We start from the raw sequence: 56417 nt of genomic DNA, 5'->3' as shown, positions 1-56417 counted from the left end.
TCGCCGCCCGGGAAGTCGGCCGTGACGGTGGTGCCGAGGGGGCTGGTGTCGTCCGGGTTCCGGAACCAGGTGGTGCCGGCGGGACCGCAGTGTCCGGCGGTCAGGATGTAGACGTCGCGGCCGTCGGTGACGTTGAAGCCGGCCGAGCACCGGCCGCCGTCCGTGAAGATGGGGGCCGCCCCGCTCACCCGGGTGGTGAACCTGCCTTCCGTACGTTCCATCCGGACGACGTCTCCGATGCCCCCGGCCACCCCGGACAGCCGTGACCAGTCGCCGGCGGAGACGGTGCTGTCGGCACGGACGACGATCCGGTTGGCGGAATAGTCCGTGACCCACGCGGTGCCGGGTACCCGAGGCTGGGCCGCGAGCGTCTCGCTCGCGGCGCGGAGGCGATCCTTGCTGTACGGGACCATCTTCGGTACGACGCCCGCCCGCCTCGCCTCCGCCGCCGCGCCGGGGTCGGTCACGCCGACGACCGCGCGGCCGTCCGCGCCCGTCCAACTGCCGGCGGTCCGGTTGTCGCCGAGCCGCGTGACGACATCCGCCGCCGCCCGCGTCTCGTCGCCGCCCGCCCTGAGCGTGCCGACCGTGCTGTTGCCGGCTCCTGACGGTTCGCCGGCCATGGCATGCGTGACCATCAACGATCCGCACACCAGCCCGCCTGCGGCGGCGAGCCGCACAAAGCGCCTCAAGCTCCGTCGCGCGTGCTTCATCCCGCGCCCCCTTGTCATGCCGCCGCGCCGCTTCCACCAGTACGGCCCCGCCGACCGGGACCCGCCTGTCTGTACGTGCCGGGCGCCGCGCACGTTCAGCGCGAGCGTCATCTGCCGTGCACGGCTGAGGACTTCACGGCGGTTTCGGTCAATCGGAGGTCGCGCGATGCCCTGCCCGCGGACAATGCGCTCGCCCTGCCTGCCGACCGGTACCTACGCTGAGCGCAGCGGGACCGCGCGGTCCCGCAGGCTGCGGGGCTGTGGCAGAGCGGCCCATTGCGATCGGCGGGGGCGATGCCCCGCTCACGCCGACTGAGGGGGACCTGGCGGGCATGCCGCTCCCCGTCCGCGGGTTCGAATCCCGCCGGCTCCGCAGCCGACCGGGCCCCCGGCGGCCGGCCCCGCTCGAAGCGGGGGTGACCTCGCGTGAGCGGGGCGGCGGAGCCAGATCCCGGTGACGAGGCGGGGCCCCGGGCGTGACCGTCGTACTCAGCCGTGGGGCCCGTGGCACGTACGCGGTTGAGTACGGGCGCTCAGGTCTGTGACGGGGTCGCGGTCCGACGATGAGGGAGCTCCCCGCGACCGTAAGGAAAGGGCCCCGCATGCTCAGTCGCCTCGCCGCCGCAGTCGTCCCCGCCCTGGGGCGGCTGGCCGTTACGGCCGACATCCCACGGGTGCCCGATGGCGGCGCCGTGATCGTCGCCAACCACACCAGCCTCGCCGACCCCCTCGTGGTCCTCGCGGCCTTGCGTCGTATGGGCATTGAGCCCGTCGTGCTCTGCGCGGCAGGCCTCTGGCGCATTCCGGTGCTCGGCCGCGCTCTGACCCGCGAGGGGTACGTTCCCGTGCGCCGAGGGACCGCCAGGGCCGCCGAGGCCCTGGCCGGAGCGGAGGCCGCGCTGCGGGCCGGACGCTACGTCCTGGTCTACGGCGAAGGCTGCATCCCCGATCGCCCGGACTCGGCGGACGCACCGCCGCAGGCCTTCCGCAGCGGACCCGCCCGGCTGGCAGCAGCCGCCGGGGTACCGCTCGTCCCACTGGGCCAGGCCGGCGCCCGCCGCATCACCTCAGGCAGCGCTACCAAGCAGCTCGCCGGACTCCTGACCGCGCCGCTGCGCCGACCCCGCCTGCACGTCCACATCGGCGCGCCGCCGCGCCTGCCCGCGGACACGGCCTCCGCGACCCAGGTGGCTCGGCAGTCCGTGACGCACGCGTGGCGGACCGCAGCCGACCGGCGTGCGCCGCGGCACCCGCGGCCCGTCCGCTGAACACAGGTCGACGCGATCGACCGCCTGGCCGTCGGACCGCCCGGCCGCTGGACCGGCCCGGCCGCTGGCCGCCCGGCCGCCCCGCCGCTCGGACGTCCTGCCGCTCGAACGTCCCGTCCGAGGCGGGCACGGCGCCGGCGCTGTTCGGCACGGGCATGAACGGCCATACTCGGGGCGAGGGCAGCAGCGGCGGCGGAGAGGCCACGGCATGGGCGGCGACGAAGCGAGCCCGGTGCACGAGCTGTTCACCCTCGGCACGCTGATCCTTTCCGAGCCGAAGCGGTCCGTCCTGCGGCGCTATCGCGGCCCGAAGATGCAGGTGGCCGTCGAGGACGGCTCGGTCCTGGCGCACCTTCATGAGCGCGGGACGCTCGCGTACGTGCTCCAGGACCTCGCAGGCCGGCCCGTGCTGGGAGTCGACCTCGTCTCCCGAGGGGCCCTCGCCCGGCCGCGCTTCCGGCTGACCGACGGCGAGGGCCGCCCCATCGGCGAAGCCCACGCGCCGGGCCGGGTCAATCGCACACGACTGCTCGACATACGTACCGGGAGCGGCGCCCTGCGGCTCGCCCGTAACGCGGTGATGGGCAGGACCTGGTTCGTACAGGACCATCTCGACCGCCCGGTGGGCCGGGTCACGGTCTCGACGTGGCGCTCGCTGGACGGCCTTCAGCAGTACCGGGTCGAGCTGGACCGACGAGCCGGTGACGAGCAGCGGCGGCTCGTGGTGGCAGCGGCCGTATGTCTGCAGGTGATGCGGCGCTGGGCGACCGACCCCCAGGGCACGCCTGCCTGACGCGCCGTTACCGGATCGCGCGGAAAACAAACCGATTCACGCGTCTATCGCGAGGGCGTCGATCACTGCTACAAGGGTGACGCTTCAACAACTCCTGCCCCCACAACCCCACATGGAGCCAGTTGTCATGTATGCGTCCAGATTAAGATGGGTCCTCCCCGCGGTCCTCGCCATGGCCGCTGCCCTGGGCCTCGCCCAGCCGGCCTCCGCCGCCACGGCGGCAGGGGAGCGCTACGTCGCCGTCGGTGATTCCTACTCCTCCGGGGTGGGAGCCGGCAGCTACCTGTCCGACAGCGGCAGCTGTCAGCGCAGCAGCAAGGCCTATCCGTCCCTGTGGGCGGCGGCAAACGCCCCGGCCTCGTTCTCCTTCACCGCCTGTTCGGGAGCGACGACCAGTACGGTCAAGAACAGCCAGCTCACCCCGCTCGACAGCGCCACCACGCTCGTCAGCGTCACCGCCGGCGGCAACGACGTCGGGTTCGCGAACGTCATGCAGACCTGTGTCCTGCAGAGCGAGGCGACCTGCGTCAACGCGGTGAACAGCGCGATCTCGCAGGTCAACAACACCCTGCCCGGGAGCCTTTCGTCTCTCTACGGCGCCATCCGGAGCAAGGCCCCACAGGCCCACGTCGTCGTGCTCGGCTATCCGCGCTTCTATCAGCTCAACGGCAGCTGCATCGCCGGCCTGAGCGAGAACGAGCGGGCGGCGATCAACCGGGGCAGCGACGCCCTCAACGGCATGCTCGCCAAGCAGGCCGCCAACGCCGGATTCTCGTACTCCAGCGTCGTGGACGAGTTCACCGGCCACGAGATCTGCTCGGGCAACGCCTGGCTGCACAGCCTCACGGTGCCCGTCTCCAACAGCTACCACCCCACGGCCACGGGCCAGTCCGGCGGCTACCTGCCGGCCTTCCGCTCCGCCGCCTGACCTCCCGAGGCCTTCCTGGGTCGCATCCCGGGGTCTTCCGCGCCACGAAGTCGACGCGGGTAGACCTCGCCCGGCCCACCGCTCAGTACCGCCGCAAACTTCCGCTTCCATCCACCGCAGTCCGCACCAGGAGGAAAGCACATGAAGTCTCCGCAGGCCCCGTACAGCCCCGCGGCCGCCGACACGGCCGCACGCCGCACCCGAGGAACTGCGGTCCGCGCGATCCTCACCGCCCTCGCCCTCGTGCTCGGCGCCTTCCTCGCCCCCGGCGTGGGCGTGCTGAGCGGTGCGACCGACGCCCACGCCGCCACCAAGATCAGCCACGCCACGGCCACCTCGATGTTCCGCAGCTCCGGGATCACCTGGTCCTCGTCCGGCGGCTGCTCCGACCGGAACAACCCCACCTGCACCTCCTTCGAGCAGCTCAACCTCGCCACCGCCCAGGGCGCCCAGACACTCAAGAGCGCGAGCGGCTGCGCCCTGAACATCACCGGCGGCACCGAGACCGGCCACGCCGGTGGCACCTACTCGCACTGGAACGGCTACAAGCTCGACTTCAGCAAGTACACGTGCGTCGGGAACTACATCAAGAACACGTTCACCTACATCGGAGTGCGCGGTGACGGCGCTCCGCAGTGGAGGTCCGGCGCCGGCAACATCTACGCCGACGAGGGCAACCACTGGGATGTGACCTTCTACAACTGCGGCGGCTGCTGAACCGTCAGCGGCCGTGCGCAGCGGAGCGTCCGGGCAGTGCGCCCGGACGCTCCCACGGGGGATCGGGCCAGTGACGGGGCCGCCGGCGTCCCGCCGGTGAGCGCGTCCTTCGGGTGACCGGCCTCCACGCGCCGAACCCCTCCCATCCGTGAAGAAGCTGTGAACGCACGTGAGTTGTCGCGTGTGCGTCTGCAAGGCGCTCTTGTGTGCGACTGCGACGCGTCGGAATAGTGCGGCGGGTCATCCTCCGTACCCGGACCCCCCTCATCGTCCGGGCACGGCCCCCACAGGAGGTCAATTTGAAGCACCGTCGCATAACCAGGCGCAAGTCCGTCGTCGCGGGTGGCGCGGTCGCCGCGCTGGTCGCCGCGGGCGTCACGTTCCAGAGTGCGAACGCCAGCGACAGCACCGAGCAGCTCTCGGTCAAGACGCTGACCGCCCCGGCCGCCGGGACCCTCGCCCTCTCCCTCAAGGTGGACCTCGGGTCGGCCGAGGCGGGCACCTACTACGACGCCGACACCAAGGCGCTCGTCGTGAACGTGGTGTCCGAGGACGCCGCCCAGACCGTGCGCGAGGCGGGCGCCAAGCCCCGCATCGTCGAGAACACCCTGGCCGAACTGACCGGCGCGCGGGAGACCCTGACCGAGAAGGCCACCATCCCGGGCACGTCCTGGGCCACGGACCCGGTCACCAACAAGGTGATCGTCACGGCCGACCGTACCGTCTCGGGCGCCGAGCTCACGAAGCTGCAGCAGGTCGTGAAGGGCCTCGGCGGCAAGGCCGAACTCAAGCGCACCGCAGGCGAGTTCAAGCCCTTCATCTCGGGCGGCGACGCGATCCACTCCGGTGGGGGACGCTGCTCGCTCGGCTTCAACGTGGTGAAGGACGGCGAGCCGCACTTCATCACCGCCGGGCACTGCGGCCAGACGGGCAGCGAGTGGTCGGACTCGGCCGGCGGCGCCGCGATCGGCTCGATGGTCGACTCCCAGTTCCCCGGCAACGACTTCGCGCTGGTGAAGTACAGCGGCGACACCCCGCACCCGAGCGAGGTCAACCTCTACAACGGGAGCGCCCAGCCCATCACCAAGGCGGGCGACGCCACGGTCGGCATGCAGGTCCAGCGCAGCGGCTCGACCACCCAGGTCCACGACGGCGAGGTCACCGGCCTCGACGCGACGGTGAACTACGGCAACGGCGACATCGTCGAAGGCCTCATCCAGACGTCGGTCTGCGCCGAACCCGGTGACAGCGGCGGGTCGCTCTTCGCCGGTGACACGGCGATCGGGCTCACCTCGGGCGGCAGCGGCAACTGCTCCTCGGGCGGAGAGACGTTCTTCCAGCCCGTGACCGAGGCACTCTCGACCTACGGCGCCCAGATCGGCTGACGGCAGGGTCACAGACTGCGGCGGGGCCGCCTCCGAGGGAGGCGGCCCCGCCGTCGTGTTCGGAGCCTGGTGCGCGGAGACGTCAGTACGCGTGTCCCACATGCGCGAGGGCCTGCTTCAACAGCACCCCATGGCCACCCGGCATCTCGCCCTGCACGGCGGGAGAGGCCGCTTCCTGCGGGCTGAACCACACCAGATCCAGCGCGTCCTGGCGAGGGCGGCAGTCGCCCGCCACCGGCACGATGTACGCGAGAGACACCGCGTGCTGACGAGGGTCGTGGTACGGGGTGATGCCCGCGGTGGGGAAGTATTCGGCGACCGTGAAAGGCTGCAGGGAAGCGGGGACGCGGGGCAGGGCCACGGGTCCGAGGTCCTTCTCCAGATGGCGGAGCAGCGCGTCACGGACCCGCTCGTGGTGCATGACACGGCCGGAGACCAGCGTGCGGCTGATCGTCCCCTCCGCACCCATCCGCAGAAGCACTCCGATGCTGGTGACTTCCCCGCTGTCGTCCACGCGCACGGGTACGGCCTCGACATAAAGGATGGGCATCCGGGCCCTGGCGACGTCAAGCTCGTCCGTCGTCAGCCAGCCGGGCGTGGTCTCGGTCATGTCAGACATCGCTTGATCATACTTTCCAGGCCGGGTTTCGGCCCAGATCGCGTGTCTGCCAGCCGGGTGGGAATGTGGGCGGGCGGAATGAGGGGCCCCGTCGCCGAGCCATTCCACGAGCGGTGCGGCGCATCGGGGTTCGCGCTGTCGACGAGTCCGGCGTACGGCACAGGGCCCGGGCGGGGTTGCCCGCTGGAGCACCCCGTACGGTGACGTCTCAGGACACCACGTACGGCGCCCCGACGATCCAACCGCCGCGGACCGGCTCCGGCCACTCCTCGTCGGTCAGCCGGACCTCGTCGCCCTCGGCGACGGTGCCGGGGGAGGCAACCCAGCAGTCCAGCGCGAACGTCCCGTCGTACAGCCGGTGGATGTCGCGCAGCACGTCGTGGTTCCGCTCGCCGGTGTCGGGGTCGACCGTCGTCATGACGCAGCGGGACCGCAGCTTGAGGACACCGATGACGGCGTCGCCGATGCGCAGCGTACGGCCGGGCCAGTCGCGTTCGGCGAGGCCGGGAACGCCGCCGATCACCAGGTTGGACCGCAGCCGGCGCGGGTCGTGACCGAGGGCCTGGGCGGCTCCGTCGGTGATGACGGTCAGGTTGAGGACGTCGAACCTCTCCCGTCCGGTGTAGTGCACCGCCTCCGCGTCGGGGCCGGCCGCGTCCCGGATCAGGGCCGCCGCCTCCGGGCTGTCCCACGGACGCCCGTCGACGAGCACGCTGCCGTCCTCCGCCGTCGTCGCCGACAGGCCGAGCAGCCGGGAGCGCACCCGGGCCGTCAGCAGGCCGCGGGAGTCCCGCACATGGACGTGCCGGTCACCGGTCAGGCCGTTGTCGGTGAGCTCGACGCTCTTCAGCTGCTCCCCGCGCATGGACTTGACGGGGAATCTCCGGATTTCTCGAAGGTGCACGTGAATCTCTCTCGGGTCCCGGACCGGCGCTGTCAGGAGGAGCAGACGGACAAGGACGGCGAACCGAACCCTCCGCTTCGAGGCGGCGCGCGTCGAACGTGTCGCGCCCGCAGTCATTCTCGTACCGTCCGGCCACCGATCTCCAGTACCTCCCGGGTCACCCGTGGCCGACTTCCTGCCATGCGCCCGAATCCGCGACATCAGGTCGGGTGACCTACATCACGTCGAGCCGGTCGCGTTTCCCGTTATCCGGTGTCCGCACCGGCATCTCCCATGTGCCGACATCTTCAACAGGCAGGACGGACAGCGTGAATCAGGGCATAGGTACGGAGCAGGGCCACGATACGGAGCTGGTCAGGGCGGCGCAGTACGGCGACCCCTGGGCACGGGACCGCATGGTCGCCACCCATCTGCCCCTGGTCTACAACATCGTCGGGCGCGCGCTGAACGGACACCACGACGTCGACGCCCTCGCACGGGAGACGATGCTCCGGGCCCTCGACGGTCTGGGCGCCCTCCGGGACCTGGACGCCTTCCGCCCCTGGCTCGTGGCCATCGCCGTCGACGGCGTCCGCAGGCACATGCAGCAGTCCCAGCTCCTCGGCGACACCGCTGGACTCCCCGTCGTCGGCCCGGACTTCGCCGACGTGACCGTGGGACGGCTGCACCTGACCGGACAGCAGCGCGAGGCGGCGGAGGCGGCCCGCTGGATCGAGCCGGAGGACGCCGACCTGCTGGCGCTGTGGTGGCTGGAGTGCGTGGGAGAACTGAGCCGGTACGAGGTCGCGGCGGCCCTGCAATGGTCCGTCGAGAACACTGCCGCACGGGTGGAGGGGATGCGGGCGCGGCTCGATGCCGCCCGGGTCGTCGTGGGCGCGCTCGCGACGAACCCGCTCTGCCCGGCCCTGGGGTACGAGGCGGGGACCTGGGACGGCCGCCCCTCCGCCGCCTGGCGTGAGTACCTGGCCCGGCACGCCGCCGGCTGCGTGCACTGCGCCGCCCGCTGGCGCGGCCTCGTGCCGACGGAGGCGCTGCTGGCCGGACTCCCGCTGGTGCCGCCGCCGAACCAGCTTCTCGCGGACGTCCGCGAGCACATCGGCTGGGGGCTGGCGGCGGCTGCGGCCTCGGCGACGACGGCTTATGCGGCGGTGGCGTACGAATCTCCGGTGCCGCACACGGGGACGGACGGAGGGGACAGCCACGAGCAGACCGAGCAGATCGAGCAGGCCGATCAGACCGAACTCATCGGCCATGTCGACCTGACGCGACCGTACGCACCGGGCGAGCCGCAGGAAACGTCCTCGGCGGCGTGGGCAGGGCCTGGTCCCCGGGCCTCCCGGAACGCGCGCCGGCGCCGCCGGCAGGAGCGCGAACGCAGCCGGCGCAAGGTCGCCGTCACCGCGGGGATGGCGGTCGTGGCTCTCACCGGCGGGTCCTTCTACCTGAGCGGAGGGCGCGGGGGAGACGGGGAGCTCCTCGAAGCGAACCGCGCGGCGGCCCCGGCTCCGGACCTGCCTTTCGCGCAGGAGCCGAACGGCCTCACCCCGACCCCCTCGACGGCCTCGGCATCGGCCTCCGCCTCTGCCTCGACGTCGGCGACGCCCAGCGCCAAGGCCACCACCGCCTCGCCCCGTCCGACCCGTACCGCCTCGTCCGCACCCACGAGGACGGCCGACCCCCGCACCTCGGCGCCCAAGCCCAAGACCACGCGCCCCGGCAACGGGACCGGCGACGACTCGGGCACCGGGACCGGTGCGGGCAGGCAGGGAGACTCCGGCTCGGGCTCGGCAGCCGACCAGGTGATCAGCCTGGTCAACGCCGAGCGCGCCAAGGCGGGATGCGGCCCGCTCTCGGCGAACGCGACCCTGACCAGGGCGGCGCAGGGCCACTCCGAAGACATGGCCGCGCGCGACTTCTTCGACCACACCAACCCCGACGGCGCCGGGCCCGGCGAGCGCGTCACGGCCGCCGGATACCCCTGGTCGACGTACGGCGAGAACATCGCCATGGGCCAGAGCACCCCGGAGCAGGTCATGGAGGGGTGGATGAACAGCCCGGGCCACCGCGCGAACATCCTCAACTGCGACTTCAAGGAGATCGGAATCGGCGTCCACTCCGAAGGCGGCCCCTACTGGACCCAGGTGTTCGGCGCCCGCCGAGGCTGACGTCGTCGGGCGGCGAGCGGCTGTCAGTGGGCGATGCGAGGATGTCGGGGCGAGGACGTGGACAGGTTTCGAGCGGTCGGAGGCGACATGGCCAAGGAATTCCAAGTGACGTACGACTGCGCCGATCCGGGCGCGCAGGCGGCGTTCTGGGCCGAGGCGCTGGGCTATCGCCTCGCCCCGCCCCCGGAGGGCTTCCCCGACTGGACGGCCGCGCTGACGGCATGGGGTGTGCCGCCTGAGCACCACAACGACCGCTCGGCCATCACGGATCCGGACGGCAAGGGCCCGCGGGTGTTCTTCCAGAAGGTCCCGGAGGGAAAGACGGTGAAGAACCGCCTGCACCTGGACGTACGCGCAGCACCGGGCCTGACCGGCCAGGACCGCATGGCCGCGCTGGAGGTGGAGGCCACCAGGCTGGAGGCGCTGGGCGCGAAGCGCCTGCAGCGGCTCGAGCCGAATGACATGGACGAGGGGATCATCGTGATGGCCGACCCGGAGGGGAACGAGTTCTGCCTGGACTGAGGGCAGGGCGCCGGCCTTGGACGGCCGGATTCCTGATCGGGTGGTCAAACGAACCCGACTGCCGGTTCCGCCCTGGGTGACCTGCTCCGCCGCGTGCACACACGGCGAGCTCCACCAAGGGCGGTTCCGGCGGTTAAGTGCAGATGTCACATACGCCAGGACGACGCTCCCGGCCCGCCAGGACAGCGCTCACATCGTCACGGCCCTGCTGACCGCCGCCGTCATGGACCCCGAAGCCGCCCGGCCGAACATCTGGCCCTTGAACGCGTTCTCGTCGCCGGCGAAGTCGGCTACCGGTCGATGGACCGGTTCGAACGACCCGACGGGGAGCCACGGCCAGTCGGCTCCGAACCTGCGAGGCGAACCTTCCGGCAATGGCCGGATCTCGCGGCCGTCCGTACTCGCATGAGCGACGAGCAGGCGGACGCCTGGGGTGGGTTGCGCGGAGAGACCGCCACGGGTGGGCCGGTCGGCGCAGCCGACGGCCGACACGGCTGGGAGCCCCGAGGCGTGAGTGGCGCCGACGCTGCCGCGCCACGCATCCCGCCCGCCCGGCGCCGAGTTGCGCCTGAGCGGATCTTCCCCGGTCGCGTGCGTCACGCCCTCGCCGCGCCCGTGTCTGGATGTCGTCGGTCCCCGGGATAAACACCGTGCCGAGCAAGATCACTGCATCTGGGGAACCGCACTGTCTGCCAGGGCGAGTCGGGCTTACCGGACGTTATTGTTCCCCGTGATCGGGACGGATTCCCCGTTTGATCCTCTTCCTCCCCATCCTCCTCATTCCTCTCCGTCTTCCTGCTTTTCACCGGTTGGCGCGTGCGCACGCCGATCATCGCCTCGCGAAGGAGCGCTCCCCCGATGACTGTCGAGACCAGCCCGGAAGCGCAAGTGGAGCCGCCCCGGCCCTCCAGTCTGAGTACCGCGGCTGCCCGTAACCTCGCCACCACGACCAAGTCCGCCCCGCAGATGCAGGAGATCACCTCCCGCTGGCTCCTGCGGATGCTCCCCTGGGTGGAGACCAAGGGCGGCGCCTACCGGGTCAACCGCCGGCTCAGCTACACCGTCGGTGACGGACGCATCGAGTTCGTCCAAGACGGCACCGACGTCCAGGTGATCCCCCGCGAACTCGGTGAACTGGCCCTGCTGCGCGGCTTCGACGACGTCGACGTACTGACCGCGCTCGCCGGCCGGTGCGTGCAGCGCGACTTCCGGGCCGGTGAGGTGCTCGTCGAGCGCGGAACCCCCGCCGAGCACATCCACCTGATCGCCCGCGGCCGCGTCACCCAGAGCGCCGTCGGCAAGTACGGCGACGAGGTCGCCGTGGCCGTCCTCGCCGACGGCGACCGGTTCGGAGACCACGCTCTCCTCGACGGCGGCGGCACCTGGGACAGCACCGCCGTCGCGGCCACCGCGGGCACGCTGCTCAGCCTGTCCCGGCGCGACTTCGACGCCGTCGTGTCCGCGGCACCGCACCTCCAGGCCCACATCCAGCAGTTCAGCGCGCTGCCCCACCAGCGGCAGAACAAGCACGGCGAGGCCGAGATCGCCATGTCGGCCGGCCACGTCGGCGAAGCCCGGCTCCCCGGCGCCTTCGTCGACTACGAGCTCAAGCCCCGCGAGTACGAACTGTCCGTCGCCCAGACCGTTCTACGGGTCCACACCAGGGTCTCCGACCTCTTCAACGGGCCGATGAACCAGGCGCAGGAACAGCTGAGGCTCACCATCGAGGCACTGCGCGAGCGCCAGGAACACGAGTTGATCAACAACCCGGAGTTCGGCCTGCTTCCCAACGCCGACTTCAAGCAGCGCATCCAGACGCACTCCGGACCGCCCACCCCGGACGACCTCGACGAGCTGCTCTGCCGCCGCCGCAGCACCAAGCTCTTCCTGGCCCACCCCAGGACGATCGCCGCGATCGGGCGTGAGCTCAACGCCTGCGGGCTGTACCCGGACACCGTCGAACTCCACGGGGAGCGAGTCCTCGCCTGGCGCGGGGTCCCGATCCTGCCCTGCAACAAGATCCCCATCAACAAGGACAACACCAGCTCGATCCTCGCCATGCGAACCGGTGAGGACAATCAGGGCGTCATCGGCCTCCACCAGACCCGCCTGCCCGAGGAGTACGAACCCGGGCTTTCGGTCCGCTTCATGGGCATCAGCGAGCAGGCGATCACCTCGTACCTGGTCACCACGTACTACTCCGCCGCCATCCTGGTGCCCAACGCGCTCGGCGTGCTGGAGAACGTACAGATCGCCCGCAGGCGCGACTAGGGCACGTACGGCGGATCATGGCCGGGGCCAAGGTCGAGGCCAAGGCCAGGGCTGGGGCCGGCGCCAGGTCGACGACGCCTGGCGCACGGCACCTCGCCGCGACGCCACTGCGCCCGAACAGCTCGGCTGCCGAGGGGCTCCGGCGCCGTACCACAGGCCGGCGCAGTCGCCGCTCGCCGTCCGACGCGGGCCCGAGCCCACGCCCGAGCGTGAGGTCCGAGCCCGAGCCCTGAGCCTGATCCACAAAACACCCCTGGACGACCGTCCTGCGACCGCGCGCCCGGACCCACCCGAGCGGGGCGCGCCCGGAACCAGGGACAGCCCACCCACCTCACCAAGGAGCTACGGATGCCCGATCCTGGGCTTTCCCCTCTGCAGTCGAGCCTGCCCACCGCCGCGGCCCACTTCGGGGCCCACCTCCTGGCCTCCGCCGTCACGTCCGCACCTCCCGCCGACACCCCGCCCACGGCGGCGGACACGCCGACCGCCCCCGGCACCCTGCCCGCTCTCCCAGGCCCGCCCGCCCCGCTCACCCTGTCGCTCCCCACCGCAGCGCCAGACGCCGCGGCCGTCACTGAAGCGGCCGCCGAAGCGGCCCCCGCGGCCTCTGCCGTCGGCGTCCCGAACGCCGCCGCCGTGACCGAGGCGGCCCCCGCCCTGGAGCGCGTCCTCCGTGGCCCCAGCGGCCTGGGCACGGCGGGCCTGCACCTCACCCTGCGCGACGAGACGCCCCTGCCGGTGCCGGACGCCCCGGTCGAGGGCACGCCCATCCCCGGCCTCTACTACCACCCGGTGGCCGAGCCCGACCCCGTACGGGTCGAGGAAGTCAGCCGCAGGATCAAGTCGTGGGCGGTGGACGAGGTCCAGGCTGTCCCGGAGGAGTGGGAGGACCAGTTCGACGGCTTCTCCGTCGGCCGCTACATGGTCGCCTGCCACCCGGACGCGCCCACCATCGACCATCTGATGCTCGCCACACGGCTCATGGTCGCCGAGAACGCCGTCGACGACTGCTACTGCGAGGACCACGGCGGCTCACCCATCGGCCTGGGCGGCCGGCTGCTGCTCGCGCACACCGCCCTCGATCCGGTGCACACCACCAAGGAGTACGAAGGGGCCTGGGCCGAGTCGCTCCACGCGGACGCGCCCCGGCGCGCCTACCGCTCCGCCATGGAGTACTTCCTCCAGCAGGCCACGGCCTCGCAGGCGGACCGGTTCCGGCACGACATGGCCCGCCTCCACATGGGGTACCTCGCCGAGGCCGCCTGGGCGGAGACCGATCACATCCCCGAGGTGTGGGAGTACCTGGCGATGCGCCAGTTCAACAACTTCCGCCCCTGCCCCACCATCACCGACACCGTCGGCGGCTACGAGCTCCCCGCGGACCTGCACGCCCAGCCCGCCATGCAACGGGTCATCGCGCTCGCCGGGAACGCGACCACGATCGTCAACGACCTCTACTCCTACACCAAGGAGCTCGCCAGCCCCGGCCGGCACCTGAACCTGCCCGTGGTGATCGCCGAACGCGAGAACCGCTCCGAACGCGACGCCTACCTCAAGGCCGTCGAGGTCCACAACGACCTCATGCACGCCTTCGAAGCGGAAGCCGCCGCTCTGGCCGCCGCCTGCCCCGCCCCGGACGTCCTCCGCTTCCTGCGCGGCGTGGCCGTGTGGGTCGACGGCAACCACTACTGGCACCAGACCAACACCTACCGCTACAGCCTGCCCGATTTCTGGTAAATACGAAGGAACCATCCATGACCACCGAACTCACCACCACTTCTGCCGCCTCCACCACCTCTCCGTTCGTCCCCAACCCGGCGTCCCCCTATCAGGGCGACATCGCCCGATACTGGGACCACGAGGCCCGCCCCGTGAACCTCCGCCTCGGCGACGTCGACGGGCTCTACCACCACCACTACGGCATCGGCGACATCGACCACGCCGCCCTTGGCGACCCCGCCGACAGCGCCTACGAGAAGAAGCTGATCGCCGAGCTCCACCGCCTGGAGTCGGCACAGACCGACATCCTCCTGGACCACCTCGGCGCCATCGAGGGCGACGACACCCTCGTGGACGCCGGCTGCGGTCGCGGCGGCTCCCTGGTCATGGCCCACCAGCGGTTCGGCTGCAAGGTCGAAGGCGTGACCCTCTCCGCCAAGCAGGCCGATTTCGCCAACAACCGCGCCCATGAGCTCGGCATCGGCGACCACGTCCGTGCCCGGGTGTGCAACATGCTCGACATGCCCTTCGAGACCGGGCAGGCCGCGGCATCGTGGAACAACGAGTCGAGCATGTACGTCGATCTGCACGACCTGTTCGCCGAGCACTCCCGCATCCTGGAGGTCGGGGGCCGCTACGTCACGATCACCGGCTGCTGGAACCCGCGGTACGGTCAGCCCTCGAAGTGGGTCTCCCAGATCAACGCACACTTCGAGTGCAACATCCACTCGCGCCGCGAATACCTGCGCGCCATGGCCGACAACCGCCTCGTCCCGCAGGCGGTCATCGACCTGACGCCGGAGACCCTGCCGTACTGGGAGCTGCGGGCCACGTCCTCGCTCGTCACCGGCATCGAGGAGGCGTTCATCAACTCGTACAAGGACGGCTCCTTCCAGTACGTCCTCATCGCCGCCGACCGCGTCTGACCCTCCACCGCCCCGAAGGGGACGGGCCCGCCGCCGACGCGGACCCGGCCCCTTCGGGCACCGAACCACCGTCCATCCGTCGGCGATCAGCTGCGCGACGGGGCTTCCCTGACCGGAGAGTCCATGTCCTGACGTGCCGTGACCCGTGTCCCCGGATGGGCGAGTGAACACACGAAGGCGACAGCCAGTGCGATCGCCATCCCGTAGAAGACCCACTGGTTCGCCTCGGCGAAGTCCATGCGGATCGCGTCGCCCGCACCCTGAAGTGCCTGGGCGACCGGCCCGTCGCCTGACGGGCCCTTTCCGTCGGGGTGTCCGGTGACCGCCTCCCCGACCTGACGGGCCGTCGATTCGGCTTCGGTCGGCGGCAGCCCGCGCTGCTCCAGCGTCGTGGTGATCCGGCTGGTCGTGACGTGCGTCAGGACCGTACCGAACACGGCCATGCCGATGGCGGCCGAGTAGTTGCGGATGGTCTGCGTGATTCCGGTGACCTCGCCGTACGAGGCGTTGATGGAGCGGTTGACCGCGTCGGTGGAGGCGGGGGCGAGGAGGAAGCCGATGCCCGCGCCGGCCATGGCGGCGTACGGCCACTGGTCGTGGATCGACAGGTCGGTCATCTCCTGCGCCCAGAGGTAGAACCCGACCGCGCCGAGCGCACAGCCGATCTTCATCGCCGGCCGGGCGCCGCGCTTGTCCAGGATCTTGCCGCCCCACTGCGACGCGATTCCGAAGCCGATGAAGAAGTACAGCAGGAACAGCGCGGCCTGGTTCGGCGAGGCGCTCAGCGACACCTGCGCGTACACGGACGCGAAGAAGAAGACCGGCACGAACGCGAGCATGGCGAAGAACAGCACCAGGCTGTCGATGGTGAAGGCACGGTCGCGGAAGACGTCGAAATTGATCAGCGGATGGGTGGTGCGCCGCTCGTAGCCGTAGAAGACCACCAGGATCGCCAGGCCGCCGACGATGCAGGCCCACGTCGCCACGCTGCTCCAGCCCCAGGCCGCGGCCTGCTGGAAGCCCAGCACGCTCAGGGCCATACCTGCCGCGACCAGCACGGCACCGACCATATCGAGCCGTTCCGCCCGGCGCTTTTCGGGGATCCGGGCCATCACGGTGAGCACGATCGCGACGACGGCGACGGGCACGTTCACCCAGAAGATCGCCCGCCAGGTCCATTGGGTCAGCCAGCCGCCCAGCAGAGGTCCGACCGCGGTCAGGGCGCCCGACAGGCCGAAGAACAGGGCGAGGGCCCGGCCGCGCCGGTCGACGGGGAAGACGGCGATGACGATGGCCAGCGCCGCCGGGAACATGAGCGCGGCGCCCAGACCCTGTGTGGTGCGGAAGACGATGAGCCAGGTCTGCGCGAAGCCGCCGGACGGGACACAGCCGCAGAGCACCGAGGAGATGACGAAGACGAGCGTGCCGATCAACATCATCCGGCGGTGGCCGAGGAGATCGGACAGGCGTCCGCCGAGCGCGAAGAACGCGGCGAGGGAGAGCAGATAGGCGTTGACCACCCACTGCATGCCGGAGGCGGAGAGTCCGAGTTCGTCGGTGATGCTCGGCGCCGCGATCGACACGATGGTCTGATCGATGAACGTCATGGACACCGCGAACAGCATCGCCGTGAGAGCGAGTGTCTGGCGGGGTGCCCCTTCGCCGGTGGCGCGGGCCGTCTCGGGGGGTGGGGGAGTACCTGCCATGTACGGATGATGTCCCCGGCCCGCCCCCGACGCATCCGGGCTCACGTCCCGCCACCCCCGCGGTGCCGGCCCGGCCCCGGGCCTGATCAGCGCCGCACCACTCCGACTCCCGCGAAGTGCCCCAGCAGCCGGCGTACGCTCACGGCCCGTGCACGGCCCGCAAGGGGAGACATGGCCCGTTCGCCCGAGCGGGTGACGGGGCAGGGGTGTGCGGTGGCACGTCCGGCAGCCGGGCCGCGCCCTGGTTCAGAGGCCGAAGTCCTCAGGGGTGGCGGCCAGCTCACGGAAGTACGCGCGCGGATCGGCCACCAGCTTGCGCGCATGCAGATCCAGCAGGCCGCCCACGCCGGTCACCTCGGCGGCCACGGTGCCGTCCACCTTGCGGATCGTCTGCTCGATACGGAAGGTCTTGCCCTCGCCCCAGACGAAGTCGCACGTCACCTCCACCTCGTCGCCGGCACGCAACTCCCTCAGGTAGCGAACCGTCACCTCCAGGGCCACCGGCCCCACACCCTTCTCCAGCAGATCCGACTGCCGGATCCCGCTCTTCTGCAGGAGCGACCAGCGGGCGTGCTCCGCGTACTGGAGGTAGACGGCCTGGTTCAGATGGCCCTGGGTATCGGTCTCGTACCCGCGTACGACGACGGCTACCGAAAACGGCTCTGCCACGGTGTTCCTCTCGACGTCCCCAGGCAACCGCCTGGTGGCACGCGGCATTTTACGAAGGGGGATCGCGGGGCGCCCACAGCGCCCCATGCCGCGCGCCGCGCCCCGCGTCGCACGGCTTGCCGGGGCGAGCCGTCGGGAGTCAGAGGATGTGGATGCGCTCGAGGGCTCCCTCGGTGTCACGGATCATCAGTTCGTTGCCCTTGGCGCGCTCGCTCTCGACGAACCCCAGGAGCAGGATGGCGCGGTTGATGACGTCAGCCTTGCTGACCCCGCCGGCGGTGGAGAGTTCGGACACGGCGGTCACGGCGGGCGGGCAGAGGGTCACGGAGAGACGCTCGCTGTCGGGGTGGGAGGGAAGCTGGTTCACGGTGGTGATCCTTTCGGGTCAAGTGGTGCTGCTGCACCATCATGATACGTATCTGGTGCAGAAGCGCACCGGAATTCCACCGACCTTGCGCACGGCGGCGGAGGAAACTCGCCAAAGAGGCAGCACGGCACTCCACGGACCGAGGGGGAAGAGAGGAGAATTTGCCGTATGACACAGCAGGTTCAGGGCGTGGTGGCCCTCGGCAGGAACGAGCCGGTACGGGTGGAGACGGTGCTGGTGCCGGATCCGGGGCCGGGTGAGGCAGTGGTGAAGGTGCAGGCCTGCGGGGTCTGCCACACGGATCTGCACTACAAGCAGGGCGGTATCAGCGACGACTTCCCGTTCCTCCTCGGCCATGAGGCCGCCGGTGTCGTCGAGTCGGTCGGCGACGGCGTCACCGACGTCTCGCCCGGTGACTTCGTCGTCCTGAACTGGCGTGCGGTGTGCGGACGTTGCCGCGCATGCCTGCGAGGACGCCCCTGGTACTGCTTCGACACACACAACGCACAGCAGAAGATGACCCTGGCGGATGGCACGGAACTCTCACCCGCACTCGGAATCGGTGCGTTCGCGGAGAAGACCCTGGTCGCCGCCGGGCAGTGCACCAAGGTCGATCCGGCGGTGTCGCCCGCGGTGGCGGGTCTGCTCGGCTGCGGAGTCATGGCGGGCATCGGCGCCGCGATGAACACCGGCGGCGTGGGCCGGGGAGACACCGTGGCGGTCATCGGTTGCGGGGGCGTCGGGGACGCGGCGATCGTCGGCTCACGGCTGGCCGGCGCGTCCCGGATCATCGCCGTCGACATCGACGACCGCAAGCTCGGGACGGCGAAGAAGATGGGCGCCACCCACACCGTCAACTCCCGCACGTCCGATCCGGTCGAATCGATCCGCGAGCTGACCGGCGGCTTCGGCGCGGACGTCGTCATCGAAGCGGTCGGCCGCCCCGAGACGTACAAGCAGGCCTTCTACGCCCGTGACCTCGCGGGGACCGTCGTGCTCGTCGGCGTACCCACCCCGGACATGAAGCTCGAACTGCCGCTGCTCGACGTCTTCGGCCGCGGAGGCGCTCTGAAGTCGTCCTGGTACGGAGACTGCCTGCCCTCGCGCGACTTCCCGATGCTGATCGACCTGCACCAGCAGGGCCGTATCGACCTCGGCGCCTTCGTGACGGAGACGATCGGGCTCGGCGACGTCGAGAAGGCCTTCGCCCGGATGCACGAAGGCGACGTCCTGCGCTCGGTGGTGATGCTGTGAGCGGCGCTCACCCCGTCACCTGAGACGTCGCGCGACACCGGCGCACGGAGGCGACGGGAAGGCCTCCCCGTGAACGTCACGGGGAGGCCTTCCCGCTGATCGCGCGATGTCACGGACGTACCGTCACGGACGTACCGCTGACGGACGTACCGTCAGTTCGCGTTCACCAGGTCGTGCGCCGGCACCGTCACGGTCCGCTTGCCCGGCTTGCCGCCGAGTACGACCTTCCGCAGGGCGCTGTTGTTGGCGGTGTTGGTCTCCTTAAGCCGGTTCTCCGGGTTGGCCAGCACCTGGATGTAGTACGTGCCGTTGGGCAGGTTGGTGATGTCGAAGGACTGGCCCGGCAGGTCCTGGGTGTAGGTGTCGCCGGAGCCGACGTCCAGCACCTCGCGGACGGAGATGGAGTTCTCCTGGCCGCAGGCGGTGGCCAGATCGGTGTTGTACGGGTGCCAGTTGGCGTTCTTCACCGTGTAGTCGACCGCGTCGGTGTTGGCCAGGCAGAAGGCCTCCTTGCCGCTGCGCACGGTCTCCTTCTGGTCCGCCTTCAGCAGCCGGTAGCTGGCGAAGTCGGTGAAGTGCCAGTGCACGTGGCCCGGACGCGGGTCCCATTCCATGGTGCCGGTCGGGGTGTAGCCGACCTGCTTGCCCTGGGCGTCGTAGAAGTACTGGTAGGCGTCCATCTTGGCCTTGCCGGGCGAGCGGAATCCGTCCACCACGAGCTGCGCCGGGCCTGCGTTCCAGACATTGGCGCTGAAGGCCAGGTAGTCCTTGCCGGGGACGTCCTCCCCGCCGTCGCTGATGGTGATGCCGTAGGCCGGCAGCGACCGCAGGTCGGGCTTGGGGACGTCCGGGACGGAAGGCTTTCCGGTGGGCCGCTTGGACATCGGCCCCAGGGCGGGCGCCTTGCGCGAACCGTCGGTCTGGCCTCCGGTGTCACCGACGGCCGTCGAACGCGCCGCCTGCTGCTTCTTGAGCGCCCACGGCAGGGCGGGCGGGGCGGCCTTGAGCGGGCCGTGACCCACGTTGTACGAAGGTCCCGCGCCGCTCGTCACCGCAGCGCCGGCCTGGGCGGGCGTCGGGGCGTGACCCGGCCCGTGACCGGCGTGTGCGGCACCGGCGGCCGGCGGTGCCTGGTGGGAGGCGCCGTGCCCGGCGTGCTCACCGGGCTTCGCCGTGCGAGCCGCGGCGCCCCGGCCTTCCTCGTAACTGCGCTCCTCCACGGTCACCTTCACCGTGGCGGGCTTGTTCACGATGCCGAACAGGTCGCGGTACTTCTTGGCGACCGAGACCTTGGCGGTGTAGGCACCGGCGGCCAGCTTGACCGGCTCGGTGTACGAGCCCGCGTAGGTGTTGGCGGCCCAGCCCTTCTCCACGCCCCAGACGGAACCGAGGGTGAAGGGGTTGGTCGGGCAGCTCTCCGGATACTTCGAGGTGGCGGGCGCGTCGGGCCGTACGCGGCCACTGGCGTTGTTCGGGCAGAAGCTCTCGGCGCGGCTGAGGACCTTCTTGCCGGCCTTGTCGGTGATGGTGATCTCCGCGAAGCCCGGCAGCCCGGAGAAGTCCTTCACGGTGCCGGCGGGCAGCGCCTTGGTCTTGGCCTTGCCGCCCTCGTACACGGTCTGGGCGATGGTCACCGGGTCCTTGTAGGACTTCCGGGTCACCTTCAGCTCCAGCGGCGTCCCCTCCGCGGTGAGGTAGGTGCCGAGATCCAGATAGACGCCCGGCTCCTCCTTCCAGGAGGTGAGCGTGATGGAATTGCTCGCCGCGATGAGGCTCAGGCTGGGCCCCGTCGCGGCCTTCGCCGACTCCGACGTGGTGGCCACGAATCCGGCCGTCACGGCCATGACAGCGATGGCCGTGGTGCCCGCGAGCAGCGGACGCCGCAGCCGGGTGGTACGCGTTCTGGTCATCGTTCCCTCGTCCTCCGGGATGCTGTGTGAGAAGGCAGCAGACAGCGGGCGACACGGCTCGACGACACCGAGCCGCCTGCCCGCGTGGTGAGAGGAACGGACGGGGGGCTCGGTTGTCCGCAGGGTCGAAAACGCTGTGAGGTTGGCCGGATTGGGCCGTTGCGGAGGAAAACGGGCCGTTGTCATGGGTACACCTCACCGGGTGACAACCCTTCTGATAAGGGATCCGAGACCGCTCCACGAACGACCGGTCTGCGGGGCCGGCGGTGGCCGATGACCGCGCCCCGGTCATCGGCCACCGGGCTTGCCCGGTCCATGGGCAAGCCCTGCCGTGTGACCTCAGAAGAAGGTCCTGAAGCGGGTGGAGTCGCTGCGCAGGGGCAGTGCGTGGGCTGCTTCGAAGGGCCGGGTCGTGCTGTCGCGGCCGGAGTAGAGCGCGGAGCCGGTGGGGCCGACGGCGTAGATGTCGGCCACGCCCTGGCTGTTCGTGCCCGCCGGGATGACGTGGGTGTACTTCTGCCAGCCGCCGCCGATCTTGCGGCGGGCGGTGAAGGTGCCGTCGCCCTTGCCCAGGTAGAGCCACAGGGTGCCGGAGGTGTCGCGGGCGAGGAGGTCGCCGCCGGAGGCGCCCGCGATGTTGCCCGGGGCGGTGAGGAGGTTGTAGACGCCCCAGCCCCCACCGATCCTCTTGCGGGCCTTGAAGGGGGACGTGGCGTTGCCGGTGGAGGCGTAGAACCACAGGACGCCGGAGGTGTCGGTGGCGAGGAGGTCGCCGCGGCCGTCGCCGTTCAGGTCGGACCCGCCGGTGATCTTGTTGTAGATGTTCCAGCCGCCGCCGATCTTCGTGCGGGCCAGGAGCTTCTGCCTGTCGCTCTGGTGGAGCCAGAGCACACCGTCGCGGTCCCGGCCGACGACGTCGTGCGCGACCGAACCCGCCACGTTCCCGGGGGAGGCCATCAGCGTGTACGTGTTCCAGCCGGTGCCCAGCACGTCCGGCTTCGGGTCGCGGACGACCGGCGGGCAGTTCTCCTCATTGCAGTCGGGGTCGTTGCCCATGGCGCGCAGCTGACTGAGGTCGTACGCGGAGAGGTTGCCCGAGCTGTCGCGGACGAGCGCGTCCGCGTGGGCGTTGTCGGTGAAGTCGCGCGGCGCGGTGCCACGGTCCACCGTGGTCGTGCCGGTCTTCACGGCGGCGGGGCCCACCCCGGACGCCGGGATGGCGGTCATCTTCCAGGTGTACGCGCCGTTGTAGGCACCGATCGCCTTGTTGAGATAGCCGTCCCAGTCGATGAAGGTGTCGTAGTAGCTCCAGAGCGACACCGTGCGGCCGGTTGCCACGTGGGTCAGGTCCAGCGCGACGCCGTTGTCCGTCTGGCTGGTCTCCCAGGTCACGTCCTCGTCGGAGCCGTCGAAGCGGTACACGCTCGGGATGTTCACCCGATCGAGGACCATCTCCAGGGGGCTCTGCCCGTCCCCGATCATGGGGGCCACCGGGGTGCCGCTCGCGTCGAGCGAGACACGGAAGACGCCTCGGCCCTGCGCGAAGGTGCCACCGGACACCAGGAGTGTGCCGTCGCCGACCGGGGCCATCTGACCCGCGGAGTCGAGGAGCGGGACCTCGCGGCCGTCCTTCAGCGACTTGAGGACGAGCGGCCTGCTCGGGTACGTGACCCCGTCGACGACGACCGTGCCGGGGCGGGTGAACGCCAGCCAGTCGCCGCCCAGGGCGACCTGAGCCTTGTACGGGACGGTCTCGGCCTGCTTGGTCTTCCGGTCCACGATCGTGGTCCGGCCCTGTTCCGACTCCCAGAGCACGCGGTCGGGCGTGACCTGCGCGAAGTCGCTGTGGCGGCCGAGTTCGTACGTCTCGACGGTGGCGGCCGTGGCCACGTCGACCAGAGCGAGACGGAAGTCGAAGTCCGGCGCCGCCGTCTCCATGGCGACCGTGCCGGGCGTGGAGCCGTAGAACTTCCAGGGGACTCCGGCGGGCAGCCCGGTCACCTTGCGGTCGACGACCTCGCCGCCGGGCGCCCTGCTGACGAGGTGGAGCTCCTTGGTGGCCGTGTCGACCATCACGAGCGTCGAGCCGTTGACCTCGTGCAGCTTGTAGGGGACGTCGATGACGACCGGGTCGCCGCCCTTGGCCATGTCGTGGACGGTATGGCGGATTCCTTCGCTCGCCACGACGACATCGGCTCCGGCGGCGCCTCGATAGGTGACTGCGGCGCTCTTCGGGAACGTGGTGCCAAAGCCGTCCGCGTACCGCGTCCAGACGACGTCGTCCGTCCGGAGGGCGAGGAACCCGTGGGGCCCGGCGGTCGCGACGTCGCCGCTGGGGAACGGGAAGACCGCGTCGCGGGCGCCCTGCTGGGCGACCGCGGCCGCACCGGCGGGAGCTGCCGTCGCGGCGGTGGCCGGGCCGGCGAGCGTGCCGGCGGTCGTGACGGCCAGGACGACGGCGATCGCGGCGGTCAGCCGGGGCCGGGGTGTGCGGACGCGGGCGAGTGGCATGGGGTGGAGTCTCCTCGGGGAAGGTCGTGTGGGTGCGGCGGAGAACGCCGCACCCACACGACACATGAGAAGAGCGAACGGTTGTACGGGAGCTTGCCTGGGGTGGCGGGGGCCGACCGGCGTGACCGGCGATGACTCCCGCTGTGCCGGGCGGCCTCACGAGGTGTCCGTCGTCGTCACGCCATGTGGTGGTGAAGCCTGTCAGTGGCCGGGACTACTCTGCCGTCCATGAAGATCGAATTGCTTCTCGCGGACCTGGACAGCGACGATGCCGCGCGTGTCGAAGCCGCCGTCGAACAGTTGGCGGCGCAGCCCGACAGGGTGGTGCCGGAGCTGCTCCGCAGCGTGGCCGGCGTGCAGCGGACCGTTGATCTCAAGCCGGTCGTACGGGCGTTGCGGCACATCGGCCCTCCGGCCTTCGACAGGGTGCTGGCGGCCTCGCGGCGCAAGGAGCTGACGGGCTGGCAGGCGCACCGGCTCCTCGGAGCGTTCGACGAACGGTGCGCCGACCAGTACGCGGCCCTGGCCGCCGATCCTGACCACAAGGAGTCGAGCAACGGTTTTGAAGGGCTCGTCAGGCTGCGGGCGGACTCGGAGGCCGGACTGACGGCCCTCGTGGGCTGTTTCGCCCGAGGCCGCCGGATCCCCTTCGAGGCATCCGACTACGCCCGCCTGTTGCACGACTCCTTCCGGGAACGACTGCGCGCCCTGCGCCGCGACCTGTCGGCGGCCCCGACGATCCGGCGGGGCGCGATGGCGGCGCTTGTCGCGGGCGGCGGCGTCGACGCGCTCGACGACCGCGACCGCGCGGCGATACAGCGGCTGATACGGGTGAAGATCCCGCACGAGACTCCTAGGCTCCCGGATGCGACCCTCAGCGGCTGGTGGATGGCCGTACCGGGCGCGACCTACGAAGGGGTTTTCGAGGCCCTGGGCCTGCACGACCGGGAGCCTGTCACCGTCAGCGCCGGTGTCGAGGCGTCGGAGACCAGGGAAATTCCCGTACCCGGGCCGGACGGCGCCGGCCGCACGGTGGGGCGGGCCTTCATCACCCCGGAACTGAACGGCTGGCGCCTGATCTTCGGCCAGTTCGACCTGCTCGTCGGCGACCCCGGGGACGGGATGTTCGAGACGGTGGAGCGGCTCAGCCTCCACTGCGGCCAGGCCCAGTTCTTCTTCCTGGACGACGCCGGTGGCTCCGACGTGTGGCTGGTGGCCCAGGACGGCCGGATGATCCGTCAGTACGTCGCCGAGGGCGAGCCCGAGTGGGAGGGCGACCCGCTGCCGTGGGAGACCGCCGCGGTCGACCACCCGGACGACCACGCCCCTTCCCATGCGGGAACCATGGGCGCCCGGTCTGCCTGTCGGTACCTCTCGGTCGACCCCGGCGAGGTCGGACCGGAGACCGACATGCGCGGCCACGGCTGGCTGGCCCTCACCGAGCCGGGCGTGGGCCACGGTGCGTTCCCCGGCACACTCCGCATCTGAGGCGCACGCCCGGCGGCTCGCTCGTGGAGGTAGCTGGTGGAGACGCCGGCCTTCAAGGGGCGATCACTGCGACGCGCCGGGGGCCCGGGTGTCGCGGGAGGCGCTCGGGACGGCTGCTTCCGTGGCCGTGGGGTCGTCGACGCGGACGGACAGCCGGTCGGCGACCGTGGTGAGCGCCGCGCCGAGCGGGAGCGCGACACGCGTGACGGCCAGGCGGTCACCGCGTGTGGGGTCCCGGTTGACGATCAGGACCGGGGTGCCGGCCTGGGCCGCCTGGCGGACGAACCGGAGTCCGGACATCACGGTCAGCGAGGAGCCGAGGACGAGGACCGAAGCCGCCGCCCGGACGAGCGAGCGGCAGTGCTCGACCCGCTGCGGCGGAACGGCCTCGCCGAAGAACACCACGTCCGGCTTGAGGACGCCGCCGCAGACCGTGCACGGCACCACGCGGAAGTCGCCCACCTGATGGTCGGTGAGGTCGGCGTCGCCGTCCGGGTTGAGGCCGGCCGCCACGGGTGCGAAGCCCGGGTTGGCCTCCTCCAGGCGACGCGCGAGGTCGTACCGCGCACTGAACGTGCCGCAGGACAGGCAGACCACCCGGTCCAGGCTCCCGTGCAGCTCCACGACGCCCTCGCTGCCGGCAGCCTGGTGCAGGCCGTCGACGTTCTGTGTGATCACGCCCGAGAGCAGCCCCTGCCGCGCGAACGCGGCCACCGCCCGGTGCCCGGCGTTCGGCCCGGCACGGCGGAAGGTGCGCCAGCCGAGGTGGCTGCGCGCCCAGTACCGCCGTCGCGCCTGTGCGCTGCCGGTGAAGTCCTGGTACGTCATCGGGGTGTGCCGGCTGAGGCTGCCGCCCTCGCCCCGGTAGTCCGGGATGCCCGACTCCGTGGAGATGCCCGCGCCACTGATGACCAGGACGCCGCCGGAGGCCAGCGCGGCGGCGACCGGTCCCAGATCCATGGTGGCCGGGGGCAGGTCCTCCTCGGGGTGCCAGCTCAGAGTGGGACGCATGCGCATGCCGCCAGGGTACGGAAGACACGCGCCTTGGGGCGGGCCCATCCGTGCGTCAGACTCCGCTCACCCTCGCCCTCACCGTCGCCCTTGCCGGCGCCACGGCAGGCGCCGAAGGCCGTGCCCGAGGAGGCGAGAGACGGCCGGGACCCCGGCGACCCACGTCTCAGGCCGGGCTCAGCGCCTTGACGATCGCCTCCGAGAAGGCGGGCAGATCGCGAGGATTCCGGGAGGTGATCAGCGGAAAACCGCCCGAGGTGTCGACCACGACCTCCCGGTCCACCCAGCTGCCGCCCGCGTTCTCCAGGTCCGGCCGCAGGGAGGGGTACGAGGTCAGCTCGCGCTCGCGCGCAAGGTCGGCGTCGACCAGCAGCCACGGACCGTGACAGATCGCAGCCACCGGCTTTCCCGACGCGGCGAACGCGGACACGAGCCGCCGGGCACCCTCGTCCGTACGCAGGGTGTCGGCGTTCAGCGTGCCGCCCGGCACGACCACGGCGTCGAATGCCGCCTCGTCGGAGTCGGCGATGCGCTGGTCGGGGGTGACCTTCTCGCCGGGATCCTTGTCGTGCACCAGCGTCTGTACGGGCTCGCTCTGCTGTGCGGCCACGACCACCCGGGCCCCGGCGTCCCGCAGCGCCGCCACCGGCTTCTGCAGTTCGTCCTGCTCCGTGCCGTAGTTCGTCGTGAGGACGAGAACGTTCTTGCCGTCGAGGGACACGATCGCTCCTTCCTGTCTGTGGAACCAGAGTTACAGAAGAGCGCCTCACCTCGTCCACGGCCGCCCAAACTCATCGAAGGGGGTGCTTTTCTATGTAGAACGGACAGGCCGCGGTGCCGAGACGGGCGGTGCACGAGGGGGCGGTCAGTGGTGCGCGACGCGACGCACGTTCTCGACACTGCCGCAGTCCGACGCGAGCAGCCGCTCGCGCTCCTTCAGGAAGGCGGCACCCAGCTCGGCCCTGCGTTCGTCCGGCACGTTCTCCCGCGCGCCGTTGAGAATCGTCCGCTCCTCCTCGTCGACATGGTGGGACACCGCCTCGACAAGGTCCTCCAGCCGTTCGTCCCACTTCTCCGAACCGACGTCCTCGACCTCGAGCAGCGCCAGAAGGGCCTTGTTCCCCTCGTCGTGCTCCTCGCTCCCGTGCTCGACCTCGTCGTCGTCGATGTTGCGGAAGCGCTTCAGAGCCGGGTAGACCTCGGCCTCCTCCGCCTCGCCATGGGCGATGAGCAACGCCGAGAACTCCTTCAGAGCCGCGCTCCGGTCGGCTTCGACGCTGCGCATCCGCCGGAAGAGGTCCTCCATGGCGCGGTGATCGTCGAGGATGACCCCGACGACGTCCTGGTCCTGCTTGGTCTGCGGCATGCCGCCCGCCTTTCCTTCGAGTTCCGTCATGGGGCGGGTGCTCCGGATGGCCGCACCGGAAACCCGGCCCCGGCCGAACCGTCTCCGGCCCACGGCACCGGCTTGTCCTGGGGTGCCTACCGGGAGAGGGTCTCGAGGCCCCGTCCGGCCCCTGATGTCCGAAATGCGCAGCACGGGCAGAATGGACGGAGGGTTCAGCTCCGCCGGCGAGTAAGGCACTCGCCCTTCGCCCGTACCCGGAAAGGGGGCCTGGTGTCCTCACCTCGGCCGGGGGGTCGATCGTGGGACGAGCAGGCTCCCGGGCCCATCTGGTCGGAACCCGGGACGCTGCTGGAACACGTGGCCGTGGCCGTGCTCGGCATCGACGAGGAGGGCCGGATCTGCTTCTGGGGTCCCGGGGCGCAGCGGCTCTTCGGCCACGAGGCCGCGGACGTGCTGTCCCGGCCGGCCTCCGTGCTTTTCCCCGCTGCTCCCCTCGACGGGGCGGGTGCGGCGGAGCGCCTCGCGGAGCGCGGACGCACCCTGGGCTACTGGCGGGCGCGCGTACCGACCCTGCACCAGGACGGGAGGGTCTTCGACTGCGGGTTCCGCGTATTCCCGGTGACCATCGACGAGGGCCGTTCCGTCATCGTCGGCCTGGCGAGCGAGAGCGAGGGACTCGACCGGGTCAAGACCAACCTGGCCTTTCTCGACGCGCTGTTCGAGACCTGCCCGATCGGCCTGGTGATGCTCGACGAGAACCTGCGCTACGTCCACCTCAACCAGGCCTTGGCCGACATGGACGGGACCCCGATCGAGGACCACATCGGGCGGACCATGGAAGAGTTCATGATCACGTCCGACGGGGGCGAGTACCAGCGCATGCTGCGGGCTGTCGCCGACGAGGGCCGGACCGTCGTGAGCACGCTGGTCGCCGTGCGTACGCCGGGCCGCCCCGACCTCGACCAGGTACGCTCCGTGAGCTTCTTCCCCCTCAGCCAGGCCGTCGGCACCCGTCGTGGTCTTGGCGGGCTCCTCGTGGACGTCACCGACCGTGAGCAGGCCATCGTGGAGGCCGCCGCGGGGCGGCAGCGACTGGCGCTGCTCGACCGAGCCGCTGCCCGCATCGGCACCACGCTGGACGTGCACGTCACCGCTCGCGAACTGGTCGAGGCGGTCGTTCCCGAGTTCTGCGACGCCTCCGTGGTCGAGGTCGTGGAGTGGAAGGACGAACGCGAGGTGTTCGACCCGGACTCGGTGCTGGTCACCCGCCGGATCGCGGCCGGCACCTCCCTCCCGCCACCCGCACCCGAGCTGGTCGGCGGCCTGGAGAGCGTCACCTACCCGCCCGGCTCGAGCATTCACGAGACGCTCAGGACAGGGCGGCCCGTCTGCGTCCCCGTGAACGCCGACTTCATGACCCGGACCGTCATCCACCAGGCCCGCGCCCAGCTCCTGATCGACAGCGGTCTGACCTCTCTGCTCATCGCTCCGCTCGTCGCGCGGGGCACGGTGCAGGGAATCACCATGTTCGGCCGTTCCGCCGCCCGGCCGGACTTCACCGAGCAGGACCTCAGCCTGGCGGGCGAGCTGGCCTCGCGGGCGGCGCTGTGCCTGGACAACGCGCGGCTCTACAGCCGGGTCCAGGACATCGCACTCACCCTCCAGCGCGCGCTGCTGCCCACCGCCCTCGCCAGCAGCCCGTCCGTGCAGGTCGCCCACCGGTACCTGCCGGGCAGCCACGCCACGGAGGTCGGCGGCGACTGGTACGACGTGATCGACCTGCCGGGCGGCCGGGTGGCGCTGGTGGTCGGCGACGTGATGGGACACGGCGTCCCCGCGGCGGCGGCCATGGGACGCCTGCGCATCACCGCCAAGGCGCTGGCCCGGCAGAACCTGGAACCCGACAGTCTCCTCGAGGAGCTCGACGCCTGCGCCCAGGATGCCGGCATCGCGTACGCGACCTGCCTCTACATCCGCTACGACCCGACGACGGGCCTGGCCCGCATCGCGAACGCGGGCCACCTGCCGCCGCTCTGTCGCCGGGCGAACGGCGTGGTCGAGTCGATCGACGAGGTGCTCGGGGTACCGCTGGGCGTGGGCGAGGTGCCTTTCCGTACGACGGAGATCGAGCTCCACGACGGCGACACGCTCGCGCTGTACACCGACGGCCTCGTCGAGGCGCGCGGCGTCGACATCGGCGAGGGAGTGGCCGCGCTCGGGTCGCAACTCGAAGGCGCGAGCGGCACGTTGGAGGAGGCGGCGGACGGCATCCTGACACGACTGCTGCCCGACTCGCCCACCGACGACGCCGTGATCGTCCTCGCCCGGATCCGACGTGAGGGCCCGGGCCTCCGGGCGGGGGAGGGCGAGTGACGGAAGGACCGGCCGCCGACGAGCGCGGCCGGCCGGTGTCGTCGGCCGACTGACGTGGCCGGGTCGGCCGGTCAGGCGGTCAGGCGGTCGAGCGGTCGTGCGGTCGAGCGGGCCGGGTCGCGTCGGATCAAGCGGTCGCACGGGCGGGGTCGCGGCGCATCGGGCGGTCGCACGGGCCGGGGTCAGGCATCGGGCGGTCGCACGGGCCGGGTCGCCGCGGATCGGGCCGGATCGGGACGTGCCCCTGAACGACGCCGATCCGCCCCGGAGGCCGGGGCGGATCGGGAGGCGTTCGCCGAGCGCGGTGTGAGGTCCCGCGTGTGCGGTCAGATCCGCCCGCCCGCGAGCCGGGTCAGCGGGCCGACGGCCGGCTTCGCCGTCGAACGGCCCACCGCGAAGGCGGTGACCGCGACGCCCGCGACACCCGCGGCCGCTCCGGCCGCTATCGCCTTCCGGTGCTTGACGACCGCCCAGGCGGTGGTGGCCGCGGACACCGCCTTCGCGGCGTTCGCCGTCACTGCCTGCTGGCCGCTCTGCAAGCCGTTCGCCGCCGCACGGCCGGCGCGCTTGGTGGCCTCGCCCGCGGAACGCACGCTCTGCGAGGCGGCCTTCTCCGTGTCGCGTGCCGCGGACTGCGCCTCGCCGGCCGCCGCCGTGGCCTTCGTCTCGGCGCGCTTGGCCGTGGTCGCGGCGCGCTTGGCTGTCGACTTCCGGGTGCTGGTGGTACCGGAGTTCCTGGTATTTCCGCTCTCTGCAGTCATGAGATTTCTCCTTGCCTCTCTTTCACGGGTAAAACGGGGTGCGTCGCCGGAACACGTCACAGACCACGTCACAGACCGACGGCGTCACGGGGAAGCAGCGAGCCCAAGGGCCCCAGATCCAGGTTCAGATCGTCCATCGACAGGCCGTACCGCTCGCACAGCTCCTCCATGCGCTCGTGCAGGATCATCAGCGTCATACCGATGCGTTCCTCCTCGTCCTCGCCCAGGTCGCCCTGGTCGACCCGGTGGACTGCCGTGCGCTCCATCAGCTGGCGAAGCAACTCGACGATGGTCAGGACGAGTTTGATCAGGTCGCGTTCCACCGTGTCGGGGTCCGTGGCCAGTCGTCGGGTCACGGAACTGCCCGCCGTGGTGGCGGTCGTGGTCAGGTCCTTCACGGGGTGGGGCTCCTCAGGGTCGGGGCACGGTCCGCCGGCGTCGCCCAGGGAGCCGGCTCGTCCCCGGTGATCGACCGGATGACCGCACGCAGATTGATGTGGACCAGATCGACGTCGGCGACGGACAGGACCAGGTCCCCGGTGAGTACCGCCCCGCCGGTCAGAAGGCGGTCCAGCAGGTCGATGAGAGCGACCGGCGGTCCGGGGAGGCGGTCGCCGCTCTCGTACGGACCGTCGTCCGGGAAGGGCGTACTCATCGCCGTACCGCCTCGTCCTCGTCCGCACCCGCGCCCTCGCTCGTACGCTCCGCTTCGGCCGTGTCGGGCGCCGCGAACGAGTAGGGAGCCCAAGGACCGGTCACCTCCACCCGCACCCCCGGAACGGACCGGGCCGCGGCTACGACCTCCGTCCGGAAGCGCTCCGTGTCGCCCGCGGGGACCAGATAGGCGTGGTTGGTGAGATTCACCCCGCGGCGCCCGGACAACTCGCCCTGCTGGGGCCGGTGTACGGCGGTGGCCCGCGCAAGGGCCCGCGCCACGTCCGTCACGTCGACCGCGACGGCCCCGGCCGCCCGGTAGAGATCCTCGGTGCTGCGGCGCCGCTGCCTCCGCTGCTCCAGGTACGCCCGCCCCGGGCTCGACACACGGGACGCGGTGGCGGCTGGGACGGCGGTGCCCGAGGGGGCCATCGCCTCCGGGTCCGCGTGGACCTTCACCCCCAGTTCGACATGGCCGTCGAGCCACGCCAGCAACTCGGTGAACCGGGCGTGGTGGTGCGCCAACATCCCGGCCACCCGCCTGTCGTCCAGGTACACCGTCGCGAGTCGGAGCGGCAGGACGACCGCCTCGGCGAAGGCGGCGTCGACCACGGCGTGGTGGGCGCGGGCGATCGCCTCGAGCCGGGTGAGATCCTCCAGCTGGGAGCGCAGTGCGGCCTCCTCGAAGACGTCGCCGGGCACGGGCGACGTCAGGGCGACGAGTCCGCCGTCCGCGACGAGCCGGACACCGTGACCGTCCACTCCGCCGATCGTGTCGGCGAGCCGATCGAGGCTCCCGTCGTCCCGGCCGATGCCGTACACGTACGACATCGGGGGACCGGCGGGCGGCCCCGGCGGGCGCCGCGTGGCCTCCGGTCCGGCGCCGACGGTGCCCGCCGCCTCGGATGTCAGGTCTCCCGTGCTCACCGCTCGCCCTCCTCTCGCTCGCCGCCGGCCACGCCGTGCGGCTCCTGCCCCTTCCCGGCCGGTACGGCCGCAGCGCGCAGACGGTCGAGTTCGGCACGAAGACGCTCGTTCTCCTCGGCCAGGACGTCCTCCCGGCCACCGGATCCGGCGCCACCGCCGGCGACCGGCCGGGGCGGGCGCGCCCGGGAGGAGAGCGACGGATCGTGCTCCCACCAGTCGATGCCCATCTCCTTCGCCTTGTCGACCGAGGCGACCAGCAGGCGGAGCTTGATGGTCAGCAGCTCGATGTCGAGGAGGTTGATCTGGATGTCGCCGGCGATCACGATGCCCTTGTCGAGCACCCGCTCCAGGATGTCCGCGAGGTTCGCCGACGAGCCCTGCCGGCTGATCGGCGGCGTGGCGTGCGGTGAGGCCGGCAGACGGCCTGCAAAGGAATCGGTCACGTGGGCGCCCCTGTTCTGTGTGCGTGCTCGGGCTCTCGGTCAGCTGCCGACGGTGGCGCTACGGCGCCGGGAGCGGCGTGCGGTCCTGCGCGAGCCCTCCTCGACGTCGTCGTCCTGCTCGGCCTCGTCCACCGCCTCGACCTCGTCGGCGTCGTCGCCCGGCTCGGCTTCCGCTTCGTAGGCCTCGCCATCGGCCTCGTCGTCGTATCCCTCTTCGTCCTCGGACTCGTCCCCGTACTCCGGTTCACCTTCGGGCTCGTCGTAGAGCTCGTCGGCGCCTTCGTCGTCGACGAGGCCTTCGGAGCCCTCCTCGCCGTACTCCTCGTGGGGCTCGGGAAGGTCCTCGTCGTCGTCCGGCTCGGCGACGTCGTCCGTCTGCCCCTCGGCGCGGCTCTCCTCCTGTTCGACGGCCTCCTCGTGGCCGACGACGACCTCGCCGTCCTTGATCTCGCCGCGCCAGCCGTCGGTGGCTTCTCCGCGCATCATCAGGAACTTGCGGTAGAGCTTGAGGTCCAGTCGGGCTCGCCGCCCCTGGGCACGCCAGATGTTGCCCGTCTTCTCGAAGAGCCCCTTGGGGAAGTACTCCAGGACGAGCAGCACCCGCGTGAGGTCGTCGGTGAGACGGTGGAAGGTCACCACCCCCTTGACCGTGCCCTTGGCGCCCTCCGTGGTCCAGGTGATGCGCTCGTCAGGGATCTGCTCGGTGACGTTCGCCTGCCAACTGCGCGTGGACTTGGCGACCTTCACCTTCCAGTTGGTGGTCGTGTCGTCCGCCGTCTCGACGCTGACGACGCCCTTGGCGAACGTGCTGAACTCCTGGAACTGCGTCCACTGGTCGTACGCGTCCCGTACGGGAACGCCGACATCGATGTCCTCGACGATCGTGACGCTCTTCGACGCGCCGCCACCGGACCGGCGGCCCGAGCCGAAGAGGCCCTTGGCCTTCGTCTTCAGGGTGTCCTTGAAGGCGGAGGTGCCGGCCGTGAGCGCGGCCCGTGCGGGAGACTTGCCCTCGCTGAGCGCCTGGCCTCCCTTGGCGAGGCTCTTCGCGACGCCACCCTTCGCCCGCCCCGGTTCCGCCAGCCGGGCCACGCTCTCGCCGAGGCGCTCACCGAGCCGCGTGACCGCGTCCTCGGCGCGCGCCGTCAGATAGAGGCGCAGTTCTTCCTTCAGCCGGTCGGTGGCGGGGTTCTCCGCCACCTCGCTCCTGATCCTGCCGAGCGTCGAGTTCGAGTCAGGCATCGTCGTCACTCCTGGCCTTCCGCGTGGCGGACGCCGACGACTTCCTGGGGGCGCTCGCGCGCTTGCGCGCGGTCGTCGACGTCCTGCGCGTACGATCCGTGCCCCCGCCCGACGGCCGCCCTCGCGAGGTGGAGCTGCTTCCTTCGGAGGCCGGCTTCTTCCTCGCGGTCTTCGCGGCGGTCTTGGACGCGGTCTTGGTCGCGGCCTTCGTCGCCGACGCGGGCCGCGACCGGGCCTTCCGCTTGCCACCGTCTTCCGAGTCGGCGGCCTCGTCGTCGGCGGCGAGGCCGGCATCGGCTTCGGCGTCGGCGTCGGCGTCAGTGTCGGCTTCGGCGTCGTCGGTTCGGCCGAGTGCCTGCGTCCGGCGCTGCAGTGTGTCGGCGAGGCCTGTCGCGCGCTGCGTGAGCGCACGGGTCGCCGCCGACTTCGTGGCCTCCACCAGCTCTCGGCGCACCTGGTCGCTCAGCGCGCCGGTCACCGGCGAGGCCGCCAGCAGCTTCCCGATCCGTCGCGGGTCGAGGTCCAGTCTGCGGCCGGCGAGGAACATGCCCACGCCGATGGCCACCTTTGCCTTCCTCGTCCGTCCCAGGACATAGCCCCCGACCAGCGCGACGGCCGTCGTGGCGTTCTTCGGTATCACCGATGCACCTCGTTCTGCTTCGATCGGTCACTGAGGAGGGTCATGAGGCGTTCCCCGATCCCCTCCGGTACTCCTCGATCTCGTCGAGGCGGTCCAGAAGCGCGTCCTCGCGCCGGTCGAACTCCTCCGCGTCCACCCGGCCGTTCGCCAGGTCGTCCACGAGGGCGGCCAGCTGTGCGCGTACGGGTTCGGGGTCGTAGTACTCCCGTTCCGCGGCGAGCAGCACCTGGTCGACCACCCACGCGGTGCCGCGGAGTGGCGCCAGCGGCAGGGTCACTATCCCCGTGAGGAGCCCCATGGTCCGCCTCCCTTCCCTCCGTCACACGAAGCTGTACGGCGGCAGAGGCCCGGTCAGGGTGAGGGTGCAGGCCTCTCCCAGGCGGTCCGCCTCGTCCTTCACCGCGCGCACGAAAGCCTCCGTGGACCGGGCGGGGACGAGGAACGACACGTTGAGGAAGTGACTCGCGCCGGGTTCGGCGCGGGCGACGCGGGCGGCCGTGGGCAGCAGCCGCTGCATGGTCTCCTCCGCCTGCCGGCTGTGGCGTTCGGCCACCTGCGCGGCGACCAGCTCCCCCAGGGCGATGCGTTCGTCCTGTGCCGCCGCCCCCGAACGCGTACGTTCGTTGAGCTGCCGGATCTGCTCGGACCCCGACAGGATCTCGAGCAGCAGGTCCTGCTCGTCGCGGGCGGCCTTGAGGTTGTACTCGACGTGTCCGTCGAGTTCGGCCAGACGGGCGCGGTAGGTGTCGCCGTCCCGCTCCAGAGCCTCGGCCACCTTGTCGTCGTCGGCGCCCAGGAGTCCGAAGCGCATCGGAAGCGTCGCGCCGTCCGCCATGAGCGACTCGAGGACGCCTTCGTGCGCCAGGACGTCACGACGCTTGGCCCGCAGTCCGTCCGGTGCGTCGCTGACGACGGCGGCGACGTCGCCGGTCGTGACCGTCCGCAGGGGGGACGGCGGGTCGCCCACTCCCTGGAGCGTGTTCAGGCGGAGGGGATGCTCCGCGCCGGTGATGGCGTATACGTAAGTCGGCACCTGCTACTCCTCACGTCGCTGGGAGGCGGACGTCCTGCTGGACGTGGACTTGCGCGCCGGTCGCTTCCGCGGCTCTTCCTCGGACTCCTCGCGCTTGCTCTGCAGGGAGTCGGTGAACGCCTCGACGGCACCGGTCAGCGCGCCCTTCGACTTGCCCTTGGCGCCGCTCTCGGTCATGTCGCCCACGATGTCGGTGAGCTGGGTCGGAGCCTTGCGGCCGGACTCCAGATCCAGCCGGTTGCACGCCTCCGCGAAGCGGAGGTAGGTGTCCACGCTGGCGACGACCACGCGGACATCGATCTTGAGTATCTCGATTCCGACGAGGGAGACGCGGACGAACGCGTCGATCACGAGCCCTCGGTCGAGGATGAGTTCCAGCACGTCGTAGAGATTTCCCGAGCCGCTTCCGCCGCTCGTCGCACTGCTCTGTTGGACGAGTGTCATGGTGAACTCCTTTCGGTTCTGCGTCTGTCGACGCGTGCCCGCTGGGCCCTCCCCTTCCGGGAGGCGCCGGCGTCGGCATCGCCGTCAACGGCGGTCGATCTGGCCCCGGGCGTAGCGCCGTGTGCGCTCGTACGCCATGAGCCGGCCCTCTGGGTCGAGAGCGACGTGGTACGAGGCCATCACGCTCATCGTGTCCGGAATCTTCTCCAGCTCGACGATCTCCACGTCGGCCGACCATCCGTCGTCGGTGGCCTTCACCGCCGAGACGGAGCCGGGTTCGCAGCGCAACAGCTCCGAGAGTTGAGCGGAGGCGCGGCGCATGGCCGTGGAGATGTCGATGCGCTGTCCGGATGTCTTGTTCTGTTCGTCGTCAGTCGCGTTCATGATCCCGCCTGTGAGGCCTGGAAGACCGCCTGGAGTCTTGCTCCATCCGCCGTCTGGGGCTGGAGTTCGCGTGCCCGTGACTTCCGAACGTATGCGTGACTCGGCTCTCGTCCTCCAAACGCTGTATCTGAACAGGGACTTGACGGCACCTCGGATCGAGGGAGCCCGAGCGCGCCGGAGGCGAGGCGTTGAGTCTCGGAAACGTGCGGGGTCGCCCGGTCCCGGCCGGGGGATCGGCGTCCGGCGTTGTCCGGCCGGCGCCGGTGTGCTCCGATGCCGGGCTTCGCGGCGTCGCGAGACGGCCCCACATGTCCGGAGCACGGGGCGGACGGGGCTCGTGGTGGTCCCCCCGGCGGGGTGGTCCTACCGTGGAGGTAGCAGCAGCCGTCTGGAGCGCGCCGTGCTTGTCGACCCGAGCGACGCCCGTGCACCAGGGCCTTCGGCCTTCCGTGCACCGGCACGATGATGTCTTCCCCTCCCGCGGGGCCACGGTCTCTGTTCGCGCGGATACGCAGCATGATCCGTCGGCTGCGAGCCGGGCACCGGTGGGGGCCGGTGAGTGATTTCGGCCTGTGGCAGCGTTCCCTCGGATTCGCGGCACTCGGCTTCCTCACACTCGTACCGCTACTGATCGTCGTGTCCGCGGCGGGTGCGGGGAGCGGAGAGGGGTTCGCGCAGTGGCTCGCGGACGGCGTCGGCGTGTCGGAGGCTGCCAGAGGTGAGATCGAGCAGTCGTTCGCTCTGCCGGGTCAGGTACGGCGGACCACGACGGCGTTCGGCCTTGCCCTGCTGGCCGTTTTCGGGCTCTCGTTCGGCACGGTGGTGCAGAGCGGCTACGAGAAGGCCTGGGATCTTCCCCCGGCGCGGTGGCGGGCACGGTGGCGGCACGTGGTGTGGCTCGCCGTCCTCATCGGTCTCCTCTACCTGATCGCCGTCCCCTCCCTCTGGCGCGACAACCCGGCCCGCGGTCTCATCACCGCACTGGGCGGCACCCTGTTCATGTGGTGGTCGCAGCGTCTGCTGCTGGGCGGCAGGGTCGCGTGGACGGCTCTGCTGCCGGGGGCGCTGGTGACGATTCTGGGTTTGCTCGGGCTCAGGGCCTTCTCCCGGCTCGTGTTCTCCCCGCTGATCGCGTCCAGCGCGGTCAGCTACGGCCCGTTCGGTGCGTTCCTGGTCATCGAGACCTGGCTCGTCGCCGTGGGCGTGGTCGTCTTCGGCGGTGCGCTGTGCGGTCGGATGATCAACGCCGAATTGCCACGGATGATGCGCGCGCTGAGACGGAAACGGTGACGTCAGGGCCGTGCGCGGGGCGCTCGGGGAAGCCTTCGCGAAGGGCTGGGGCCCGAGTGAGGCGGGCCCCGGCCGGTTGCCCGCCTGGCGCCGACCGGGGGGCGGAGCAGACAATGAGAGTCGGACGAGTTCACAGCGGAAGCCGCCCGCCGACTGGGGGAGTAAGAACCCCTTCGGGGCGCTTGCCACCCGTGGTGGGCGTGCCAGTCGTGCGCAGCGCCCTGCCGGAGCAGGGACGGCGGTCGCCTCTCCACGGAGCTGTAGAGACCCAGGTGATCACATATGTGCCGATGGCTCGCGTATTCGGGAACGCCCGTGCTGCTCGACACCATCCTGTACAAGCCGGCCCACTCGCTGATCGACCAGAGCCGGAATGCCAAACTCGGCGTGGAGACCACGAACGGCGACGGGTTCGGGGTGGGCTGGTACACCGACGAGAGCAGCACCCCGGCGCTTCTCAGAGACGTAGGCCCCGCCTGGAACAACCGCAATCTGCGGGAGTTGGCTGATCACGTTCGCTCGCCGCTCTTCTTCGCCCATATCCGGGCATCGACCGGGAGTGCGGTACAGCAGTCCAACTGCCACCCCTTCCGGCACGGCCGCTGGATGTTCATGCACAACGGAGCCATCGCCGATTTCCACCTCATGCGCCGTGACCTCACGCTGCTCATCGACCCCGCGCTCTTCGCCGACCTCGAAGGAACGACTGACTCCGAGGTCATGTTCTACCTGGCCCTCACCTTCGGACTGGACGAGGACCCGCCCGCCGCCGTGGCCCGGATGGCAGGGGCCGTGGAGCGCGTCGGCCTCGAACACGGAGTGGAGTTCCCGCTCCAGATGACCCTCGCGATCACCGACGGTGAACGCCTCTGGGCCTTCCGCTACTCCAGCGAGCGGGCCTCGCGCTCGCTGTTCTACAGCAGCCGGGTGGACGACCTGCGCAAGCTGCATCCCGACATCTCGTTCCTGCGGGACATCTCGAAGGAGTCGCGTCTCATCGTGTCCGAACCACTCGACGACCTGCCCGGCGCGTGGAACGAGGTACCGGAAAGCAGCTACAGAATCGTTCAGCCTGGCACTGACGAGCTGTACGCCTTCGCCCCGACCCCTGCGGCCGCCCACTGACCGCGCGCGGGCACGCTAGAAGGTGTAACGGGTGTGGCTGAACACCTGGCCGTCGTGCCCGAAGCTGTACGCCGTGCCGGGTGCCACGGCGAACAGCAGGTCGTTGCCCTGGCGGATGCTGTCGCCGAAGCCGTGGAAAGTCCCCTCGGGCGAAGTGATGTGGTCCCCGTACTGCGCCTCGAACGCGGCGATGACCTCGTCCTGCCGCGCTGGATCCGTCACCCGCTCCGCCGTGCCCTCGATCACGATGTCGAGGCCCTCGGAGAGCGAGTTGTGCCCTGTGGTGAGTGCGCAGTGGGCGTTGCCGGCCAGGTTCTTCGCCTTCTGCTCGCCCAGACCGGTGCTGAAATGCAGCGCCCCGTCGTGCCAGGCGGCGATCAACGGCGTGACATGCAGTCGGCCGTCCGGCCGGACCGTGGTGATCCAGAAGACCTCGGCCGCCCGCAGCCGGCGCTGGGCCTCGGCCCAGTCGGTGGCGGCCACGTCCTCCGCGCCAGGGCGCGGATTGAGCGCGGAGCTGTAGCGGGCGTCGAGCTCTGTCCTGGGCTGTTTCGGCGTCATACGGAACTCCCTTCCCTCTCCTTCTACCGCAGGCCACGCGGCCCGGCCCGGAGGCGCTCGGCACGGCGTCCGAGAGAGCGATGCGCTGCCGCGCCTCGGACGGGCCCGGCAGGCGCCGCCCCATCGCCCGAGGTCCCGATCCCCTTCAGGCGCTGGTCGGTCGCGTCACGCCAACATCCCGCGCACCGGGCGATGTCAGTGGTGGCCACTAGGTTCTTACTCGTCCCGCCGTTCAGGCGTGGGCCTTCCCTTGCCCTTCCCATGCCCTGAGGAGATCTGCGTTGTCCCACTGGGAGACTTCGAGTCTGACGCGGGTGTTGCGGCCCGCTCGCCCACGGAAGCTGGCCAAGGTTCCGTTCGTCGAGCTGGCCGACGGACGCCTGCAGGGTGTGGTGTCCAGCGGATCGGACATCGCCCGGGTCTACGTTTCGTCGGTCGCGGCCGGCGACTACGCCTTCTCGTGCAGCACCAACAACAACCGGCCCTGCGGCGGCGCCCGGGGCTCCTTCTGCAACCACATCCTGGCCCTCATCGGTGAGGCGGTGCTGCAGTACGGAGCCGAGCGTGTCGCCCGCTATCTGAAGGTCGATCCGGCCGACGAGCAGCTCCACGCGGCCGGCGTGACGAGCGCCATGTCCGCCACCCGCCCCTCGGCCGCAGTCGGCGGAACGGCGGCCGCGGCACCGGTGTTCAGCCGGTTCCTGCGGCATCTGTCCTACCTCGAACTCCAGCCGTCGACCGGCCCGTTGCCGGAGATGCAGTGGTTCCCGCCGACCCGAGAGGTGGCCTGATGCACGCCGACCTGCTCACCGAGCCGGTTCCCGGCCTCGACGAGGCACTCGCCGCGGTCGACGGGTTCGACGCCCTTCTGACCGACGGCCTCCTCCGTCCCCGGCCCGCTCAGGCCGGTGATCTGATCGCGTTCGCCGACGCTGTCGCGGGCACCCCGCTGGCCGCCCGAGTCGGCGAGGCGGCCGAGAAGACCGCCGCGGGCGCCGCCGGGGAGGAGCACTTCGTCGCCCTCGCCGCCGCCCGCACCGCCCTCCTCGGCTCCGTCCACGACGCGCTCGCCGAGCGGGTGCACGCGGCAACGGGCCGGACGACCACCGATGACGTGCCCCGTCCGGTCCCCGCCGGTGAGCCGGTCAACGTGCTGGCCGCCGCCCGGTCATGGCTCTGCGACCTGGCGCGCACCGGCTGGCGGGGACTGGATCACGAGATCGTGTCCGGTGCCGCCCCCGTGGTCTCGGCGCTGCTGTCGGACCCGTCGCTGCGCCGTCCGGCGGTCCTGCTCGACGGCCTCGCCACCGAGCTCGCGGCCTGTTGCCCCGGTGCGGCGCTCGAGCGGGTCCCGGAGCGCCGCTGGGCCGACCTGTGGTCGCGCGCGCTGCTCCTGACGCTGCCCGGAGCAGCCGATGTGCCGACCACGGACACCGTGACCGGTCGTCTTCTCCCGCTCGGCGTCGATCTGCACGAGCACGCGACCGCCGTACAGGCGCAGGTCCATGCCGTGCTGGAGCCGGCCGACGGAGGCACCGCCCGACTGGTGCGCGCCTCCGTCTCCGCGCCGAAGCCGGACACCGTCGTCGGTGCGGGCCTGTGGCAGCTCCTGCGACCGCACATGTCGCTCCTGGCCGCTGTCGGCGAGGGCAGGGCGATGGACCTGAACGGGATGCCCATCACAGCCGAAGGGGACCTGATCTGGGACGACGCCCTCGCCCGCGCGGGCGAGCCCGCCGACCCCTTCGTCACCGCTCGCGTCGTCCTGCCGACGGCGGTCGGCACCGCCCCCGCCCCGCTGGATCGCCACCCCGCCCGGATCGCGATCCCGGTGTTCCTCGAGGGGTACGTCGTGTCCCGGGAGGGCGACGGATTGACGTTCACGGTCGCCGGTCGTCCGCTCGCCGTCGACACCGACCGCATCCCGGCCGCCGGCCCCCTCACCCCGGAGAACGCCGCCGCGTCCGGAGCGTGCATCGGCCTCCTGCGCTGGGACGCCGGTGAGTTCCACGTACAGCCCCTCGCGGTCGAGACGACCGTGCGGAAGAAGAGCCTCGCGATCCACGCCGGATCCTGGGCCGGAGGGACCACCGACAAGGCGGGCGCCAAGGGCGAGAAGGCCGCCACCGACGCTGTCGCCGTGCTGCGTGAGCGAGCGGGAAGGCTGCTGCGCGCATGACCGACACCACTCCCGAAGTCGCCCTTGCCGACGCGGACGAGAACCGGCGCCAGGTGCTGTACTGGCGGTTGCTGGCGCGCCTCTTCGACGCCGAGGAGCAGCCCGGACTCGAATCCGCGAGCCTGGCCGTCGTCGAGGACATAGGGCTGCCGCCGGGCCTGCTGGACCCGCAGGCCTCCGTCGACTCCGTCGTGCAGCGCCACCCCGAACTGGCCGACGAATTCGACGGGCTGATGGTGCCCGAGGACGGCGACGGACCGCGCGACCGGGCCGCCGAGGTACGCCGCGCGGCACTGCTGTCGAAGGTCCTGCTCAACGTGTTCGCGTCCCCCGCCGGAACCGTCAGTGCCGGGCAGCTCGCCGGCTGGCAGTCCGACGCGGGATGGCTGGAGCGCGCCCTCGGATGCCGGCCCGGCGACCTGCGCGGGGGCCGCGCCGGCGCGGGCGGGTCCGGTGTCAGCCCGTACGGCACCGGCGGGCGCGCCGGTACGCCGGACCTGAGCCGGCTGATTCCGCAGATCGGACCGGAGCTCGGCGCCATCGAGGCGGACCTCGTCAAGCGCATGCATCTGCGGGAGGTGCTGGCCGACCCGAAGCTCGCGTCCCGGCTCACGCCCAGCATGTCGCTGATCGAGCAGCTGCTGCGGGACAAGAACAACCTCTCCGGGGTGGCGCTCGCGAACGCCAAGGCACTGATCCGGCGGTTCGTCGACGAGGTCGCCGAGGTACTGCGCACGCAGGTGGAGAAGGCCTCCGTCGGGGAACTGGACCGCTCGGTCCCGCCCAAGCGCGTCTTCCGGAACCTGGACGTGAACCGGACGATCTGGAAGAACCTGACCAACTGGAGCCCAGAAGAAGAGCAGTTGTACGTAGACCGCCTCTACTACCGGCACACGTCTCGCAAGACGACGCCCCAACGGCTGATCGTGGTCGTCGACCAGTCGGGCTCCATGGTCGACTCGATGGTGAACTGCACCATCCTGGCCTCGATCTTCGCCGGGCTGCCGAAGGTGGACGTCCACCTCATCGCCTACGACACGCAGGCCCTCGACCTCACCCCCTGGGTGCACGATCCCTTCGAGACCCTGCTGCGAACCCAGCTCGGCGGCGGCACGGACGGCACCGTGGCCATGGCGCTCGCCCAGCCTAAGATCGCCGAGCCCCGTAACACCGTCGTGGTGTGGATCTCCGACTTCTACGAATGGCGCGGCGAGGAACTCTTCGCCTCCATGGCCGCCGTGCACCGCTCCGGGGCCAAGTTCATCCCGGTCGGTTCGGTGACCAGCGCCGGCCGAGGCAGCGTCAACCCGTGGTTCCGGGAGCGCTTCAAGGACCAGGGGACGCCCGTGCTCTCCGGCCATATCCGCAAGCTCGTCCACGAGCTGAAGAACTTCCTCACCTGACCCCACCTCGTTGCGCCGCCCCACGTCCGCGGCGCGCCCAGAGACCCGCGGCCCCGTGCCGCCTCAGACCTGCACGAAAGGCTCCGAACATGTCCGATCTGCTGCGCGCCCCTGCCGAGATCAAGTACGCCGAGGAACTCGACTGGCTGGAGTCGATCGACGACAGCCCCAAGCCGTTCTCCTGGCGTCTGTCCCCGAAGATGGTCCGGTTGTTCATCCTCGGCTCCGAGCGCGCCGACGGCCTCGACCGCGAGATCGCGCAGAAGTGGTTCGGCGACCGGAGCTTCGTCGAACGCTCCATCGTCACCCTCGCCTCCGACCGCGGCCTGCTGCTCATCGGCGACCCCGGTACCGGCAAGAGCTGGCTCGCCGAGCTCCTGTCCGCCGCGATCAGCCGGAACTCCACTCAGGTCGTGCAGGGCACGGCCGGTACGACCGAGGACCACATCAAGTACTCCTGGAACGTGTCGATGGTCATCGCCAAGGGCCAGTCCCGCGAGTCGATGATCCCTTCGCCGATCATGACCGCGATGGAGACCGGCACCATCGGCCGCTTCGAGGAGCTCACCCGCTCCACCAGCGACGTCCAGGACGCCCTGATCTCGATCCTCTCCGAGAAGTACATCTCCGTCCCCGAACTCGACAGCGCCGACGGCGAGAACATCGTCTTCGCCAAGCCCGGCTTCTCGATCATCGCGACCGCCAACAGCCGGGACCGGGGCGTCAACGACCTCTCCTCCGCGCTGAAGCGCCGCTTCAACTTCGTCCGCATCCCGGTCGTGACCAACAAGCAGAGCGAGACCGAGATCGTCCGCTTCCGTACCGAGGAACTCCTGCGCCGCCACCAGATCGAACTGGACGTGCCGCCGAACCTGCTGGACGTCCTGCTCCAGAGCTTCGCCGACCTGCGCGCCTCGGCGACCGCGGCCACCAGCGACGACGAGAAGCTGGAGTCCGCGCTGTCCACCGCCGAGCAGATCGGAGTCCTGGAGGACGCGATCCTGCACTCCAACTTCTTCGGTGAGCGCGCCCTCACCGCCCGCACCCTCGCCTCCTCCCTCGTCGGCTCCCTGGCCCGCCGCGAGCCCGAGGACCTGGCGATTCTCAACAAGTACCTGCACGGCGTCGTCGAGCCCCGGGGCAAGGAGGAAGGCGGCCTGTGGCCGGAGTTCCTCGACGGCGGCCGCGACGCGATCGCGAACCTGTCGTGACCGGCCACCAGGAGGGGACCTTCGAGGCTCTCCGCGTCCAACTCCAGGAGGCCGCCGCCGCGTTCGCCGACGGCCCGGCGGCCCTGGAGGGCATCCTCCTCGGACTCGTCGACGACGTCGACCGAGCGGCGCGCGAACCGCTGGAGATCTTCCCGGTCTGCCACCACTCGCCCGCCTCGGCCCTCGCGATGGCACGCCGGCTGCGGGAGAAGCAGCCGAAGGTCGTGTACCTGGAGCTGTGCGAGGACATGACGCCCCTGCTCACCGAACTGCGCAAGTGCAGGCTCCCCGTCGCGGTCCAGGCGTTCGCGTCCCGGCTCGACGGCTTCCCCGAGGAGTGGGCGCCGCTCTCGGTGGTCGCCCCGATCACGGAGGCATCGGCCGAGTACCAGGCGATCGCGTACGCGCTGGACACCCCGGGCGTGGAGCTCGTCCTCGTGGATCGCTCCTCGGACCACGTCTTCCAGTGGGACACGCGCCGCGGCCGCACGGAAACAGCCGGGACGGACACGCCGTCGGCCGAGGAGGAGGCCGCGCTGCACGGCGACGCCGTCGGCGTGGAGATCGGCGACCTGCGGCCGCGGTTCGCCGAACTCGAGGAGCACCTGCTGCGCCACGGCCGGGTGCGGCACTGGTCGGAGTGGTGGCACCAGTACGTCGAACTGCCGCTGGGTGACAGCGACCACGACACGTACCGCCAGGCCATGTTCCTGATCGGAAGCCTCTTCCGGCGCCTGGCGCCCGGTGACGCGGAGCGCGTCCGGGTCGACGAGGACCGCGAGCGGTACATGTGGACGCGGATGCGCGAGCACCTGGCCGCGACCGGCACGGACCCGGAGGACTGTCTGTACGTCTGCGGCGCCTTCCACGCCGCCAGCCGCGTGGCGGAGTTCGGCGTGGACGGCGGCGACACCTTCGAGATCAGCCCCCGCACCGGTACGACCTGGCAGTACGGCTTGATCCCGTCGAGCCATGCGGCGATCGAGGCGCAGTTCGGGCTGGCCGCGGGCTCGGTGTCGATCGCGGCGACGGTATGGGCCAAGAACCTCAAGCGCACCCGCGTCCAGCCCTTCAGGCTGGCGGGGCAGGCGGGCGCGAAGAAGGCGCGGCCGAGGAAGGCCTCGGCCGTGACGGGCGCGTCGAACGCCGAGCCGGCGGACATGCTGACCGGGTTCCTCCGCCGGCCACCGGTTCTCGACCGGCTGGACGAGGCCGAACTGCTCGGCTGGTCCGTGGACATCGTCCGCGCAGCCCGCCGGAACGGCTATCTCGCCTCGACGGCCGACGCCATCGCTGTCTTCGAGACGTCGATCCTGCTCGCCGGGATGCGGGACCGGGCCAAGCCCACGCCGTGCGACTTCCAGGACGCGGCCGTCACCTGCATCGAGAAGGACACCGTGCCCGGGCGGCGCGACGTGCGCCGGCTCGTGGAGATCATGATGGGCGGGGACCGGATCGGGCAGGTCGGATACGAAGCCCTGCCGCCCCTCGCCCGCGACGTCCACGACCGGCTCGCCCCGCTCGGGCTGAAACTCGAAGCACGAGGCGTGAAACGGGCGCTCCTGGACATCGCCGGCCGGCCTGAGCTCGAGCGCTGCTCCGATGTGCTGTGGATGCTGCGGTACCTGATGCCCCACGGCGCCGCGCGCCCGATCATGGGCGAGCGTACCCTCGGCGAGCGCCCGATCCAGGAGTCCTGGGACCTCGCCCTCGGCACCCATCAACGCGCCCTCATCGAACTCGGCTACGAGGGCGTCAGCATCGAGCAGGTTCTGGAACAGCGACTGCGTCGTGCGGCGTACGGACCGCAGGCCACCGCCGCGACCGTTCTCCAGGCCGTCGAGGACGCGACCCTTCATCTGCGCAGCCGCCGCCTCGCCGACGAACTGGGCACGCGCGCCCTGGAGGTGCTCGCGGCCGAGCGGAGCGTCGACGGAGCGCCCGAAGTGCTCCGCCGCGTCCGCCGGCTCCTCGCGTACTACCGTACGAGCGAGCCGGTGCTGCCCGCGTGGATCGAATCCTTCGTGAAGACGGGTTACGCCCACTACTGCACGCTGCTGCCGACCGCTTTCGCCGACGAGGACGCGGGCGTACGGCAGGTGGCGGCGATGCTCGGCTTCCTCTTCAGCATGGAGTCCCTGGCGCTGTCGCTCGGCTGCGACCGCACCCAGCTCGAGCTCGCGGTCGCGCAGTCACACCCGGAGGACCCGTCCAAGACCGCGCTGCTGTGGGCCTCGCAGACCCAGCTCGGAACCATGACCCGGAGCGAACTCAGGGAGCGCTGCGACGGACTCCTCGACAACCCCCTGGCCCTGCCGACATACCCGCGCTATCTCAGCGGCCTCCTTCACGCCCTGGAGCCCGCACCCGCTCTCACCGACTTCGTGGTGGAAGCGGTGTCGAACGCCTTCGGCCGGCTGCCGGACCCGGTACTCCTGCCCTGGCTGCCGACCCTGATCACCACCCTGCGCGCCGGCGGGGCCGACCTCGCCCCGCTCCTCATCCGTGAGGCCGGGCGGATCTTCCCTTCGCGCCTCGGCGAGCTGGACAGCTGGGTCCCGCCGTGGCGGGAGACGCAGCCGGTCCCCACCCGTACGACGTCCGACCAGGGGGCCGGGAAGCGCGCGATCCTGCTCGACGCCCATCCTGCGGCCTGCGACGCGGTCGCCGCACTCCTCGGCTGTGAGGGGCCATGGGAGCCTGCGGCGACCGGCCCGTCGGGCCTGGCCCTGATGGCGCGTCACCCCACCACGGCGGAGGCCGTCGAGGCACTGCTGACGCGCCTCTGACAGCCGACACGGAGCACGCAGGAGCCTGCCTTCGACCGGTCCGGGCTCCTGCGTGCCGGCGCGGCCACGCCCCTGGAACGGACGGGGGCCGCTGCCGCCCGGCTCAGGTGAGCGAGGGCACCCGTTCGGACCGCGGTGGCGGACCGGGCGGTGTGCCGTCGCCGAACGGCCGCCCACCGAGGGCTTCCCGGCCGTGCGGGGTGAGCCAGCCGCGCGGGTCCGGGCCCTCGGGGACGATCCCGGTCGGGTTGATGGTGTGGTGCACCACGTAGTAGTGGGCCTTGATCTGCTCGAAATCGATCGTGTCGCCGAAACCGGGCGTCTGGAACAGGTCCCGCGCATAGGCCCACAAGGCCGGTAGCTCGGTCAGTTTCTGCCGGTTGCACTTGAAGTGGCCGTGGTAGACGGCGTCGAACCGGACCAGTGTCGGGAAGAGCCGTACGTCGGCCTCGGTGATGGTGTCTCCCACCAGGTAGCGCCGGCTCCTCAGGCGCTGCTCCAGCCAGTCGAGCCGCTCCCACAACCGCTGATACGCCGTGCCGTACGCCTCCTGCGAGCTCGCGAAGCCGCACTTGTAGACACCGTCGTTCACGTCCTGGAAGACCTTGCCGGCCACGTCGTCGATCTCGTCGCGGCGTTCCTCCGGGTAGAGGTCCGGCGCGCCGTCCCGCTGATGGGCCGACCACTCGCGCCCCAGGTCGAGTGTCATCTGCTCGAAGTCGTTGGTCACCACCTGGCCCGTGGACACGTCGACGATCGCGGGCACCGTGATGCCGCGCGGATAGCCGGGCTGACGCGCGAAGAACGCCTCCTGCAGCCGTTCGATACCCAGCACCGGGTCCTTGCCGCCCGGGTCCAGATGGAACGACCAGCTCCGCTCGTCGTGCAGCGGCCCGGCGATACCCATCGACACCACGTCCTCGAGACCCATGAGACGCCGGACGATCGCCGCCCGGTTCGCCCACGGGCAGGCCCGCGCGATGATCAGGCGATAGCGCCCGGGTTCCACGAGATAGCCGTCACGACCGTCGGCCGTGATGCGTGTCGTGATGTAGTTCGTGTCCCGCTTGAACTCACCGTCACCAGCCATACTCCGAGCCTAGCCATGTCGAGCCTCGTACACACAGGTCACCTCGGTGACCGCGGCGGCAGCGAAGGCGTTGCCGACGTCGGGCAGGGGTTCCACGGGAGAGTGATGTCGGTGGGTTTCGAGAACACCTCGGTGCTGTCGGCGGGACCATGGTGATGCTCGGCGAACTCGTCGCCCAGGCCCCGCTCCTCCGGGTCGCGGCCCGGGGTGGGCACCCGGGAGCCGCATCCCACGTGCCGACGGAGCCTTCGTGCGCCATAAGCTGAGAACTTTCGCCGTGCTGTCGGTAATTCGTATACAAGGATGTCGCCCGTGACCGGATTGTCCTCCTCGCCTGCCGCCTGTGACACGCCCCGCAACGGCGGCCTGGGCCCCCGCACCGCTGCCGCGCTGGTGTTCGGGTCGTCGGCCGCGGTCCTGGTGGTGGAGATCGCCGCTCTGCGGCTGCTGGCTCCCTACCTCGGCCTCACCCTCGAGACCAGCACCATGGTGATCGGAATCGCTCTCACCGCGATCGCGGTCGGCTCCTGGCTAGGCGGGCGCATCGCCGACCAGGTCGATCCACGTCGGCTCATCGGCCCCTCGCTGGGAGTGTCGGGAGCCGTCGTCGCGCTCACCCCCGCCGTGCTGCGCACCACCGCGGAGTGGGCACCGACGCTGCTTCTGCTGATCGCGGCGCTGGCCATCCTCGTGCCTGGCGCGCTGCTCTCCGCGGTGACGCCGATCGTGACCAAGTTGCGCCTCACGAGCCTCACCGAAACCGGAACGGTTGTCGGCCGCCTGTCCGGGGTCGGCACCGCCGGCGCCATCGTGGGCACGGTCCTCACCGGCTTCGTCCTCATCGCGCGGTGGCCGGTCAGCGGCATCCTGATCGGCCTCGGAGCACTGCTGGTGGTCGGCTCGGTGCTGGCCGAGTGGCGAACGCGCGGATGGGGCATCACGCCCGCCCTGGCGCTCGTGGTGGTAGCCGGCGGCCTCGGCACGACGGTCGCGCCCGGTGGCTGCGACACGGAGACCCGGTACCACTGCGCGCGGCTCGTCGCGGACCCCGACCGGGACAGCGGTCGCACGCTCGTTCTGGACGGCGTGCGGCACTCCTACGTCGACATCGACGACCCGACCTTCCTCGAGTTCGAGTACGTGCGCGCCATCGCGTCGGTGGTCGATGCCGGCTTCCCCAAGGACGAGCCACTCGCCGCCCACCACGTGGGCGGCGGTGGGCTCACCTTTCCCCGCTACCTCGCGGCCACGCGGCCCGGGACGCGCAGCCTCGTGTCCGAGATCGACAGCGGGGTCGTGCGCATCGACCGCGACCAGCTGGGTCTGAGCTCACAGGACGGCATCGACGTACGCGTCGAAGACGGCAGGCTCGGCCTGCGGCGACTCGACACCGCCAGTCGTGACCTCGTCGTCGGCGACGCCTTCGGGGGCGTCAGCGTGCCGTGGCACCTCACCACGGTGGAAGCGATGGCTGACGTACGACGGGTGCTCAAGGAAGACGGCCTGTACGTCGCCAACCTCATCGATCACGGTGATCTGGCCTTTGCGCGTGCCGAAGTGGCCACCCTCGGGGCGACCTTCGAGCATGTCGCCCTCGTGGGCGAGCCCGCCGATATCGGCCTCGATCCGACCGCCACCTCCAAGGGCGGCAATCTGGTGGTGCTCGCGTCCGACCGCCCGGTCGACGTACGCGCGACCCAGGAAGCGCTGGACGCCCGGCGAACCGGCTGGAAGATCGCCACGGGCGCCGACCTCACCTCGTGGATCGGCGATGCTCGACTGCTCACCGACGACTACGCGCCTGTCGATCAGCTCCTCGAGCCCTACAGCCCACGGAACAGGCGTTGACGGGGCCGCACCGGTGACATCGGCGTGCCTCGGGTTTGACCGCCCGAGAAGCGGCAAGCCGAAGTGACAGGCGCCCAGTAAGAAGTGACCAACAGCCAGCCAGGAGTCACCACATCCAGGAAGGCAGCCATGTCGACCTTGACCGCAGTTCTCATCCTCGTGGCGGCGGTCGCCGCGCTACTGGCGGCCGCTTTCGTGCTCCGGGCCCGCAAGGGCACCGGAAGCGGTACGCGGTCCCTCAAGCGCCGCTTCGGCCCCGAGTACGACCGCACCCTCGAACGGCACGGCGGCGACAGCGAGTCCGCCCACCACGACCTGCGCGAGCGGGCCGAGCGGTACGGCGGCATCCGCACTCTGCCGCTGGAGCCGTCGGTGCGGGAGCACTACGCCGCTCAGTGGACCATGCTTCAGGAGCGCTTCGTCGACGCGCCGCGGCAGGCCGTCGCGGACGCCGACGAGCTCCTCTCGCGGATCGCCGCGACCCGGGGCTTCCCGGAGCCCGACCGGCCCGACGAGCAGCTCGCCGCTCTGTCGGTGCACCATCCGCACCATGTGGAGGGTCTGCGCACGGTACGCCGTGCGATGCACTCCAAGTCCGCGTCCACCGAGGAGTTGCGGGAGGCGCTGGTGCACGCGCGCGCCCTGTTCGAGGGCCTGACGGCGACCGGGAGCCCGACCGGCACCGGGGCCGCCGCCCGCACCCGTGCGGCGTCCGGTCGAAACCGCGGGCATCTCCTCAAGCCGAAGGGAAGTGGTGCGTGATGGCGCGCGAGAACCGGGACCGGTGGACAGCGGACGAGGCCGAGGGAGACGGTCGGCGTGCATCCGTGCCGCCGCCGAGGGCCCCGGGCGCGGCGGGCAGTGCCGACGGTCCGGCGCCGGTCGGCGGCGGGGGAGCCCCTGCCGCGGCCGTGCCGGTCCAGCGCACCGGCCATCCCGCGACACCCCCCACCGCACCTCCGGTCAGCGCGTCCCCGCCGCCCACCCCGCCTCCGCCTCCGCCTCCGCCTCCGGCGATGCCGCTGGCGCAGGCGCCGCAGTCCGCAGTCCCGTCCGACGACCACGGTGCCACGGGCCGGAGCGGCGGGAGCCGTAAGAACGCTCCCACCGCGTCCCCCGCCGCGCCGCGCGGACGGGACACGACGGACCGGCAGGGCAACGGCCACGCCTCGGGCGACAACCTCGCCTCCGGCGACGGCCGCGGTCCGCGCCACGGCGACCGAGGCGAGCGCGACGTCAGCGGTGACGTCAGCGCTCTGGGCGGCCCCGCGCCCGGTACCGGACACGGGCCCGCCGGCGACGGCGGAGGCCCGGCCGGGCAACTGCTCGGCGACGGCGAACGCGACCGTCTCGGACAGCGCCTGCACCACGCACTGGCAGGGTTCGTCGACTCGCCCCGCGACTCGGTCGCCGAGGCGGCCGAGGTCCTCGCGGCGGCGGAGGAACAGCTCATCGCCTCCCTGAGGGACCGCCGCATCGCGTTGCGGGCGGGCTGGCAGGAGAACGGCGATCCCGAGGGGCCGGGCCCCGACACCGAGCAGCTCCGGCTCACCCTGCGGACCTACCGCGAGGTGACGGAACGGCTGCTCCGGGCGTGACCCGGCACCACCCGCCACAGAGCACAGAAGCCCCCATGGAAGGGACGCCATGGGGGCTTCTGTCATGGCCGGTTCCTCCCTGCGCCACCGGTGGCGCGCCGCATTCGCCCCGGGGATGCCAACCAGCCCCAGAATGAGGCTGGTCGGGCGTGCCGACCCACATGCGGGGCACCAGCAACCCATGCGAGAAGACGCAGAAGACAAGCCTCCACGCAGAACGCCGCAACGCGTTCGGGCGTCACGCAGCTGGCGCACCGTGGCCGCCGTGCTCGTCGCACTGTCCCTGGTCCTGTTCCTCCTGGGGCGGTTCGTCCATGTGCCAGGACTGGACGACGTGTTCGGTGTCGACACGCACGACCGTTCCGGCCCGGCGGTGCTGAAGTCCATCCAGGACATGCACCGGTACGAGGGCGCCGCCGGCAACTACCAGGTCGTGGTCGACCTGGAGAAGGACGCCCGGCTGCTGCCCGACTCGATCCGAGGGACTCGTACGCTCTTCGTCGCGAGCGGCAGTGTGGCCGCGTACGTCGACTTCCGCGGCATCGGCCAGGGCAGCGTGACCGTCGACGAGAAGCGCACCACAGCCACCCTGCGTCTGCCGCACGCGCAGCTCGCCGAGCCGGCCGTGGACCCCAAACGTTCCTACACCGTCTCGAAGCAGCGTGGCCTGATCGACCGCCTGGGCGACCTGTTCTCCGACAACCCGGCAGACGAGCGCGCCGTCCACATCCTGGCCGCGGACCGCATCGGCGACGCCGCTAAGGAGAGCGATCTGACGCTGCGCGCCGAGAAGAACACCACATCGATGCTCCAAGGCCTGCTCCGCGCACTCGGCTTCGAACAGGTCACCGTCACGTACGCACAACCTTCCTGAATCAATGCGGAGTTGGGGACCATGACGTCACGTATCGCAAGGCGCCGCGTCACGACCGAGCGGCACCAGAAGCAGAAGCAGAAGCAGAAGCTGGAGAAGCAGCGACAGGACGAGAAGGGGAACGAGAAGACCCCGGGGGCGGGACCCGGGCCCTTGCTCCGCCTCGGCATCACCGTGCTGGCTCTCGCGGCGATGGTGGCCTTCGGTGTCGTCCTCGCCCGGCTGACCCTCCAGCCGTCGCCGGCCTCGGAGATGCTCACCCACGACAACCTCCGACCGGGGGACTCGATCCGCGCCTATCTCGGACAGCCTGCCTTCCGCGACACCGTCAAGCAGCTCGGCGGCAACATTCTTCTGGGTGTGCCGTTCGGCCTGCTGCTGCCGGTCGTGTCCCCCCGCAGCCGCGGGTTCGTACGGGTCGCCCTGCTGACGGTGGCGACTATGCTCCTGGTCGAACTGATCCAGGGGGCCCTGATCACGGGGCGCGCCTTCGACATCGACGACGTCCTGCTCAACACCACGGGCGCGCTGCTCGGCTACGCCCTGGTGGGCCGCCGCATGGGCAGGGCCGTGTATCCACGCCGGCGCCGATGGTGGTCGCGGCGCACCACCTGACCAAGGGCTGACCTCGCACGCCGTCCCGTGGCACCGCGTCGAGTGCGTGTGCGAAAGTGACCTGGTGACCACGCCTGAGAAGACCGACCACCGCCTCCTCTTCGGCTGCATGGGCCTGGGGGGAGGCTGGGACGCGGGACCCCACACGGCCGCCGACATCGACGCGGCGGAGGCCGCTGTCGAGGCGGCGCTGGACAGCGGCATCACCGCGTTCGACCACGCCGACATCTATCAGCGCGGAAAGTCGGAAGCAGTCTTCGGCGAGGTCCTGGCCCGCTCGGCCGGACTGCGTGAGCGGATCATGCTGCAGACCAAGTGCGGCATCCGCCTGGCCGAGGGGGACCGGCCGGGCCTGTACGACCTGCGAGGCTCCTCCATCGTCCGCAGCGTCGAGGCGAGTCTGGAGCGGCTGCGCACCGACGTCCTCGACGTCCTCCTTCTGCACCGCCCCGACCCGCTGGCCGACCCCGCCGACATCGGCGATGCCATGACCTCGCTCCACCGGCAGGGGCTCGTGCGCCGTTTCGGCGTCTCGAACATGAACGCCGCGCAGATCGCCCGGCTCCAGGCCCACATGGACCTGCCGCTCGTGGCCAACCAGCTGGAGATGAGCCTGCACCGGCGCGCCTGGCTGGAGGACGGCGTCCTCGTCAACACTCCGGAGTCCGCCGGCAACGGGTTCCCCGCTGGCACGGTCGAGCACTGCCTGACCCACGCCATCGAGCTCCAGGCGTGGGGGGCGCTGGCCCAGGGACGCTACACCGGGGCACAGGCGACCTCGCAGGAGACGGCCACGGCCGCGCTGGTGACCTCGCTCGCCGAGGCCAAGGGCACCACACCGGAGACGATCGTGCTCTGGTGGCTGCGGCGCCACCCCGCCCGTATCGCCCCCGTCATCGGTACGTCGAACCCGGAACGCATCCGCGCCTGCCGGGACGCGGCGACGGCCGAACCCGACCTGAGCCACGACGAGTGGTACGCCCTGTGGATCTCCGCCCGCGGCGCGGCGCTGCCGTAGTCACGAGGAGCCGCGGGCACGCAGGGGGAGCCGTCGGGGCGGTCGGGAAAATCATGTCCCGCCGAGCGGTGCGGTGGCATGTCTCGTCGAAGTGGGGGTAAGCGAAATCCCCACGGGGGCAAAACCGTTGCCAACCGACGAGAGAAGGTCATCAGAGTGCCGACTGAGGTGACGACGGAGACGAGGGCAGGTGGTGAGACGGGTACGGAGGACCTTCCCGTTCTCGAATCTCCCCGCAAGGTCGCTCCGAAGGACGCGCGCATGCTGTCGAAGGTGTTCTTCGACAAGCTGGCGGCATGGGAAGAGGGCACACACGAGTACCAGTACGCGCGCAACACCCTGATCGAGATGAACATGTCGCTCGTCCGCTACGCGGCCGGCCGCTTCCGGGGGGCCCGCGGCGACGAGATGGAGGACATCGTCCAGGTCGGCACCATCGGTCTGATCAAGGCCATCGACCGGTTCGACCTCTCACGGGAGGTGGAGTTCACCAGCTTCGCCATTCCCTGCATCGTCGGTGAGATCAAGCGCTTCTTCCGTGACACCTCCTGGGCGGTCCATGTACCGCGCCGGTTGCAGGAAGCCCGGCTGGAGCTGGCCAAGGCGACCGAGGAGCTCAGCTCCCGGCCCGGCCGCGCACCGAGCGTGGCGGAGCTGGCGAGCCATATGCACGTCTCCGAGGACGAGGTGATCGAGGCGCGGATCGCCTCCAACGGGTACAACTCCGCGTCGCTCGACGCCGCCGTCGGCCCCGACGGCGAGGACGATGCCGCGGCGCTCGCAGAGTTCATCGGCGTGGAGGACCCGGCGCTCGAGCTCTTCGAGGACTTCCACACCCTCGCGCCGCTGCTCGTCGAACTCGACGACCGCAGCCGCCGGATCCTGCACCTGCGTTTCGTCGAGGAGATGACGCAGTCGGAGATCGGCGAAGAGCTCGGCATCTCCCAGATGCACGTCTCCCGGCTGCTCTCCCGCAATCTGGAACACCTGCGCAAGGGCATGCTCGACCAGTCGTAGGCATGGATCGGCGCGCCGCCGTGAACGCGCCCCGTACAGGAGGGCGCCGGCGGCATCCGCTCAGCGCCCATCCCGTCGTCGGTGCTCAATTCGTCCTGTTCGCCCGGCGGCGCCTACGCTTCAGCGACTGCCGCTCGTCCTCGCGCAGGCCGCCCCACACACCCGTCACCTGGCGGGAGTCGTCCATGGCCCAGCGCAGGCATTCCTCGCGTACGGGGCAGTGCCGGCAGACCTCCTTGGCCTCCTCGGCCTGGATGAGCGCAGGTGCGCCTGTCCCCACCGGGAAGAAGAGATCGGGGTCGACATCCTGGCAGGCCGCTCGTGCACGCCAGCTGTCCAGCATCAGGTCCTCCTGTCACAAGCATTCGTCTCTGTCCGTCTCGCGGAACTCCGGCTCTAAGGCCGAGCGAAGAGCTGAGAGGTCTCGGCCTCCCAGTCGATCCGTCCGGCCTCCTCGCCCTCGGGCACGGCGGCGTACGTCTCGTCCAGCCAGCTCCGCAGGCCCGCGCGGTCGACGTCGACCACCGCGAACGCCCCTACCGGGCCGAGCCGCATGCGGACGCGCCCCTCCCTGCCACCGAGGCGCAGCGGCCACAGCCGGACGTCGCCCCCGCCGCTCAGGACCCGGGTCCCGGAGCTCAGCAGCTCCCGGGAGAAGGTCCATTCGACGACGCTGCCCAGCGGAAGCCGGAAGGTGATGCGTACCGCCCAGGGGTCATCGGGGTCGTAGTGGAACGTGGCCTCGACGGGCAGGCCGATCCCTCCTTGGACCTGACGGGCCGTGGTGTGCCACGCCCGCACCGGTGGTGCCGAGGGCGGCTGGGTGGTCTCGTGCTGCCGGCTCGATTCAGACATCGTCACCAGTTCCGTCGGGGGATCGCGCCGCAAACCCGAGCGGCGCCGTACTCACGCTCGTAACCCCGGACGAGGATTTCACGCATGGTTTCCGGGAGCGGGGCGTGAAAGGCACGCCTGAGGCCGGAAAGCTCGGCTGCCGCCTGCCATGACGAACTCCCTTACGGGGGTGGGCTCCGCGCTCGTGCAGGAAGGGCGCGGGCGTGCCGTCGCGCCTGATCGGCGCACTCCCTCGTACGGTGGACGGATGCGCCACCACGATCTTGTCGTCATCGGTGCGGGATCCGGCAACGCCGTCGTCGACGACTCCATGGCCGGTCTCGACGTGGCAGTCGTCGAGGAGCGTTGGTTCGGCGGCACCTGCCTGAACGCCGGCTGCATTCCGAGCAAGATGCTCGCCCACACCGCGGATGTCGCGCGGGGTGTCGGGGAAGCCGGGGCGTTCGACGTTGACGCCGCCCTGAAAGCCGTGCGGTGGCAGGACGTGCGCGACCGGGTCTTCGGGCGGCTGGACGCGGAACGGGACCGGGGTCGCAGCGGCAGGATCGAAGACGACTCGGTCACCGTCTACGAGGGCAGCGCGCGGTTCACGGGCCCCAGGACGCTCCGGATCGAACGGGCGGACGGAGCTGTGGACATCAGCGCCGGCCAGATCGTCGTCGCGGCGGGCGGTCGTCCGCTCGTGCCCAAGCCCGTCGCGGACGCGAAGCTGCCGTACGAGACGTCCGACACCGTCATGCGGATCGACGCTCCGCCCCGGCGCCTCGCGATCCTCGGAGGCGGTTACATCGCCGCGGAGCTGGCGGAGGTGTTCGCCGCGGCGGGAAGCTCCGTCACCATCGTCGAGAA

The 56417-nt window shown here is 70.9% G+C and carries 54 protein-coding genes and 1 tRNA gene (2 of these 55 cut by a window edge); 29 read left to right on the top strand and 26 right to left on the bottom strand.

Features of this window, described 5'->3' with window-relative positions; all coding sequences use genetic code 11:
• A protein-coding gene (locus tag ACFY8U_RS09380) for a S1 family peptidase (RefSeq protein WP_389567778.1) crosses the window boundary here: on the bottom strand, positions 1-713 show its beginning. It extends 730 nt beyond the left edge of the window; the window shows 713 of its 1443 coding nt (coding positions 1-713); it begins with the start codon at positions 711-713; its stop codon lies off the left edge, out of view.
• Between the two features lie 254 nt (positions 714-967).
• On the opposite strand from ACFY8U_RS09380, the gene ACFY8U_RS09375 reads away from it, so the two are divergent.
• From ACFY8U_RS09375 to ACFY8U_RS09350, 6 genes are all read left to right on the top strand, one after another.
• A tRNA-Val gene (locus ACFY8U_RS09375) sits at positions 968-1086 on the top strand.
• A gap of 229 nt (positions 1087-1315) precedes the next feature.
• Entirely contained in the window at positions 1316-1981 is a 666-nt protein-coding gene (locus tag ACFY8U_RS09370; RefSeq protein WP_389567775.1) for a lysophospholipid acyltransferase family protein, read from the top strand.
• Positions 1982-2189: 208 nt separating this feature from the next.
• The gene (locus ACFY8U_RS09365; RefSeq protein ID WP_389567773.1) at positions 2190-2774 is read left to right on the top strand and encodes a hypothetical protein; all 585 of its coding nucleotides are present in this window, start codon (positions 2190-2192) and stop codon (positions 2772-2774) included.
• Positions 2775-2901: 127 nt separating this feature from the next.
• Positions 2902-3702 carry an SGNH/GDSL hydrolase family protein gene (locus ACFY8U_RS09360; RefSeq protein WP_389568302.1) on the top strand — a complete coding sequence of 267 codons (801 nt, stop codon included), beginning with the start codon at positions 2902-2904 and terminating at the stop codon, positions 3700-3702.
• A 141-nt stretch (positions 3703-3843) separates the two neighbouring features.
• A complete protein-coding gene (locus ACFY8U_RS09355; protein WP_389567771.1) occupies positions 3844-4419 on the top strand; it encodes a hypothetical protein in 576 nt (191 codons plus the stop codon).
• Between the two features lie 299 nt (positions 4420-4718).
• A complete protein-coding gene (locus tag ACFY8U_RS09350) occupies positions 4719-5804 on the top strand; it encodes a S1 family peptidase (RefSeq protein WP_389567769.1) in 1086 nt (361 codons plus the stop codon).
• Positions 5805-5886: 82 nt separating this feature from the next.
• Here the strand turns inward: ACFY8U_RS09350 and ACFY8U_RS09345 are convergent, their stop codons facing one another.
• The gene (locus ACFY8U_RS09345; RefSeq protein WP_361434291.1) at positions 5887-6423 is read right to left on the bottom strand and encodes an NUDIX hydrolase family protein; all 537 of its coding nucleotides are present in this window, start codon (positions 6421-6423) and stop codon (positions 5887-5889) included.
• Between the two features lie 208 nt (positions 6424-6631).
• Positions 6632-7444: an MOSC domain-containing protein gene (locus ACFY8U_RS09340; protein WP_389567767.1), complete on the bottom strand. Its 813-nt coding sequence runs from the start codon at positions 7442-7444 to the stop codon at positions 6632-6634.
• Between the two features lie 191 nt (positions 7445-7635).
• Between ACFY8U_RS09340 and ACFY8U_RS09335 the strand changes: the two genes are divergently transcribed.
• The 5 genes from ACFY8U_RS09335 (at position 7636) to ACFY8U_RS09315 (ending at position 14930) form a co-directional block, all read left to right on the top strand.
• A complete protein-coding gene (locus ACFY8U_RS09335; RefSeq protein ID WP_389567766.1) occupies positions 7636-9492 on the top strand; it encodes a CAP domain-containing protein in 1857 nt (618 codons plus the stop codon).
• 87 nt (positions 9493-9579) lie between these two features.
• On the top strand, positions 9580-10014 hold the full coding sequence (locus ACFY8U_RS09330; protein WP_389567764.1) for a VOC family protein: 435 nt from the start codon (positions 9580-9582) through the stop codon (positions 10012-10014).
• Positions 10015-10872: 858 nt separating this feature from the next.
• Positions 10873-12285 (top strand): family 2B encapsulin nanocompartment shell protein, encoded by a 1413-nt coding sequence (locus ACFY8U_RS09325; protein ID WP_389567761.1) that lies wholly within the window; start codon positions 10873-10875, stop codon positions 12283-12285.
• Positions 12286-12633: 348 nt separating this feature from the next.
• Complete coding sequence (locus ACFY8U_RS09320) at positions 12634-14022, top strand: family 2 encapsulin nanocompartment cargo protein terpene cyclase (protein ID WP_389567758.1); 1389 nt, start codon at positions 12634-12636, stop codon at positions 14020-14022.
• 17 nt (positions 14023-14039) lie between these two features.
• Positions 14040-14930: a geranyl diphosphate 2-C-methyltransferase gene (locus tag ACFY8U_RS09315; protein ID WP_389567756.1), complete on the top strand. Its 891-nt coding sequence runs from the start codon at positions 14040-14042 to the stop codon at positions 14928-14930.
• An 86-nt stretch (positions 14931-15016) separates the two neighbouring features.
• Here the strand turns inward: ACFY8U_RS09315 and ACFY8U_RS09310 are convergent, their stop codons facing one another.
• The 3 genes from ACFY8U_RS09310 to ACFY8U_RS09300 all read right to left on the bottom strand — a co-directional run bounded on the left by ACFY8U_RS09310 (position 15017) and on the right by ACFY8U_RS09300 (position 17672).
• Positions 15017-16636 (bottom strand): MFS transporter, encoded by a 1620-nt coding sequence (locus ACFY8U_RS09310; protein WP_389567753.1) that lies wholly within the window; start codon positions 16634-16636, stop codon positions 15017-15019.
• 246 nt (positions 16637-16882) lie between these two features.
• A complete protein-coding gene (locus ACFY8U_RS09305) occupies positions 16883-17305 on the bottom strand; it encodes an acyl-CoA thioesterase (protein WP_389567750.1) in 423 nt (140 codons plus the stop codon).
• Between the two features lie 139 nt (positions 17306-17444).
• Positions 17445-17672: a hypothetical protein gene (locus tag ACFY8U_RS09300; RefSeq protein WP_389567747.1), complete on the bottom strand. Its 228-nt coding sequence runs from the start codon at positions 17670-17672 to the stop codon at positions 17445-17447.
• A 168-nt stretch (positions 17673-17840) separates the two neighbouring features.
• Here ACFY8U_RS09300 and ACFY8U_RS09295 point away from each other — a divergent pair, with 168 nt between their 5' ends.
• Positions 17841-18926: an S-(hydroxymethyl)mycothiol dehydrogenase gene (locus ACFY8U_RS09295; RefSeq protein WP_361434301.1), complete on the top strand. Its 1086-nt coding sequence runs from the start codon at positions 17841-17843 to the stop codon at positions 18924-18926.
• 152 nt (positions 18927-19078) lie between these two features.
• On the opposite strand, the gene ACFY8U_RS09290 is transcribed toward ACFY8U_RS09295, so the two are convergent.
• Together ACFY8U_RS09290 and ACFY8U_RS09285 are read right to left on the bottom strand one after the other, a co-directional pair.
• Positions 19079-20836: a lysyl oxidase family protein gene (locus tag ACFY8U_RS09290; RefSeq protein WP_389567743.1), complete on the bottom strand. Its 1758-nt coding sequence runs from the start codon at positions 20834-20836 to the stop codon at positions 19079-19081.
• 339 nt (positions 20837-21175) lie between these two features.
• Positions 21176-23347 (bottom strand): hypothetical protein, encoded by a 2172-nt coding sequence (locus tag ACFY8U_RS09285; protein WP_389567741.1) that lies wholly within the window; start codon positions 23345-23347, stop codon positions 21176-21178.
• A gap of 228 nt (positions 23348-23575) precedes the next feature.
• Here ACFY8U_RS09285 and ACFY8U_RS09280 point away from each other — a divergent pair, with 228 nt between their 5' ends.
• On the top strand, positions 23576-24835 hold the full coding sequence (locus ACFY8U_RS09280) for a hypothetical protein (protein ID WP_389567738.1): 1260 nt from the start codon (positions 23576-23578) through the stop codon (positions 24833-24835).
• A gap of 63 nt (positions 24836-24898) precedes the next feature.
• On the opposite strand, the gene ACFY8U_RS09275 is transcribed toward ACFY8U_RS09280, so the two are convergent.
• From ACFY8U_RS09275 to ACFY8U_RS09265, 3 genes are all read right to left on the bottom strand, one after another.
• Positions 24899-25852: an NAD-dependent protein deacetylase gene (locus ACFY8U_RS09275; protein ID WP_389567735.1), complete on the bottom strand. Its 954-nt coding sequence runs from the start codon at positions 25850-25852 to the stop codon at positions 24899-24901.
• A gap of 160 nt (positions 25853-26012) precedes the next feature.
• A complete protein-coding gene (locus ACFY8U_RS09270; RefSeq protein WP_389567732.1) occupies positions 26013-26567 on the bottom strand; it encodes a type 1 glutamine amidotransferase domain-containing protein in 555 nt (184 codons plus the stop codon).
• 144 nt (positions 26568-26711) lie between these two features.
• Positions 26712-27212, bottom strand: a complete 501-nt coding sequence (locus ACFY8U_RS09265; protein WP_361602748.1) for a hemerythrin domain-containing protein — start codon at positions 27210-27212, stop codon at positions 26712-26714.
• Between the two features lie 252 nt (positions 27213-27464).
• Between ACFY8U_RS09265 and ACFY8U_RS09260 the strand changes: the two genes are divergently transcribed.
• On the top strand, positions 27465-29567 hold the full coding sequence (locus ACFY8U_RS09260; protein ID WP_389567729.1) for a SpoIIE family protein phosphatase: 2103 nt from the start codon (positions 27465-27467) through the stop codon (positions 29565-29567).
• Positions 29568-29893: 326 nt separating this feature from the next.
• Here ACFY8U_RS09260 and ACFY8U_RS09255 read toward each other — a convergent pair whose 3' ends face one another.
• The 11 genes from ACFY8U_RS09255 to ACFY8U_RS09205 all read right to left on the bottom strand — a co-directional run bounded on the left by ACFY8U_RS09255 (position 29894) and on the right by ACFY8U_RS09205 (position 36095).
• Positions 29894-30328, bottom strand: coding sequence for a hypothetical protein (locus tag ACFY8U_RS09255; protein WP_389567727.1), 435 nt, complete (start codon positions 30326-30328; stop codon positions 29894-29896).
• A 68-nt stretch (positions 30329-30396) separates the two neighbouring features.
• Positions 30397-30774: a gas vesicle protein K gene (locus ACFY8U_RS09250; protein WP_389568298.1), complete on the bottom strand. Its 378-nt coding sequence runs from the start codon at positions 30772-30774 to the stop codon at positions 30397-30399.
• Entirely contained in the window at positions 30723-30983 is a 261-nt protein-coding gene (locus ACFY8U_RS09245; protein ID WP_389567724.1) for a gas vesicle protein, read from the bottom strand. The genes ACFY8U_RS09250 and ACFY8U_RS09245 overlap by 52 nt, the downstream gene beginning before the upstream one ends.
• Positions 30980-31909, bottom strand: coding sequence for a GvpL/GvpF family gas vesicle protein (locus tag ACFY8U_RS09240; protein ID WP_389567721.1), 930 nt, complete (start codon positions 31907-31909; stop codon positions 30980-30982). Before ACFY8U_RS09240 ends, ACFY8U_RS09245 begins: the two co-directional genes overlap by 4 nt.
• Entirely contained in the window at positions 31906-32352 is a 447-nt protein-coding gene (locus tag ACFY8U_RS09235; protein WP_389567718.1) for a gas vesicle protein, read from the bottom strand. The genes ACFY8U_RS09240 and ACFY8U_RS09235 overlap by 4 nt, the downstream gene beginning before the upstream one ends.
• Before the next feature lie 39 nt (positions 32353-32391).
• Positions 32392-33594: an SRPBCC family protein gene (locus tag ACFY8U_RS09230; RefSeq protein ID WP_389567715.1), complete on the bottom strand. Its 1203-nt coding sequence runs from the start codon at positions 33592-33594 to the stop codon at positions 32392-32394.
• Entirely contained in the window at positions 33587-34234 is a 648-nt protein-coding gene (locus tag ACFY8U_RS09225; protein ID WP_389567712.1) for a hypothetical protein, read from the bottom strand. The genes ACFY8U_RS09230 and ACFY8U_RS09225 overlap by 8 nt, the downstream gene beginning before the upstream one ends.
• A gap of 40 nt (positions 34235-34274) precedes the next feature.
• Complete coding sequence (locus tag ACFY8U_RS09220) at positions 34275-34532, bottom strand: gas vesicle protein GvpG (RefSeq protein WP_361602774.1); 258 nt, start codon at positions 34530-34532, stop codon at positions 34275-34277.
• Positions 34533-34553: 21 nt separating this feature from the next.
• The gene (locus ACFY8U_RS09215; RefSeq protein ID WP_389567709.1) at positions 34554-35267 is read right to left on the bottom strand and encodes a GvpL/GvpF family gas vesicle protein; all 714 of its coding nucleotides are present in this window, start codon (positions 35265-35267) and stop codon (positions 34554-34556) included.
• A 3-nt stretch (positions 35268-35270) separates the two neighbouring features.
• Positions 35271-35711, bottom strand: a complete 441-nt coding sequence (locus tag ACFY8U_RS09210) for a gas vesicle structural protein GvpA (protein WP_361434317.1) — start codon at positions 35709-35711, stop codon at positions 35271-35273.
• An 84-nt stretch (positions 35712-35795) separates the two neighbouring features.
• On the bottom strand, positions 35796-36095 hold the full coding sequence (locus ACFY8U_RS09205) for a gas vesicle protein (RefSeq protein ID WP_361434318.1): 300 nt from the start codon (positions 36093-36095) through the stop codon (positions 35796-35798).
• A gap of 462 nt (positions 36096-36557) precedes the next feature.
• Here ACFY8U_RS09205 and ACFY8U_RS09200 point away from each other — a divergent pair, with 462 nt between their 5' ends.
• Together ACFY8U_RS09200 and ACFY8U_RS09195 are read left to right on the top strand one after the other, a co-directional pair.
• A complete protein-coding gene (locus ACFY8U_RS09200) occupies positions 36558-37385 on the top strand; it encodes a ribonuclease BN (RefSeq protein ID WP_389567706.1) in 828 nt (275 codons plus the stop codon).
• Between the two features lie 282 nt (positions 37386-37667).
• Positions 37668-38510 carry a class II glutamine amidotransferase gene (locus tag ACFY8U_RS09195; protein WP_389567703.1) on the top strand — a complete coding sequence of 281 codons (843 nt, stop codon included), beginning with the start codon at positions 37668-37670 and terminating at the stop codon, positions 38508-38510.
• A 15-nt stretch (positions 38511-38525) separates the two neighbouring features.
• Here the strand turns inward: ACFY8U_RS09195 and ACFY8U_RS09190 are convergent, their stop codons facing one another.
• The gene (locus ACFY8U_RS09190; RefSeq protein ID WP_389567700.1) at positions 38526-39071 is read right to left on the bottom strand and encodes a pyridoxamine 5'-phosphate oxidase family protein; all 546 of its coding nucleotides are present in this window, start codon (positions 39069-39071) and stop codon (positions 38526-38528) included.
• Between the two features lie 305 nt (positions 39072-39376).
• Here ACFY8U_RS09190 and ACFY8U_RS09185 point away from each other — a divergent pair, with 305 nt between their 5' ends.
• From ACFY8U_RS09185 to ACFY8U_RS09165, 5 genes are all read left to right on the top strand, one after another.
• The gene (locus ACFY8U_RS09185) at positions 39377-39862 is read left to right on the top strand and encodes a hypothetical protein (protein WP_389568295.1); all 486 of its coding nucleotides are present in this window, start codon (positions 39377-39379) and stop codon (positions 39860-39862) included.
• Complete coding sequence (locus tag ACFY8U_RS09180; protein WP_389567697.1) at positions 39862-41250, top strand: hypothetical protein; 1389 nt, start codon at positions 39862-39864, stop codon at positions 41248-41250. The genes ACFY8U_RS09185 and ACFY8U_RS09180 overlap by 1 nt, the downstream gene beginning before the upstream one ends.
• Entirely contained in the window at positions 41247-42653 is a 1407-nt protein-coding gene (locus ACFY8U_RS09175; RefSeq protein ID WP_389567695.1) for a VWA domain-containing protein, read from the top strand. The genes ACFY8U_RS09180 and ACFY8U_RS09175 overlap by 4 nt, the downstream gene beginning before the upstream one ends.
• An 89-nt stretch (positions 42654-42742) precedes the next feature.
• Positions 42743-43864 (top strand): AAA family ATPase, encoded by a 1122-nt coding sequence (locus ACFY8U_RS09170; protein ID WP_389567693.1) that lies wholly within the window; start codon positions 42743-42745, stop codon positions 43862-43864.
• Positions 43861-46653, top strand: coding sequence for a hypothetical protein (locus ACFY8U_RS09165; RefSeq protein WP_389567690.1), 2793 nt, complete (start codon positions 43861-43863; stop codon positions 46651-46653). The genes ACFY8U_RS09170 and ACFY8U_RS09165 overlap by 4 nt, the downstream gene beginning before the upstream one ends.
• Positions 46654-46756: 103 nt before the next feature.
• On the opposite strand, the gene ACFY8U_RS09160 is transcribed toward ACFY8U_RS09165, so the two are convergent.
• The gene (locus ACFY8U_RS09160) at positions 46757-47743 is read right to left on the bottom strand and encodes a glutathione S-transferase family protein (RefSeq protein ID WP_389567688.1); all 987 of its coding nucleotides are present in this window, start codon (positions 47741-47743) and stop codon (positions 46757-46759) included.
• 303 nt (positions 47744-48046) lie between these two features.
• On the opposite strand from ACFY8U_RS09160, the gene ACFY8U_RS09155 reads away from it, so the two are divergent.
• The 7 genes from ACFY8U_RS09155 (at position 48047) to ACFY8U_RS09125 (ending at position 54713) form a co-directional block, all read left to right on the top strand.
• A complete protein-coding gene (locus ACFY8U_RS09155; protein ID WP_389567685.1) occupies positions 48047-49591 on the top strand; it encodes a fused MFS/spermidine synthase in 1545 nt (514 codons plus the stop codon).
• A 129-nt stretch (positions 49592-49720) separates the two neighbouring features.
• Positions 49721-50353 carry a hypothetical protein gene (locus ACFY8U_RS09150; RefSeq protein WP_389567683.1) on the top strand — a complete coding sequence of 211 codons (633 nt, stop codon included), beginning with the start codon at positions 49721-49723 and terminating at the stop codon, positions 50351-50353.
• A gap of 254 nt (positions 50354-50607) precedes the next feature.
• Entirely contained in the window at positions 50608-51189 is a 582-nt protein-coding gene (locus tag ACFY8U_RS09145; protein ID WP_389567680.1) for a hypothetical protein, read from the top strand.
• 181 nt (positions 51190-51370) lie between these two features.
• A complete protein-coding gene (locus ACFY8U_RS09140) occupies positions 51371-52063 on the top strand; it encodes a DUF4230 domain-containing protein (protein WP_389567678.1) in 693 nt (230 codons plus the stop codon).
• A 21-nt stretch (positions 52064-52084) separates the two neighbouring features.
• Positions 52085-52678 carry a VanZ family protein gene (locus ACFY8U_RS09135; protein WP_389567677.1) on the top strand — a complete coding sequence of 198 codons (594 nt, stop codon included), beginning with the start codon at positions 52085-52087 and terminating at the stop codon, positions 52676-52678.
• A 64-nt stretch (positions 52679-52742) separates the two neighbouring features.
• Positions 52743-53696 (top strand): aldo/keto reductase family oxidoreductase, encoded by a 954-nt coding sequence (locus ACFY8U_RS09130; protein WP_389567674.1) that lies wholly within the window; start codon positions 52743-52745, stop codon positions 53694-53696.
• A 78-nt stretch (positions 53697-53774) separates the two neighbouring features.
• A complete protein-coding gene (locus ACFY8U_RS09125) occupies positions 53775-54713 on the top strand; it encodes an RNA polymerase sigma factor SigF (RefSeq protein ID WP_389567671.1) in 939 nt (312 codons plus the stop codon).
• A gap of 85 nt (positions 54714-54798) precedes the next feature.
• Here the strand turns inward: ACFY8U_RS09125 and ACFY8U_RS09120 are convergent, their stop codons facing one another.
• Together ACFY8U_RS09120 and ACFY8U_RS09115 are read right to left on the bottom strand one after the other, a co-directional pair.
• Complete coding sequence (locus ACFY8U_RS09120) at positions 54799-55056, bottom strand: WhiB family transcriptional regulator (RefSeq protein ID WP_389567670.1); 258 nt, start codon at positions 55054-55056, stop codon at positions 54799-54801.
• A 53-nt stretch (positions 55057-55109) separates the two neighbouring features.
• Positions 55110-55568 (bottom strand): SsgA family sporulation/cell division regulator, encoded by a 459-nt coding sequence (locus tag ACFY8U_RS09115; protein WP_389567668.1) that lies wholly within the window; start codon positions 55566-55568, stop codon positions 55110-55112.
• A gap of 247 nt (positions 55569-55815) precedes the next feature.
• Here ACFY8U_RS09115 and ACFY8U_RS09110 point away from each other — a divergent pair, with 247 nt between their 5' ends.
• Positions 55816-56417 carry the beginning of a mycothione reductase gene (locus tag ACFY8U_RS09110; protein WP_389567665.1) on the top strand. Its footprint extends 766 nt past the window's final position, so the window shows 602 of its 1368 coding nt (coding positions 1-602); the start codon lies at positions 55816-55818; its stop codon lies beyond the right edge, outside the window.

This window comes from Streptomyces sp. NPDC012508 (assembly GCF_042902595.1).
GTDB lineage: Bacteria > Actinomycetota > Actinomycetes > Streptomycetales > Streptomycetaceae > Streptomyces.
The sequence above is the reverse complement of the archived record's forward strand: the minus strand, read 5'-3'. Positions and strand labels throughout refer to the sequence as shown.

Bases quoted from the DNA above. Each gene is read 5' to 3' on its own strand.
- ACFY8U_RS09285 (WP_389567741.1), bottom strand. From the start codon at position 23,347: ATGCCACTCGCCCGCGTCCGCACACCCCGGCCCCGGCTGACCGCCGCG.
- ACFY8U_RS09160 (WP_389567688.1), bottom strand. From the start codon at position 47,743: ATGGCTGGTGACGGTGAGTTCAAGCGGGACACGAACTACATCACGACA.
- ACFY8U_RS09220 (WP_361602774.1), bottom strand. From the start codon at position 34,532: ATGGGGCTCCTCACGGGGATAGTGACCCTGCCGCTGGCGCCACTCCGC.
- ACFY8U_RS09245 (WP_389567724.1), bottom strand. From the start codon at position 30,983: ATGAGTACGCCCTTCCCGGACGACGGTCCGTACGAGAGCGGCGACCGC.
- ACFY8U_RS09370 (WP_389567775.1), top strand. From the start codon at position 1,316: ATGCTCAGTCGCCTCGCCGCCGCAGTCGTCCCCGCCCTGGGGCGGCTG.
- ACFY8U_RS09200 (WP_389567706.1), top strand. From the start codon at position 36,558: ATGATGTCTTCCCCTCCCGCGGGGCCACGGTCTCTGTTCGCGCGGATA.
- ACFY8U_RS09155 (WP_389567685.1), top strand. From the start codon at position 48,047: ATGTCGCCCGTGACCGGATTGTCCTCCTCGCCTGCCGCCTGTGACACG.
- ACFY8U_RS09290 (WP_389567743.1), bottom strand. From the start codon at position 20,836: ATGACCAGAACGCGTACCACCCGGCTGCGGCGTCCGCTGCTCGCGGGC.
- ACFY8U_RS09325 (WP_389567761.1), top strand. From the start codon at position 10,873: ATGACTGTCGAGACCAGCCCGGAAGCGCAAGTGGAGCCGCCCCGGCCC.
- ACFY8U_RS09175 (WP_389567695.1), top strand. From the start codon at position 41,247: ATGACCGACACCACTCCCGAAGTCGCCCTTGCCGACGCGGACGAGAAC.
- ACFY8U_RS09310 (WP_389567753.1), bottom strand. From the start codon at position 16,636: ATGGCAGGTACTCCCCCACCCCCCGAGACGGCCCGCGCCACCGGCGAA.
- ACFY8U_RS09205 (WP_361434318.1), bottom strand. From the start codon at position 36,095: ATGAACGCGACTGACGACGAACAGAACAAGACATCCGGACAGCGCATC.
- ACFY8U_RS09295 (WP_361434301.1), top strand. From the start codon at position 17,841: ATGACACAGCAGGTTCAGGGCGTGGTGGCCCTCGGCAGGAACGAGCCG.
- ACFY8U_RS09360 (WP_389568302.1), top strand. From the start codon at position 2,902: ATGTATGCGTCCAGATTAAGATGGGTCCTCCCCGCGGTCCTCGCCATG.
- ACFY8U_RS09320 (WP_389567758.1), top strand. From the start codon at position 12,634: ATGCCCGATCCTGGGCTTTCCCCTCTGCAGTCGAGCCTGCCCACCGCC.
- ACFY8U_RS09365 (WP_389567773.1), top strand. From the start codon at position 2,190: ATGGGCGGCGACGAAGCGAGCCCGGTGCACGAGCTGTTCACCCTCGGC.
- ACFY8U_RS09355 (WP_389567771.1), top strand. From the start codon at position 3,844: ATGAAGTCTCCGCAGGCCCCGTACAGCCCCGCGGCCGCCGACACGGCC.
- ACFY8U_RS09180 (WP_389567697.1), top strand. From the start codon at position 39,862: ATGCACGCCGACCTGCTCACCGAGCCGGTTCCCGGCCTCGACGAGGCA.
- ACFY8U_RS09170 (WP_389567693.1), top strand. From the start codon at position 42,743: ATGTCCGATCTGCTGCGCGCCCCTGCCGAGATCAAGTACGCCGAGGAA.
- ACFY8U_RS09255 (WP_389567727.1), bottom strand. From the start codon at position 30,328: ATGACTGCAGAGAGCGGAAATACCAGGAACTCCGGTACCACCAGCACC.
- ACFY8U_RS09190 (WP_389567700.1), bottom strand. From the start codon at position 39,071: ATGACGCCGAAACAGCCCAGGACAGAGCTCGACGCCCGCTACAGCTCC.
- ACFY8U_RS09135 (WP_389567677.1), top strand. From the start codon at position 52,085: ATGACGTCACGTATCGCAAGGCGCCGCGTCACGACCGAGCGGCACCAG.
- ACFY8U_RS09345 (WP_361434291.1), bottom strand. From the start codon at position 6,423: ATGTCTGACATGACCGAGACCACGCCCGGCTGGCTGACGACGGACGAG.
- ACFY8U_RS09210 (WP_361434317.1), bottom strand. From the start codon at position 35,711: ATGACACTCGTCCAACAGAGCAGTGCGACGAGCGGCGGAAGCGGCTCG.
- ACFY8U_RS09120 (WP_389567670.1), bottom strand. From the start codon at position 55,056: ATGCTGGACAGCTGGCGTGCACGAGCGGCCTGCCAGGATGTCGACCCC.
- ACFY8U_RS09125 (WP_389567671.1), top strand. From the start codon at position 53,775: ATGTCTCGTCGAAGTGGGGGTAAGCGAAATCCCCACGGGGGCAAAACC.
- ACFY8U_RS09280 (WP_389567738.1), top strand. From the start codon at position 23,576: ATGAAGATCGAATTGCTTCTCGCGGACCTGGACAGCGACGATGCCGCG.
- ACFY8U_RS09230 (WP_389567715.1), bottom strand. From the start codon at position 33,594: ATGCCTGACTCGAACTCGACGCTCGGCAGGATCAGGAGCGAGGTGGCG.
- ACFY8U_RS09275 (WP_389567735.1), bottom strand. From the start codon at position 25,852: ATGCGCATGCGTCCCACTCTGAGCTGGCACCCCGAGGAGGACCTGCCC.
- ACFY8U_RS09150 (WP_389567683.1), top strand. From the start codon at position 49,721: ATGTCGACCTTGACCGCAGTTCTCATCCTCGTGGCGGCGGTCGCCGCG.
- ACFY8U_RS09265 (WP_361602748.1), bottom strand. From the start codon at position 27,212: ATGCCGCAGACCAAGCAGGACCAGGACGTCGTCGGGGTCATCCTCGAC.
- ACFY8U_RS09115 (WP_389567668.1), bottom strand. From the start codon at position 55,568: ATGTCTGAATCGAGCCGGCAGCACGAGACCACCCAGCCGCCCTCGGCA.
- ACFY8U_RS09315 (WP_389567756.1), top strand. From the start codon at position 14,040: ATGACCACCGAACTCACCACCACTTCTGCCGCCTCCACCACCTCTCCG.
- ACFY8U_RS09145 (WP_389567680.1), top strand. From the start codon at position 50,608: ATGCCGCTGGCGCAGGCGCCGCAGTCCGCAGTCCCGTCCGACGACCAC.
- ACFY8U_RS09340 (WP_389567767.1), bottom strand. From the start codon at position 7,444: ATGACTGCGGGCGCGACACGTTCGACGCGCGCCGCCTCGAAGCGGAGG.
- ACFY8U_RS09330 (WP_389567764.1), top strand. From the start codon at position 9,580: ATGGCCAAGGAATTCCAAGTGACGTACGACTGCGCCGATCCGGGCGCG.
- ACFY8U_RS09140 (WP_389567678.1), top strand. From the start codon at position 51,371: ATGCGAGAAGACGCAGAAGACAAGCCTCCACGCAGAACGCCGCAACGC.
- ACFY8U_RS09195 (WP_389567703.1), top strand. From the start codon at position 37,668: ATGTGCCGATGGCTCGCGTATTCGGGAACGCCCGTGCTGCTCGACACC.